Origin of the sequence: Blautia caccae, from assembly GCF_040095955.1 — a bacterium.
Classification (GTDB): domain Bacteria; phylum Bacillota; class Clostridia; order Lachnospirales; family Lachnospiraceae; genus Blautia; species Blautia celeris.
Genome location: NZ_JBBMFP010000030.1, coordinates 1 through 56,552, shown reverse-complemented (window position 1 = coordinate 56,552; position 56,552 = coordinate 1). Strand labels below are relative to the sequence as shown.

65 protein-coding genes and 2 tRNA genes (1 of these 67 running past the window's edge) are annotated in these 56,552 nt (G+C 46.8%); 8 read left to right on the top strand and 59 right to left on the bottom strand.

Translation table 11 applies throughout. From position 1 onward, the window contains the following. From WMO65_RS23510 to WMO65_RS23435, 16 genes are all read right to left on the bottom strand, one after another. Positions 1–696, bottom strand: the 5' portion of a protein-coding gene (locus tag WMO65_RS23510) for a Gfo/Idh/MocA family protein (RefSeq protein ID WP_148392408.1). The gene continues 324 nt to the left of window position 1, outside the view; the window shows 696 of its 1,020 coding nt (coding positions 1–696); the start codon lies at positions 694–696; its stop codon lies off the left edge, out of view. Positions 697–762: 66 nt separating this feature from the next. Beyond that, complete coding sequence (locus WMO65_RS23505; RefSeq protein ID WP_033144226.1) at positions 763–1,374, bottom strand: cytidylate kinase-like family protein; 612 nt, start codon at positions 1,372–1,374, stop codon at positions 763–765. A gap of 3 nt (positions 1,375–1,377) precedes the next feature. Further along, the gene (locus WMO65_RS23500; protein WP_033144225.1) at positions 1,378–2,769 is read right to left on the bottom strand and encodes an MFS transporter; all 1,392 of its coding nucleotides are present in this window, start codon (positions 2,767–2,769) and stop codon (positions 1,378–1,380) included. A gap of 199 nt (positions 2,770–2,968) precedes the next feature. Next, on the bottom strand, positions 2,969–3,904 hold the full coding sequence (locus WMO65_RS23495; RefSeq protein ID WP_118593861.1) for a substrate-binding domain-containing protein: 936 nt from the start codon (positions 3,902–3,904) through the stop codon (positions 2,969–2,971). 971 nt (positions 3,905–4,875) lie between these two features. Beyond that, a complete protein-coding gene (locus WMO65_RS23490) occupies positions 4,876–6,027 on the bottom strand; it encodes an iron-containing alcohol dehydrogenase (RefSeq protein ID WP_033143022.1) in 1,152 nt (383 codons plus the stop codon). Positions 6,028–6,079: 52 nt separating this feature from the next. Then, positions 6,080–6,865 carry a 5-deoxy-glucuronate isomerase gene (locus tag WMO65_RS23485; RefSeq protein ID WP_054353254.1) on the bottom strand — a complete coding sequence of 262 codons (786 nt, stop codon included), beginning with the start codon at positions 6,863–6,865 and terminating at the stop codon, positions 6,080–6,082. A gap of 181 nt (positions 6,866–7,046) precedes the next feature. After that, positions 7,047–8,978: a 3D-(3,5/4)-trihydroxycyclohexane-1,2-dione acylhydrolase (decyclizing) gene (gene iolD, locus WMO65_RS23480; protein ID WP_148392411.1), complete on the bottom strand. Its 1,932-nt coding sequence runs from the start codon at positions 8,976–8,978 to the stop codon at positions 7,047–7,049. A gap of 180 nt (positions 8,979–9,158) precedes the next feature. Continuing rightward, positions 9,159–10,193 carry a 5-dehydro-2-deoxygluconokinase gene (gene iolC, locus WMO65_RS23475; RefSeq protein ID WP_033143019.1) on the bottom strand — a complete coding sequence of 345 codons (1,035 nt, stop codon included), beginning with the start codon at positions 10,191–10,193 and terminating at the stop codon, positions 9,159–9,161. Positions 10,194–10,509: 316 nt separating this feature from the next. Beyond that, positions 10,510–11,946 (bottom strand): glycoside hydrolase family 1 protein, encoded by a 1,437-nt coding sequence (locus WMO65_RS23470; protein WP_148392412.1) that lies wholly within the window; start codon positions 11,944–11,946, stop codon positions 10,510–10,512. Further along, positions 11,939–13,087, bottom strand: coding sequence for an alpha/beta hydrolase (locus tag WMO65_RS23465; RefSeq protein ID WP_148392413.1), 1,149 nt, complete (start codon positions 13,085–13,087; stop codon positions 11,939–11,941). The genes WMO65_RS23470 and WMO65_RS23465 overlap by 8 nt, the downstream gene beginning before the upstream one ends. A 3-nt stretch (positions 13,088–13,090) precedes the next feature. Then, complete coding sequence (locus tag WMO65_RS23460) at positions 13,091–14,428, bottom strand: MFS transporter (RefSeq protein WP_148392414.1); 1,338 nt, start codon at positions 14,426–14,428, stop codon at positions 13,091–13,093. Positions 14,429–14,452: 24 nt separating this feature from the next. After that, a complete protein-coding gene (locus WMO65_RS23455; protein WP_243128805.1) occupies positions 14,453–15,400 on the bottom strand; it encodes an ROK family protein in 948 nt (315 codons plus the stop codon). Further along, the gene (locus WMO65_RS23450) at positions 15,372–16,298 is read right to left on the bottom strand and encodes a carbon-nitrogen hydrolase family protein (RefSeq protein ID WP_148392416.1); all 927 of its coding nucleotides are present in this window, start codon (positions 16,296–16,298) and stop codon (positions 15,372–15,374) included. Before WMO65_RS23450 ends, WMO65_RS23455 begins: the two co-directional genes overlap by 29 nt. 184 nt (positions 16,299–16,482) lie before the next feature. Beyond that, positions 16,483–17,310, bottom strand: a complete 828-nt coding sequence (locus WMO65_RS23445; protein ID WP_187370575.1) for a MerR family transcriptional regulator — start codon at positions 17,308–17,310, stop codon at positions 16,483–16,485. A 47-nt stretch (positions 17,311–17,357) separates the two neighbouring features. Then, a complete protein-coding gene (locus WMO65_RS23440) occupies positions 17,358–18,398 on the bottom strand; it encodes a LacI family DNA-binding transcriptional regulator (RefSeq protein ID WP_148392418.1) in 1,041 nt (346 codons plus the stop codon). 124 nt (positions 18,399–18,522) lie between these two features. Beyond that, positions 18,523–19,980, bottom strand: coding sequence for a PucR family transcriptional regulator (locus WMO65_RS23435; RefSeq protein ID WP_148392419.1), 1,458 nt, complete (start codon positions 19,978–19,980; stop codon positions 18,523–18,525). Between the two features lie 255 nt (positions 19,981–20,235). Between WMO65_RS23435 and WMO65_RS23430 the strand changes: the two genes are divergently transcribed. From WMO65_RS23430 to WMO65_RS23410, 5 genes are all read left to right on the top strand, one after another. Next, positions 20,236–20,847, top strand: coding sequence for a GTP-binding protein (locus WMO65_RS23430; protein WP_148392420.1), 612 nt, complete (start codon positions 20,236–20,238; stop codon positions 20,845–20,847). Next, positions 20,840–21,286, top strand: a complete 447-nt coding sequence (locus WMO65_RS23425) for a hypothetical protein (RefSeq protein ID WP_033143015.1) — start codon at positions 20,840–20,842, stop codon at positions 21,284–21,286. Before WMO65_RS23430 ends, WMO65_RS23425 begins: the two co-directional genes overlap by 8 nt. A gap of 20 nt (positions 21,287–21,306) precedes the next feature. Further along, positions 21,307–22,497, top strand: coding sequence for an MFS transporter (locus WMO65_RS23420; RefSeq protein ID WP_349064694.1), 1,191 nt, complete (start codon positions 21,307–21,309; stop codon positions 22,495–22,497). A 47-nt stretch (positions 22,498–22,544) separates the two neighbouring features. Then, complete coding sequence (locus tag WMO65_RS23415) at positions 22,545–23,549, top strand: uroporphyrinogen decarboxylase family protein (protein ID WP_148392421.1); 1,005 nt, start codon at positions 22,545–22,547, stop codon at positions 23,547–23,549. A gap of 120 nt (positions 23,550–23,669) precedes the next feature. Beyond that, positions 23,670–24,428 carry a polysaccharide deacetylase family protein gene (locus tag WMO65_RS23410; RefSeq protein ID WP_033143013.1) on the top strand — a complete coding sequence of 253 codons (759 nt, stop codon included), beginning with the start codon at positions 23,670–23,672 and terminating at the stop codon, positions 24,426–24,428. A 129-nt stretch (positions 24,429–24,557) separates the two neighbouring features. Here the strand turns inward: WMO65_RS23410 and WMO65_RS23405 are convergent, their stop codons facing one another. Continuing rightward, positions 24,558–26,003, bottom strand: coding sequence for a DUF2812 domain-containing protein (locus WMO65_RS23405; protein ID WP_148392422.1), 1,446 nt, complete (start codon positions 26,001–26,003; stop codon positions 24,558–24,560). Continuing rightward, on the bottom strand, positions 25,939–26,319 hold the full coding sequence (locus WMO65_RS23400; protein WP_148392423.1) for a PadR family transcriptional regulator: 381 nt from the start codon (positions 26,317–26,319) through the stop codon (positions 25,939–25,941). Before WMO65_RS23400 ends, WMO65_RS23405 begins: the two co-directional genes overlap by 65 nt. A gap of 284 nt (positions 26,320–26,603) precedes the next feature. Between WMO65_RS23400 and WMO65_RS23395 the strand changes: the two genes are divergently transcribed. Together WMO65_RS23395 and WMO65_RS23390 are read left to right on the top strand one after the other, a co-directional pair. Beyond that, the gene (locus WMO65_RS23395) at positions 26,604–27,806 is read left to right on the top strand and encodes a coenzyme F420-0:L-glutamate ligase (RefSeq protein WP_148392424.1); all 1,203 of its coding nucleotides are present in this window, start codon (positions 26,604–26,606) and stop codon (positions 27,804–27,806) included. A gap of 111 nt (positions 27,807–27,917) precedes the next feature. After that, a complete protein-coding gene (locus WMO65_RS23390) occupies positions 27,918–28,073 on the top strand; it encodes a hypothetical protein (RefSeq protein WP_033143009.1) in 156 nt (51 codons plus the stop codon). Between the two features lie 69 nt (positions 28,074–28,142). Here WMO65_RS23390 and WMO65_RS23385 read toward each other — a convergent pair. Continuing rightward, positions 28,143–28,223, bottom strand: a tRNA-Leu gene (locus WMO65_RS23385). A 41-nt stretch (positions 28,224–28,264) separates the two neighbouring features. Next, positions 28,265–28,326: transfer RNA gene (locus WMO65_RS23380), tRNA-Ser, on the bottom strand. A gap of 436 nt (positions 28,327–28,762) precedes the next feature. Between WMO65_RS23380 and WMO65_RS23375 the strand changes: the two genes are divergently transcribed. Then, positions 28,763–28,990 carry a hypothetical protein gene (locus tag WMO65_RS23375; protein ID WP_256157885.1) on the top strand — a complete coding sequence of 76 codons (228 nt, stop codon included), beginning with the start codon at positions 28,763–28,765 and terminating at the stop codon, positions 28,988–28,990. 315 nt (positions 28,991–29,305) lie between these two features. Here the strand turns inward: WMO65_RS23375 and WMO65_RS23370 are convergent, their stop codons facing one another. The 39 genes from WMO65_RS23370 to WMO65_RS23180 all read right to left on the bottom strand — a co-directional run. Further along, positions 29,306–30,322 (bottom strand): CHAP domain-containing protein, encoded by a 1,017-nt coding sequence (locus WMO65_RS23370; RefSeq protein WP_349064693.1) that lies wholly within the window; start codon positions 30,320–30,322, stop codon positions 29,306–29,308. Between the two features lie 35 nt (positions 30,323–30,357). Next, complete coding sequence (locus WMO65_RS23365; protein WP_349064692.1) at positions 30,358–30,810, bottom strand: DUF2829 domain-containing protein; 453 nt, start codon at positions 30,808–30,810, stop codon at positions 30,358–30,360. A 49-nt stretch (positions 30,811–30,859) separates the two neighbouring features. Next, positions 30,860–31,147, bottom strand: coding sequence for a phage holin family protein (locus WMO65_RS23360; protein ID WP_256157888.1), 288 nt, complete (start codon positions 31,145–31,147; stop codon positions 30,860–30,862). 2 nt (positions 31,148–31,149) lie between these two features. After that, positions 31,150–31,404: a hypothetical protein gene (locus tag WMO65_RS23355; RefSeq protein WP_033143734.1), complete on the bottom strand. Its 255-nt coding sequence runs from the start codon at positions 31,402–31,404 to the stop codon at positions 31,150–31,152. A 14-nt stretch (positions 31,405–31,418) separates the two neighbouring features. Beyond that, positions 31,419–31,997 carry a collagen-like protein gene (locus WMO65_RS23350; RefSeq protein WP_227225562.1) on the bottom strand — a complete coding sequence of 193 codons (579 nt, stop codon included), beginning with the start codon at positions 31,995–31,997 and terminating at the stop codon, positions 31,419–31,421. Positions 31,998–32,011: 14 nt separating this feature from the next. Continuing rightward, positions 32,012–32,650 (bottom strand): hypothetical protein, encoded by a 639-nt coding sequence (locus tag WMO65_RS23345; RefSeq protein ID WP_349064691.1) that lies wholly within the window; start codon positions 32,648–32,650, stop codon positions 32,012–32,014. 155 nt (positions 32,651–32,805) lie between these two features. Then, the gene (locus tag WMO65_RS23340) at positions 32,806–33,207 is read right to left on the bottom strand and encodes a hypothetical protein (RefSeq protein WP_256157892.1); all 402 of its coding nucleotides are present in this window, start codon (positions 33,205–33,207) and stop codon (positions 32,806–32,808) included. A 114-nt stretch (positions 33,208–33,321) separates the two neighbouring features. Continuing rightward, on the bottom strand, positions 33,322–34,248 hold the full coding sequence (locus WMO65_RS23335) for a collagen-like triple helix repeat-containing protein (protein ID WP_207708202.1): 927 nt from the start codon (positions 34,246–34,248) through the stop codon (positions 33,322–33,324). A gap of 14 nt (positions 34,249–34,262) precedes the next feature. Further along, positions 34,263–34,898: a collagen-like protein gene (locus WMO65_RS23330; protein ID WP_187370547.1), complete on the bottom strand. Its 636-nt coding sequence runs from the start codon at positions 34,896–34,898 to the stop codon at positions 34,263–34,265. A gap of 20 nt (positions 34,899–34,918) precedes the next feature. Next, positions 34,919–35,926 carry a phage tail tip lysozyme gene (locus tag WMO65_RS23325; protein WP_148391759.1) on the bottom strand — a complete coding sequence of 336 codons (1,008 nt, stop codon included), beginning with the start codon at positions 35,924–35,926 and terminating at the stop codon, positions 34,919–34,921. A gap of 12 nt (positions 35,927–35,938) precedes the next feature. Continuing rightward, the gene (locus WMO65_RS23320; RefSeq protein WP_340299745.1) at positions 35,939–37,918 is read right to left on the bottom strand and encodes a hypothetical protein; all 1,980 of its coding nucleotides are present in this window, start codon (positions 37,916–37,918) and stop codon (positions 35,939–35,941) included. A 4-nt stretch (positions 37,919–37,922) separates the two neighbouring features. Then, positions 37,923–38,279: a hypothetical protein gene (locus tag WMO65_RS23315; RefSeq protein WP_029468446.1), complete on the bottom strand. Its 357-nt coding sequence runs from the start codon at positions 38,277–38,279 to the stop codon at positions 37,923–37,925. Beyond that, positions 38,280–40,988, bottom strand: coding sequence for a hypothetical protein (locus WMO65_RS23310; RefSeq protein WP_340299744.1), 2,709 nt, complete (start codon positions 40,986–40,988; stop codon positions 38,280–38,282). It lies immediately after the preceding gene. Then, the gene (locus WMO65_RS23305) at positions 40,989–41,312 is read right to left on the bottom strand and encodes a Gp15 family bacteriophage protein (protein ID WP_340299743.1); all 324 of its coding nucleotides are present in this window, start codon (positions 41,310–41,312) and stop codon (positions 40,989–40,991) included. A 16-nt stretch (positions 41,313–41,328) separates the two neighbouring features. Continuing rightward, positions 41,329–41,625: a hypothetical protein gene (locus WMO65_RS23300; protein WP_340299742.1), complete on the bottom strand. Its 297-nt coding sequence runs from the start codon at positions 41,623–41,625 to the stop codon at positions 41,329–41,331. Then, positions 41,622–42,071 (bottom strand): phage tail tube protein, encoded by a 450-nt coding sequence (locus WMO65_RS23295; RefSeq protein WP_340299741.1) that lies wholly within the window; start codon positions 42,069–42,071, stop codon positions 41,622–41,624. Before WMO65_RS23295 ends, WMO65_RS23300 begins: the two co-directional genes overlap by 4 nt. Before the next feature lie 8 nt (positions 42,072–42,079). Beyond that, positions 42,080–42,472, bottom strand: a complete 393-nt coding sequence (locus WMO65_RS23290) for a phage tail terminator protein (protein WP_349064690.1) — start codon at positions 42,470–42,472, stop codon at positions 42,080–42,082. 2 nt (positions 42,473–42,474) lie between these two features. Beyond that, a complete protein-coding gene (locus WMO65_RS23285; RefSeq protein ID WP_349064689.1) occupies positions 42,475–42,858 on the bottom strand; it encodes a hypothetical protein in 384 nt (127 codons plus the stop codon). Then, positions 42,855–43,097, bottom strand: coding sequence for a hypothetical protein (locus WMO65_RS23280; RefSeq protein WP_256157900.1), 243 nt, complete (start codon positions 43,095–43,097; stop codon positions 42,855–42,857). Before WMO65_RS23280 ends, WMO65_RS23285 begins: the two co-directional genes overlap by 4 nt. Before the next feature lie 97 nt (positions 43,098–43,194). Continuing rightward, positions 43,195–43,578, bottom strand: a complete 384-nt coding sequence (locus WMO65_RS23275; RefSeq protein ID WP_256157901.1) for a head-tail connector protein — start codon at positions 43,576–43,578, stop codon at positions 43,195–43,197. A 1-nt stretch (position 43,579) separates the two neighbouring features. After that, a complete protein-coding gene (locus WMO65_RS23270; protein ID WP_033143744.1) occupies positions 43,580–43,858 on the bottom strand; it encodes a hypothetical protein in 279 nt (92 codons plus the stop codon). Between the two features lie 3 nt (positions 43,859–43,861). Then, positions 43,862–44,764 (bottom strand): hypothetical protein, encoded by a 903-nt coding sequence (locus tag WMO65_RS23265; protein WP_033143745.1) that lies wholly within the window; start codon positions 44,762–44,764, stop codon positions 43,862–43,864. A gap of 15 nt (positions 44,765–44,779) precedes the next feature. Beyond that, a complete protein-coding gene (locus WMO65_RS23260; RefSeq protein ID WP_033143746.1) occupies positions 44,780–45,421 on the bottom strand; it encodes a hypothetical protein in 642 nt (213 codons plus the stop codon). 217 nt (positions 45,422–45,638) lie between these two features. Beyond that, positions 45,639–45,809 carry a hypothetical protein gene (locus tag WMO65_RS23255; protein WP_256157902.1) on the bottom strand — a complete coding sequence of 57 codons (171 nt, stop codon included), beginning with the start codon at positions 45,807–45,809 and terminating at the stop codon, positions 45,639–45,641. Positions 45,810–45,882: 73 nt separating this feature from the next. Further along, positions 45,883–46,014 (bottom strand): hypothetical protein, encoded by a 132-nt coding sequence (locus WMO65_RS23250; protein ID WP_256157903.1) that lies wholly within the window; start codon positions 46,012–46,014, stop codon positions 45,883–45,885. A 1-nt stretch (position 46,015) separates the two neighbouring features. After that, positions 46,016–47,656, bottom strand: a complete 1,641-nt coding sequence (locus WMO65_RS23245) for a phage minor capsid protein (RefSeq protein WP_256157904.1) — start codon at positions 47,654–47,656, stop codon at positions 46,016–46,018. Between the two features lie 95 nt (positions 47,657–47,751). Beyond that, positions 47,752–49,365 carry an ARMT1-like domain-containing protein gene (locus WMO65_RS23240; protein ID WP_349064688.1) on the bottom strand — a complete coding sequence of 538 codons (1,614 nt, stop codon included), beginning with the start codon at positions 49,363–49,365 and terminating at the stop codon, positions 47,752–47,754. 4 nt (positions 49,366–49,369) lie between these two features. Further along, complete coding sequence (gene terL, locus WMO65_RS23235; RefSeq protein WP_349064687.1) at positions 49,370–50,797, bottom strand: phage terminase large subunit; 1,428 nt, start codon at positions 50,795–50,797, stop codon at positions 49,370–49,372. After that, positions 50,775–51,173 carry a transposase gene (locus WMO65_RS23230; RefSeq protein ID WP_349064686.1) on the bottom strand — a complete coding sequence of 133 codons (399 nt, stop codon included), beginning with the start codon at positions 51,171–51,173 and terminating at the stop codon, positions 50,775–50,777. The genes terL and WMO65_RS23230 overlap by 23 nt, the downstream gene beginning before the upstream one ends. Positions 51,174–51,234: 61 nt before the next feature. After that, complete coding sequence (locus tag WMO65_RS23225) at positions 51,235–51,501, bottom strand: hypothetical protein (protein ID WP_227225586.1); 267 nt, start codon at positions 51,499–51,501, stop codon at positions 51,235–51,237. 13 nt (positions 51,502–51,514) lie between these two features. After that, positions 51,515–52,021: a hypothetical protein gene (locus WMO65_RS23220; protein ID WP_227225587.1), complete on the bottom strand. Its 507-nt coding sequence runs from the start codon at positions 52,019–52,021 to the stop codon at positions 51,515–51,517. A gap of 466 nt (positions 52,022–52,487) precedes the next feature. After that, positions 52,488–52,904 (bottom strand): sigma factor-like helix-turn-helix DNA-binding protein, encoded by a 417-nt coding sequence (locus WMO65_RS23215; protein WP_349064685.1) that lies wholly within the window; start codon positions 52,902–52,904, stop codon positions 52,488–52,490. Positions 52,905–52,908: 4 nt separating this feature from the next. Beyond that, positions 52,909–53,121: a hypothetical protein gene (locus WMO65_RS23210; protein WP_033143977.1), complete on the bottom strand. Its 213-nt coding sequence runs from the start codon at positions 53,119–53,121 to the stop codon at positions 52,909–52,911. A gap of 3 nt (positions 53,122–53,124) precedes the next feature. Further along, positions 53,125–53,412, bottom strand: coding sequence for a hypothetical protein (locus WMO65_RS23205; protein ID WP_349064684.1), 288 nt, complete (start codon positions 53,410–53,412; stop codon positions 53,125–53,127). 33 nt (positions 53,413–53,445) lie between these two features. After that, a complete protein-coding gene (locus WMO65_RS23200; RefSeq protein ID WP_349064683.1) occupies positions 53,446–53,604 on the bottom strand; it encodes an NrdR family transcriptional regulator in 159 nt (52 codons plus the stop codon). A 67-nt stretch (positions 53,605–53,671) separates the two neighbouring features. Further along, positions 53,672–54,829 (bottom strand): helix-turn-helix domain-containing protein, encoded by a 1,158-nt coding sequence (locus tag WMO65_RS23195; RefSeq protein WP_349064682.1) that lies wholly within the window; start codon positions 54,827–54,829, stop codon positions 53,672–53,674. Continuing rightward, positions 54,826–55,482 carry a hypothetical protein gene (locus tag WMO65_RS23190; protein ID WP_349064681.1) on the bottom strand — a complete coding sequence of 219 codons (657 nt, stop codon included), beginning with the start codon at positions 55,480–55,482 and terminating at the stop codon, positions 54,826–54,828. The genes WMO65_RS23195 and WMO65_RS23190 overlap by 4 nt, the downstream gene beginning before the upstream one ends. A 363-nt stretch (positions 55,483–55,845) precedes the next feature. Continuing rightward, complete coding sequence (locus WMO65_RS23185; RefSeq protein WP_349064680.1) at positions 55,846–56,118, bottom strand: hypothetical protein; 273 nt, start codon at positions 56,116–56,118, stop codon at positions 55,846–55,848. A 152-nt stretch (positions 56,119–56,270) separates the two neighbouring features. Next, positions 56,271–56,552 (bottom strand): hypothetical protein (locus WMO65_RS23180; protein ID WP_349064679.1); only part of this gene is annotated, 282 nt, incomplete at its 5' end.

The following is a 56,552-nucleotide window of genomic DNA, read 5'->3' as shown; positions in this document are numbered from 1 at the left end:
AAATCCCAGTGCGCCGTTTTCACAGCGGTACATAGCTACACCTGTCTCGTCATCCCCTGCTTCTTTGAATTCCGGATGTTTGAAGGTCGCGCCTGCAGCGTAAACTTCAACAGGGTCGGAACCTAAGAACCATCTCATCAGGTCAATATCATGAATCGCCATGTCAATGAAGATACCGCCGCTGGTAGCCGCGAACTTGATGGCGCCCTCCACCAGTGCTTCCGGGTCAATCCCTGTTGCCTTTACCATGTAAGGAGTTCCGATTGCGCCCTCCTCGATTTTCTTCTTTGCATACGCATAGGATGGGTCAAAGCGGCGCATAAATCCCAGGAAAAATGCCAGCTCCGGATGACGCTCAACAGCTTCCTCTGCCAGCTTACATTCCTCCACCGTAACACCAAGGGGTTTGTCGGAGAAAACGTGCTTTCCTGCGTCAAGAGCTGCCGCGATCTGCCAGCAGTGCTCACCGCTTGTAGTTACGATAGCCACAGCATCAATATCTGCCTTTTCCAGCATTTCACGGTAATCAGAGTAAACATCCTGGACACCCAGTTCCTTCTTTGCATATTCCAGCTCTGCCGGCATGATGGAGCAGGCCGCTGTCAGCTCTGCATTCGGAATCTTGAATGCGATGTTGTTTGCGTGTACTTTACCTAATCTTCCTAAACCTGCGATACCTACTTTTACTTTTTTCATGTTTTTACCTCTTTCTTGATAATTAAATAATTGAAATTTATATTGAAATTTACAGCAACACATATATCACTCAGACTGACAGCTTGTCACATAATCCCAAATCAGGTCTGCTGCCTTCTGTACGGAAAATCTGCTTGTGTTGATCATCAGGTCATAGTTCAGAGGGTCTCCCCACTTCTGTCCTGTATAATAGTTATAGTAACGCTCACGTGTCTTATTCTCTTTTTCCAGTTCCTTTATGGATTTGTTCCCGTAAAATTCCTTTGCCCGCTCTCTTCGGAATTCCTCATCTGCGTAGATGAAGAAATTGTAGCATTCCGGAAATTCTTTTAAAACCACGTCCGCACATCTTCCCAAAAATACAGCGCTCTCCTTCTCCGCGATTCTGCGGATAACTTTTGCCTGTTCCCGATACATTTTATTATAGGAAGGAATGGATTCATATCCCAGGGAATTCACACCCTCCATAAAGGAACCCATGCTGTTATCCGGCATTTTATAAGACATATCCAAAATGGTATCCATATCCATGTCTGAATCGCCCAACTTCTCTGCTGCCAGGTACAGAATCTGTCTGTCATAGCAGCGGGTCTCCATTTTCTTTGCAAGCAGCTCTGCAATTTCCTTGCCGCCGCTGCCATACTGACGGCTGATGGTAATCAATGTACGTTCTTTCATATCTTATAACTCCCCTCTTGACTCACGTTCGATCAACTCTTTCATAATATCCGGGTACATCCTATCTAATTTGTACAGCGCAAGTGTGATAAATGCCACTGCTGCAATAAGAATCGGTCCGAATTTATAAATATTTACGATCATGTTAAGCGCTGTTTCCGGCTGGGCTGCGGTTCCCACAGAGGAGCTTACATAACCTGCCAGGGAGAGAAGCCCTGTCATAGCTGCAGATGCAAGACCTGCGCCTACCTTTGTTCCGATAGAACCGCCGGCAAAAATAAGGCTTTCCTGTCTGATGTGTGTTTTCCACTGTCCGAATTCCACTACATCGCCTACCATACCGAATACTACTGCATTCAGAGGAGCCAGGCCGATGGCACGTGCTACACAGCTCATTACCATCCACGGGAAGCTGTAAGGATTTAAGAAGAACAGAAGCTGTCCTGCCAGTGCGATCAGTGAACCCACAAGAGCAATATTACGTTTTCCGAATTTACGAATCAGCGGTGTACAGGCGAAGATGCCTGCTACCAGTGTCAGTGTCTCTGTCAGGAAAAGAGCACTGTACATCCATGTATCATTTCCGAATATGTATTTGCAGTAGTACGGTAAAATGGTTCCTGAGATACCGAAGGAAACGCTCTGTACCATCCATAATACCAGAACTGCCCAGAAATACTGGTTTTTAAAAAGTGCTGCAAATCCTTTTCCAAGGGGTACTTTCTCTGCTTTTTCCTTTGCCTCGATCCTTACGGTCTCTTCACATTTGAAGAAGCATACCAGAAGAAGAATCAGTGCCAGCACTGCCCAGATGGACATGGTCTTAACCCATGCTGCCTGATCATCTCCGAAAAGTTTAACGATTGGAAGTGTACAGGTGGCTGCAATGATCTTACCGATGGGAGAGAGTCCCATTCTCACAACACTCAGCATATCTCTCTCAGAAGAAACTCTGGTCATCATGGCTGAGAGGCTTCCGTAAGGAAGATTGATGGCTGTATAACATACAGTTGTACAGAAGTTATAAGTTACAAACAGATAAAGGAACTGAAGCATTCCTGTGGTATGCGGCACTGTAAACAGCAGAACTGCTGACAATGCGAAGGGTACGCTCATCCAGAGGATCCACGGTCTTGATTTTCCCCATTTGGAATTGGTACGCTCTACGATAACACCCATGATGAGGTCAGACACACCGTCAAAAAGCCTTGACAGCAGCATCATCAGGCCTACGGTAGCCGGACTGATTCCCACATAGTCTGTGTAGAACAGAGTAAGCAGCGTGCCGATCATTCCGAACACAACGTTGCACGCCACATCACCGCTGGCATAAGACAGTCTGGTTCCCCACGACAGCTTTCCTCCGGTTATTTTCTGTGCTAATTCTTTTCCCATTTTGTTTCCCTGCCTTTCTTTGAATCATCCTTTTGATGATTTTATTTTACCTTTTTGCAGGGAAAATCCTAGTAATAGAAATTTTAGATTCCTTAGTTTTATTTTTACGTGTTTTCCTGTGGCATTCTAAAAATATTGCTATTTTGGGGTACAGATCAGCAGCCAACCGGAAGACAGGGATTATTTTTTGATTTTTGTGTCATTTTTTTAGGTTCTGATAATCTTCCACGTTTTCCCGGGTCAAAATTTGTGTATCCAAAATCTTTTCACGGTCCTGTTTGATTCCTTTTTTATCATTCACTATATATTTCACGGTCTCATATCCAATCTCATAGCCGGACTGGGCTCCCAGCACAGTGATGCGCCCTTCCTCCACTGCCCGGATCGCGTCCTCCTGGTCATCCAGGGTAGCTATGGCAATGCCGCTCCCCCTGGTAGCTTCCGCAAGTCCCAGGGCAGTGACGGCACTGGTGGTCATAATCCCATCCAGATTCGGATAATTGGCCTGGATCTCCTCCATCTCCTGCTCCGATACGCGCAGGTTGCTGTATCCGCTCTTCTCCACCTCTATATGGATATCCGGTTCCTGCTCCATGTATTTTTCAAATCCGGCGATCCGTTTCTCATGGGATGTCTGCTGCCTGCTGCCCGCAATGATGGCAATGTTCCCCTTGTGCTCCATCTTATCAGCCAGCACTCTGGCAAGCTCATACCCTACCGTCTCATTGTCAATGCCTATGTAGGGGACCTCCACATCCGCGATAGGGGTGTCATAGGCATACACCGGAATCCCCATTTCCAGGGCTTGGGCATAGTAATCCTGATTATCGTAAGAATCAATGGGGGATACCGCCAGGGCATCCACCTGCATTTTCAGCAGGTCCTGTATCATTTTTTTCTGTATTTTTTTGTCGGTCTCCGTATCCGGGGACAAAATGACTGTCTTCACGTTCCTCTCTTTGGCAGCCTTCTCCATACCTGCATTGACAGACATCCAGTATTCGCTGTTCCTGGATTTTGTCACGACCCCGATAATGATCTCCTGCTCCGGTTCCCGCACATCCCTGCCGGCACAGCCGCTGATGCATAAAAGGCTGAGAGCTGCCAGAAAAAGCTTTGTTATACTCTTTCGCATTCCACATTCCCTCATATTGTTTTGTTTTCAGTTTATCATTTTCGCCAAGTAGTTACAAGATGGCAATGTTTTTTGTATGGTGGCTGGTATGGGGACAGCCTGATGGAGCGGGCGGGGTGGGGTGGCTGGTATGGAGACGGCCCGGTGGAGCGGGCGGGGGTCTCCTGTGGAAGCCAGCTTCGTTCCCCTTCAACTAATCGCTAACTGCGACTAAGACGCTCAGTAAAGACTTCGCGCCTAAGTCTTAGTAAGCGATGGATTTTCAGGCTCTCTACCGCAATGTCATCCACAGGAGACCCCCGCCCGCTCCACCAGTCCTGACATTCTATAGCGAAAAAATCCCTCTATCCGATACTATTTGCTCTCGGAACAGAAAAGAAAACTCTTTTCCCTATACTGATTCTCTTTCGGAAAACAAAAAAACCTTATAACCCTTGAACTAGCAGAATAATTACGGGTATCCGCCCATCAACAACCGCTTTACAATTGGGCGAATACCTGCCACTGCTATGCTTATACATAATCTGCCCAATAAATACACTGACCTGACGGAACACTGACACACTTTTCTCACAAAAGAATCAACTTTTTCTACACCGCAAAGTTTTAACTACTTCAACCTTTTCCAAATACTTTCGCACTAAAAACTACTATGACTAACGGGGACGCCGAAGAACAGGAAGTGGATGGAAGCGGGCCGGGGAAGGGATATGCCTGGGAGCGATGTCTCAGTGGAGCGCCGGGGAGATCCACCTGCCCCAGTTACTTAATGAAGAGGCCATTGCCGATGAATTTAGTAAATGGGAGCAGGTTAGCTCCCCGGCAGCGGAACGCTTCGCTCCCAGGCATATCCCTTCCCCGGCCCGCTTCCATCCACTTCCGTCCGCCTTCTCCCCCCTCCATCTCACACAAAAAAACCCCAGAACCGACAATCCATCGGTCCCGGAGCTTCACCACCTTACGGAATCAAATTACCACAGATTTCTATAAATCTGTTTCACATCATCCTCCGTAACTTCTCTCATCGTATTCTGCGGACTACCACTGTCCATGGCATCGAACGCCATCTTATCAATCACCTTAAAGAACTCATCCTTATCAATACCAAATTCACCCAATGTAGGTGTCTCCAGCTCTTTTGTAATAGCTTCCACTGCTGCAAGGAACTTCTCACTTGCCTCTTTATCGGAATCTGTATCCACTGCAACACCCACTGCGCGTCCCAGGTCTGCAAAACGGTCATATGCCCCTTCCAGAGCAAAGGTCAGGCATTCTTTCAGCAGCATGGCATTGGAAAGGCCGTGAGCTACATGGAACAGAGCGCCGATCGGACGGCTCATTCCGTGAATGATGGTGACAGATGCATTGTTGAATGCAATACCAGCCTCCAGAGCAGCTACGGACATCTGTACTCTGGCTTCCTCATTGCTGCCGTCCTTGAATGCAGCCGGCAGATATTTGAAGATACGTTTTACGGCTGACATGGCAAATGTATCGGAAAGTGTCTGTGCTTTTCTGGATGTGTATGCCTCCACTGCGTGGCATAAAGCATCGAGACCTGTGGCTGCTGTGATTTTAGGCGGTGCAGTCATGGTGAACTGCGGGTCAATGATCGCCAGGCTTGGCATCAGGACTTTGCCCTTTAACAGCATTTTGATATTTTTCTTTGTATCTGTGATGATCGTAAACTGTGTTGCCTCAGAACCTGTTCCGGCTGTGGTCGGAATCGCTACCATAGGAGGCATCTCCACATCAATCACTTTGCCCATGTAATCGGAAATACATCCGCCGTTTATAACCAGAGAACCGATGGCTTTCATGGAGTCAATGGGGCTTCCTCCGCCCAGAGCCACTAAAAAGTCACAGCCTTCCTCTTTGTATAATTTCAGGCCGTTTTCAATCATGGTATCTGTGGGCTCGCCTACGATCTCAGAGTAAATGGCATATTCCACTCCCTGGTTTTTCAGGGCTGCCTCAACTTTTGCGCAGTTTCCCAACTGGATCATCACTTTATCTGTAACAATAAGGGCCTTTTTTCCAAGTCCTTTTAATACTTCCTCTGCCATATTTAATGCGCCTGAACCGGAAATGATCTGACCCGGTACGATAAATTCTCTTGCCATAATCGTGTTCTCCTTTTTCTTTTCTATATTTTATGAAATGTCTGTTTGAATACTAAAATTCTGCGTCGTGCAGCCAGGTATACCGCTCGTCTTCACAGCGGTCTGTCTGCAGCCACGGATTGCCCTCAATGTGGCGGATCATCCAGCACGTGTACATCTGGAATCCGGGAGCCACTGCCTGGGGATGCAGTTCACCACCCGGGATCGCTGAAAAGCTTCCGTCTGTGCTCTTGAAAACCTGGTCACCCACAAAGCTGGCACCAAAGCCTTCCGGACGGTCGAACATAAAGTAATATGTCTCCGGCTGCGGATGTCTGTGCGGCAGATATCCTGACCAGTTTCCTCTGTCATTGAGAACCTCACCCAGAACCATGTTAGACCAGGGAGCGATATCATGGTCAAAGATGGTGTTGACTCTTCTCTTGGCAACATTTCCGAATTTGCCCTTGCAGGAATAACCCCAGGGAGCATCCTCCGGTTTGTATAATTTTGCTGCAAACTCTGTATCATTCTTTGTACACTGTACTAAAATCTCTGAATCTGCCTCTGCAGTTACGCTGACTTCTGTTCCTGTACACACATGAACGCACCAGGGGCCTTCTGTAAATACATCTTTTCTGCTGACAGTCTCCTTGTTTCCATCCCATGCATAGGTGATGTTTCCGGAGAGCAGAAGTACAGCCAGCTCCTCTCCGTCCCTTTTGAAGGATCTTGTCTCACCGGCTTTCATGCGGTAAACACGGATGTCCATCATCATGTCTTTATATTCGTTGTCATAGGTTGTCAAAATCTTTTCACCGTTTGCGTCAAATTCCGGGTATCCGAACACTTTTCCCATATCTAAATATCCTCCTTGTCTTATATGCTGTTATCCTGCCATAGCCGGGATAACCGGCTGCAGCATCTGGTTTTGCCGCACCGGCCCGATTTCCCTGCACTGCCGCAGACATTCCGGTCAGGGAATGGAGGGCTGTGCCAAGGGCGGATGGGTCCGTGCGGCATCCTGTGTTTATATAAAATTAATAAGCTCTGGACTCATTACGTCCTGTCATAACGCCTTCGCATGCTTTCTTTACACTGTCCTTGTCAGAAGTTGTGGCAATACCCACATTCCACCAGGATTCATAACCGTCTGTCATAGTTTTCGGAATTACCTTCAGATCAAAGAGGCAGGCAATATCCTGTTTCTTCGCATCCTCAAGAGCGGCAACCAGTTCAGCGATGGTCCTGCAGGTATACGTCTTCAGGCCATAGCCCTCGCCGATTTTTGCGTAGTCTACAGGAATCAGGTCCCCGGTCGGTTTCTTGCCGTCTGTATAACGGAACTCTGTGGCAATACTGCCGATACCGTGATTCATTTCCAGATTGTTAATGCAGCCGAATCCGCAGTTATCGAATACCAGGATGTTTACTTTCTTTCTCTCCTGCATGATCGTCATGATCTCGCTGTGAAGCATCTGGAAACTGGAGTCTCCTACCACACAGTATACTTCATTATCCGGCTCAGCAAATTTTACGCCCAGAGTGGCAGCCACTTCGTAGCCCATGCAGGAATAGCCGTACTCTGCATGATATCCGCCTCTCTTGTCTGTTTTCCACATACGCTGCATACAGCTTGGCAGAGAACCGCCTGCTGTGATGATGGTAGCGTCCTTGTCAATCGTTTTATTGATAGCAGCCAGTGCTGCAGTCTGTGTGATCTTACCATTTGTGAGTTTTACGAACTCAGGAACGGTTCTCGGGTCTCTGGCCTTGATGATCGGTTCAAAGTCATCACCTGTGTATTCGATTCCGGCCAGGCGGTCCCACTCTTTGTCCCATGCTTCTTTGGCAGCTTCGATTTCTCCGTTGTAGGAAGAAACATATCCTTTGGCACGCAGCTTCTCTGCCAGAGCTTCCACTGTCACTTTCGCGTCACCGATGGCTTTTACAGCGTCCATCTTGTATGCATGGTATCTGTTGTTGTTGATGGTCACGAATTTCACGTCTTCATTTCTGAATAAATGTTTGGAGCTTGTTGTGAAGTCGGAAAGTCTGGATCCTACTGCGATCACCACATCCGCGTCTTTTGCAATGACATTGGATGCCAGGGTTCCTGTCACACCGATACCGCCCAGGCAGTAAGGGTTGCTGGTCTGGCACGCACTTTTCCCTGCCTGGCTCTCGCCAAAGGGAATGTGAAACTCCTCACAGAATTTTTCAACGGTCTCGCCGGCTTCTGAATATTTCACACCGCCGCCTACGATAAGCAGTGGTCTCTTTGCTTCCGCAATGATTTCGGCTATATCTTCCAGCTCTTCTTCCACAGCCACCGGACGGGTGATCCTGTGTACGCGTTTCTCGAAGAAATAATCCGGGTAATCATAAGATTCCCCTTCCACATCCTGAGGAAGTGCGATACAGCATGCACCTGTCTCTGACGGGTCTGTCAGCACGCGCATTGCGTTGATCAGCGCTGTCATAAGCTGCTCCGGACGGGTGATCCTGTCCCAGTATTTGCAGACCGGCTTGAACGCATCGTTTGTTGTGGTAGCCAGGCTGCTGCTCTGCTCTAACTGCTGCAGAACCGGGTCAGGCTGTCTGGATGCAAATGTATCTGCCGGAAATACAAGAAGCGGAATATTATTTACAGTTGCTGTGGCACAGGCAGTTACCATATTGGCAGCTCCCGGTCCTACGGATGAAGCACAGGGAATGATGCTCTTTCTGTTGTTCTGTTTTGCAAATGCTGTTGCCACATGGCACATACCCTGCTCATTTCTTCCCTGCATAACTCTTAACTGTCCCGGATTGGTATCCAGTGCCTCTCCCAGGCCTACTGCAATGCCGTGTCCGAAAATGGTGAAGAAACCTTCCACGAATTTTGTTTCCACACCGTCCATGGATACATACTGATTATCTAAAAACTTAACGATAGCCTGTGCAACCGTCATTCTTGTTGTCTTTGCCATGATTAATCTCCTTTCATATACCGGGCAGGCGCTGCCTGCCACATGGGCGAGGGGGGAAACTCCCGGCCCGCCCCGCAGTCAGTGTTTATGTTAGTATCTATGTCAACGGTTGTCTGTAACCGCTATGACGCTGCGTTTCCGTACGGTCAGCGCAGTAAGTGCGCAGACCTGTCAAAACCATTATACTCTTGCGATCATTTCGCCGAATTTTTCTTTTTCCTCTTTGATGAATGCGTGCACTGCATCCGGTCCCGGAAGGGAATCGGAACAGTTGTTGCTTCTGACCATCATGGAAGCCTCTGCGGAACCGAATTCCAGACAGTCGATCACTTCCCATCCCTGATACAGTCCGTATAAGAAGCCTGAACCGTATCCGTCGCCGCCGCCGAAGCCTTTTCTTGCGTCAACCGGGAACGGTTTGATGGAGTATTTCTGTCCGTCACAGGTGTAAGCGGTGGAGCCCTTCATGCCGTGTTTGATCACAACGATCTTGGCGTTGTAGCTCTGCCACAGGGCTGCGGATTCTTCATCTGTCATGCCCGGCTGGATCAGCTTCTCAGTCAGGTCAAACTCTTCTCTTGAGCCCATGATGATGTCTGCTTCTTTTGCTACCATGGAATAGTAGATTGCGATCTCATCACTGTTCTTCCAGTTATACTCTCTGTAGTCAATGTCAAAGATGATCTTCGTATTATTTTTCTTTGCCAGCAGAACGGCTTTGATGGCTGCTTCTCTTGATGGACTCTCAGCCAGCGCTGTTCCGGAGATCAGGATTGCCTTTGTCTGTTTTATGTATTCCTCATCAATGTCATCCACATGAAGCTGTAAATCAGCGATGCAGTTTCTGTACATCAGAATGCTGCTTTCCTTTGGTGACAGCATCTCGGTAAATGTCAGGCCCAGCTTCTCGCCGCCGGTGCATTTTGTGATGTGTGAGGTATCAATACCCTGCTCATCAAAATAATCCACTACATACTCGCCAAACTGGTCATCGGAAACCTTTCCCAGGAATCCTGCTTTCATGCCGTGTCTTGTAACACCTACAGCGATGTTGGCCGGTGAACCGCCTACGAACTTCTCAAACATATGCACTTTTTTCAGAGGTTTAAACTCCTCTTTCACCTGGTCATTGTAAGCCGGGTTAAAGTCGATTGCCACACGGCCCAGTAAAACCAAATCCATTGGTCTGCTCTGATCAAATTCTACATACTTCATAAAAACTTTCCTCCTGTTTTTTTCATCCATGTTTGCGTGCTTTTTATTTATGTGTGCGTTTTACGTGCTTTCCTTTTGTGCTTTTATAGTATCACACGCATCGAAGATGTGCAAGCACTTTTTTATTTTTCACACTCTTTCTATTTATTGCACAATTTTATGACTGAATTTTATTACATTTTCACAATAGTTTTTGCGTGTTTTAGGCGCGTGCGAATTGATTTTATGTTGTATTATCCTTGATATTTCACAGTCAAAAAAGACCGTCGGAGCAGATGCTGCCTCGACGGTCAATTTATTATCATGTTATTAATCTTCAGTTCAAATCTTCTCCATTACTTCTGATCACATTTCTCATCCATTCATAACTGGCTTTCCTTATACGCTTTCCCGTACCTTTTCCATAATCGTCATAATCCACATAGATAAACCCATACCGCTTAGTCATCTCCGAAGATGAACAGCTCACAATGTCAATGGGTCCCCAGGCATAGTACCCCCGCAGGTCCACACCATCCCGCACAGCCTCCCGCATCTGCTCTATGTGAGCCCGGTAATAGTCAATCCGGTAGGTATCCTGTATCTGTCCCTGTTCCACACTGTCACAGAATCCCATGCCGTTCTCTGTAATATAAATGGGACACTGGTATCTGTCATAGAACAGATTCAGCATAGTCCTAAGTCCCACAGGATCCAGGCTCCACCCCCACTCGTTTGCCGAGAGACTGGGGTTTCTGTAGGTACGGTTTCCCTGACGGAAGGATTCCTCATCGCAGACCTTCATATAATAATAGGAAAAGGAAAAGAAATCCGCCGTATTTTTCAGAATCTCTTCGTCCCCGTCCGCAAACTGCAGCTCAATCCCATTATCCTCAAAGAATCTCAGGGCATAACCCGGATAATATCCCCGAAGCGCCACATCCGAATAAAAATATTCCATCTGGTTGTGTCGTACTGCAGCCAGCACATTTTCCGGCCCGGAGTCTTTGGGGGATGCGGGACCTCCGCACAGCATAACTCCGATCTTCAAATCCGGGTATCTGCTGTGTGCGTACCCGGCAGCCATGGCACAGGCCACAAACTCATGATGGATACCCTGGTACTTGGCCTGAAGCAGATTTTCTGCCCTGTCCCCGGCAATTCCCAGATGGTTGAAGGATTCAAAATGGATCATATTGATCTGATTCACCGGAATCCACAGCTTCACCCTGTCGTGGAATCTGTCAAAAAGTACACAGCAGTAACGATAGAAAAAGTCCACAAGCTCCCTGGAATACCATCCGTTATAAGCCGTAGTCAGGTGCAGCGGCATCTCATAGTGGGAGATGGTGATCATAGGCTCCATGCCGTTTTTGATAATTTCGTCAATCAGGCGGTCGTAGAAGGCCAGGCCCTCTCCGTTGGGCTCCTCCTCATCTCCGTTTGGAAAGATTCTGGCCCAATTCACGGAGAAACGGAAGGATTTGAGTCCCATCTCCGCCAGCAGTTTCAGGTCTTCCGGGTACGTGTAGTAGAATCCGATGCCCCTCCTCTTGGGATAGTTACCTTCCTGATCTGCCATAGCGGCTTTAATTTGACTGGTGTCCATCTCCAGATTGCAGCGTTTTTCCAGAGGCAGATCCCCCTGGAAAGCATTGATATCTGCAATACACATTCCTTTTCCGTCCACATCAAAGGCACCCTCCGCCTGATTAGCGGCGATTGCCCCGCCCCAGAGAAAATCTTCCGGAAATCCCTTTGGTGATTTATTCATGACTCCACCTCCTCACTGCCTCTGCAATCTCGTCCACACAGTCCTCTGCCTGGGGATAGAAACCACATTTGTCCAGAAATGCGTGTTCCATTCCCCCGTAGCGGATGACACGCACCGACGCCCCCGCCTCTGCCAGCTTCCTTGCATACATCTCATCCTCCAGCCGCAGATAATCGTACTCTGCTGTCACCATCAAAGTAGGTGGATACCCGGTAAAATCCTCTGCCAGAAGCGGAGAGGCACCCGGCTCGGTAATTTTCGCCGCATCCCCCATATACATCTGGTTCAGCCCATCCATGCTCTCCATCATCCAGGTCAAAGCCCGCCGTATCCCGGGATGGTCATCCCTGTTTTCATAGACATCCATGCTCCATGTGTAGCCATTTACCTCCGGATCCGCACTTCGCGTCACGGTGGGGTAGAGTAAAACCTGATATGCGATCCGGTTCTCTCCCCCGGCCCTGTCCAGATACACACAGGAAGATGCCAGACCGCCCCCCGCACTGTCCCCGGCAACGCCGATTTTGTCCTGCCTGATACCCAACGTTTCCGCATTCTCCCAGACCCAGCCAACCGCATCCATACAGTCATGGAGTCCTGCAGGATACGGATTTTCCGGTGCCAGGCGGTAATCCACATTTATCACCACCGCGTCCCCTCTCCCGGCTATGGCCTTACAGGGATTTTCCACCACATCCATGCTTCCTCCGGTGAATCCTCCTCCGTGGAAAAAGAGCAGACAGGGCTTACGCCTCTCTCCCCCTGCCGGGGTATAGATTCTGACGGAAATCTCTCCGCCTCTGCCGGGTATCACAACATTTTTACCCTCGACTTTGCCATCTGTGATGTCCTCGCTCTCCCATCCCATCGTCCGTCTCATGGTCTCAATCATACTCTCCCCGGGAAGGGGAGGCGCTGGAAACAGATACCGGAAATTTTTCTTCAGGCATTCTTCCACCTGTTCCGGATGTTCCTCCGCCTCCTCACGCTTCAGGGTGTGCAGCCTTAAGGCACGCGGGTCCATACACCCGCGTTCCCTGTCGGCACATTCTTTTACCAAAAGGCTGAGTCCGTCCACACATACATCTTCCGCATTTTCCTTCAGCTCCCTAAGACGGCCTTCATACTCTTCTCTGTTCATATATTACCTCCCGCTTTCCGCTTTTCTCTGATGCAGCTCTTCAATGATCTTCGGATACTTCTTATCCAGATCATAGAGAAGGCTCAGGATCACGCATACCACAGACAGAGCCATGGGAATCCAGATAAAGTTGGCACGGATGGCATTGACGGAAGAGGCAGACTGCACTGCATTCTCCACGTATCCGCCTGCACTCATGACAGCCGCTCCAATCACACCTGCTGCCGCCATACCCAGCTTCACCATAAAGCCGGAGAAGGATGTGAGAAGGCCCTGAGGGCGGATTCCTGTCTTCCACTCCGAATAGTCAATAGCGTCTGCCATCATAACATACGGCACTGCATTGGCGGTACGAAGTCCTACAGCACCCAGCACAGCCCAGAACATGAGCAACGGAAAGCTTTTTCCTGCAAGGAAGGTTCCTGCAAGACTTCCGATGAAGATCACATTGCCCCAGAGCACGCAGTTCCTCTTTCCTATTTTCATGGCAACCGCCGGCACTACGAAAGCCAGAGGAATGGCCAGAAGATTGGGAATAGCCAGAAGGGAAGCCGCAGCCTTTTCATTTTCCAGGTAATATTTCGCATAATACATGGTTCCCTGATTCTTGATGATCAGTCCTGTAAAGCTCACAAAAGACATGGCACACAAAAGGACCCAGGGTTTGTTCTTCGCCGCCGCACTCAGGGATTCTCTCAGTGTGATCTTCTCCTGGATTGGCACAATACGTTCCTTTGTGTTCTTAAAGCAGATGATGAGCAGCACAACGCCCACAACGCCATACACGGCAATTGCTCCGGCAAATCCAGCCTTCCGGTTGGTTCCGCCCAGCTTCTCCACCAGACTCAGAGTCACGCCGCTGGCAATAAAGGCACCTGCACTGGAACCGATCATCTTGAACATGTTAAAAGAAAGTCTGGCGCCGGAATCGTCTGTCAGGTTACTCAGCATAGTGGTGTAAGGAATGTTCAGCGCTGTGTAAACCACACAAAAAAGCACATAGGTAATCAGGGCATAGATGAATTTTCCCTGGCTGCTCAGGTCAGGTACTGTAAACATCAACACACCGGATATAGCAAAAGGCACTGCCATCCAGAGCACATAGGGCCTGGCCTTTCCCCATTTCGTGTTGGTCCGGTCCACGATATTTCCCATCAGTGGGTCCGTCACCGCATCCACGACTCTGGAGACCAGCATGATAGTCCCCACAGCCGCAAGGCCGATTCCCGCAATATCTGTATAGAAAAACATTAGATAGGAGCTGATCACTGTAAACAATGTGTTGCAGGCCAGGTCCCCAAAGCCGTAACTGATCTTTTCTTTCATCGTAATCTTATTCATTATATAAAATACCTCCTCTTTTCTTTACCTCTGATCCGGCTGCTGCCCACGCACATTCAGCACAGCTCCCAGTATGTTGGAACCGTTGGCGAACCGGCATCTTCTTACCTCTGTCTGCAGAAACATTTCATCTGAACGGAAATATCGGAGAAATTCCTTGTGGTGCACTTCTGTCAGTTTTTTCAAAAACCATTCCTCCTCAGACACCCCTCCGCCGATGCAGATGACCTGGGGATCATACACAGCCTCCACGGCGATCAGATACATGGACAGGCGGTAGAGCCATTCCTCCACTGTGTGTATCGCACATTCCTCCCCCTCAAGGTATCTTCTGAGCACTTCTCTTCCTTCCCCCAGTGCAGGCTCCTCTTTTCCGGAAAGCTTATGGTAGAGCCACACAAGTCCTGTCATGGAGCAGAGATTTCCCATCTTCTCAAAACGGCCCCTCTCCGGGTCAAATGCCGGAAGAAAATGCAGTTCCCCCGCAAATCCCCCCTGTCCCAGCACAACGCCGTTCCTATCACAATAACATCCGCCTATGCCTGTTCCGATCAGAATACAGACTGAACTTTCGGCATCCCTGGCATTGCCAAGTCTGAATTCACACAGCCCGGCGGCCTTGGCGTCATTGATAGCCGCAGCCTTTTTGCTGCACCGCTTCTCAATCTCCTCCGGCACATTGGTATGATACATGGCGTCCACCCCGGGCGCTGCGTATGTGTTAACACGCCCGTCCGGCCCAATCAGTCCCGGCGCGCACACACCCACGCTGTCAAATTCCCCTCTGTCCTGCCATCCACTGGCCAAATGGTCGTAAAAGGCATCCTTATCCTTCATACTGCCCGTGGGTATTTTCCACTGGCTCACCATCTCGTATTCCTCATCCACCAGGGCATATTTGATAAATGTACCCCCGATATCAATTCCCAAAGTATTCAAAAGCTCACCATCCTTTACTGTCGCTTTTGCCAAATGAACCGATTCCCAGCTCCTCAAGCCGTTTCGCATATTCCCCATGAGTCTCGGTCACAGGAGGCATGTCCCTGTATACCGGGGCCTCGCTGATCCTCCCGGCAAAGGGATACTCCACTCCAAACCGCCGCAGGGAATTCAAATGCTGATCCATACCGCACAGCCGTTTCTCCCTCACCCGGTCAAAATCCAGCGTCTTGGTCACAAGCGCCGGATTCTCTCCGCACTGGTGCACAATCTCCCCCTCCGGCCCCGCAATGACAGACCTGCCGCAGTACGTAGTCTTTGGACCGATTCCCGTACTGCAGGACCAGACAAAATAACACTCATTTTCCAGCGCCCGCACTCTTGGTATCAAGTCCGGGATATAGGAAAATTCCTGGGGATCCAGAGCCGGACACAAAATGAGTTCTGCTCCCATAAGGGCAAGTGTCCTCGGTATCTCCGGAAAAAACTGGTCATAACAGATCATCAGACCAACCGTCACATCCTTCTCCGGAATCCTGAAAACACAAAACTCCTTCTGCGGCGCAGGCTCCGAACATTCCGCCGGGCGAAACGGCACCTGTTTTCTGTATTTTGCCACAATCTCACCGTTTGGTCCATACACAACACAGGTATTGTAAAATTTTCCCTGGGGCAGCTCCGGTGAAATCTCGGCCATGGTGCAGGGCAGGAAATAAATGCCGTATTTCCTGGCAATAGCCCCCATCCTTCTGGTAAATTCCCCTGGTACCGTGTCCGGCCTGGCACTGATTCCAAATTCCGCGCCCACCACCAACTCCGGTTTTACATAGTTTTGCATGAGTACAGATACCGCCTTTTCCAGATACTCCAGACTCTCGTCCGGTTCCATAATAGGCATCTGTATGACAGAGACATTTAATCTTCTCTTCATCCATTTTCCCCTCCTTTAACTCTCTGCAGTTCTGCTATTCCCACAAAACTGCATTTATCTGTTTATCAGTCTAAAGAATATAGCAGGAATAATGTCAATAGCAATATTTTCTTTTCTTTGACCAATTTTCCCTGTTTATCCAACAAAAAAACCTTATACCTGCTATAAGGTTCAGGTATAAGGTCTATTTTTGTTTTACCGGTATCTGTATCTCTGTAAGAAATTCATCCGGGTTGTCTGTGATGGAAATATTGGTCACTGAGGTTTCCAGGGAACTTCCCGCTATCTCATAATGATTTTCCCGGATGTAACTGCAAAGCTTTCTATACGTATTACTGATCGTGTAATATTCCCCGATGTGGGCCGCTGTGGCATAGAGTCCTTCTTGTATCAGCAGTGAATTTTTCCCTTCCACACAGGAGTCCGTGAGAAGTCCAATGCCGCTGTACGTCCGGAATTTCTGGTTTCTCAGACTCTCCTCGTCGATAGAGAGGATCACGTGTCCCTTTCTGGAAGTCTCCTTTCGCTGCCCGGATCGCATGTAGGACTTGTACACCATGGCTATATACTGATCCAGATCCTGTATCCCGAAGCTTACCGGAATAAAATACGCATGTCTTCTGGGCAAATAGCTGATTTCCAGAATATGGTCCTGGTGCTTTTCCCTGGTGAGCCGGATCATCTTCAGATAAAATTCCGCCTGCTGCTCAACTGAGATCAGCTCTTCTATCCTGCCCTTTAATTCTCTTCTCTTGTCCTCCAGCAGATGTTCCAGCTCGTCCAGCCGCTTCACATTACAGTATTTCCGTATCTCCAGAAGGGAGAAGCCCATCTGCTTCAGCTCAATGATCATAGCCAGCCGGGCAATCTGCCCTTGTTCGTACTGGCGGTAATTGGTCTCCGGATTCACTGCCTCCGGATTCAGCAGTCCAATCTTATCATAATACCGCAGCGTCTGTGTAGAAATATGAAATAGATTGGCAATCTCGGAAATGGTATATAATTCCTTCACATCTCGCGCTCCCTTCTCCGGCATTCTGGCAGAACATGCATAATCTGTCAGTTCAGATTATACTTTGTCTTAATATTGATCTCTGTATACATATATTCTTTTTCCGGCATTCTTCCTCTTCTCAGCATATCAGACAGAATGGAAAGCGCCCGGTACCCCTGGTCGTATCCCTCCTGGTCAATGAGAAAGTCCACGGTGCCTTCCAGAAGCGCCTTCTCATTCTTTGGTGTCAGGTCATAGATGATCACATACGGACGCTTTTCCAGGCTCAGCTTGTCAAATGCCTTTCTGACTCCCGCCTGCCCGCCGGAGGCCACAAAGATGCCCTCCAGATCCGGGAATGCCGACATGGAGTTTACGATGATCTTCTCCACTTCATCTGTGTGGTCAAAACTGCTCTGCACCCCCACCAGATCCATTTCCGGAAAACTCTTCTTCAGTTCCTCCACAAAACCGTCCACCCTGCGGCTGCCGGCGCTGTTGGAAAAATATCCGGTGATAACCAGAACCTTTCCCTTGCCGCGCATCATCATCCCCATGAGTCCTGCTGCGGTCTGTCCGCTTTTCCAGTTGTCAAGGCCCACAAAGCAGCAGCGTTTTGTTCCCACAATATCGGAATTAAAAGTGACCACCGGTATGTTCTTCTCCTCGGTCAGCTCATTCAGCTTCACCCTCACCTTATCGCAGTCCACCGGCATCACAGCCAGCGCGTCCATGCCTTCCTCCTCCAGCTCTGTGATCGCACGCATCTGCTCTGCCTCATCCACAGAAGCGTTCTCTTTTATGAGCACTTCCACGCCCTGATCCGCCAGCTTTTTCGCCGCATCCCGGATTCCCTTGTTGACCTGCAGCATAAAGGAGGACTGGGATAGCTGTGTCACGACTCCGACACGCTTTCCCCTGCCGCTCTGTTTTCCTGTGCTGTCCGCCTTTTTCCTGTGTTTTGGCACATATCCGATCTCATCTGCGATCTGTTCTATTTTCTTAGCCACTTCGGGGTTGATCCTCCCCCGGTTGTTCAAAGCCCGGTCCACAGTTCCCCGTGACACCCCTGCCAGCTCCGCAATCTGTTGTATTGTCCCCGCCATAATCCGCCTCCGGAAATTTTTATAAGAATATTTCGCACGCAAAACACACGTTTTTCTATTATATAGCACGCGTTTTTTCTATTATATCCTTTTGCACGCTGTTTTACAAGCAGTATCTTTAAAATTAAGGCTGATTTTTACGCAGCATCTCATATAATTCCAATACCATGACAGAAAGCTGCATATAATTCCTGGTATAGGCGTCATCCAGATCGGATTCCAGAAACTCTTTTATTTTCCTGATTCTGTATAATAAGGTATTTCTATGAATATAGACATCCTGTGAGGTATTCAGTACGGAGCGCTCATGTTTCAGATAAGAGGAAAAGGTAGCAAACAGGCCGTCCTTCTCCTCCTGTTCCCTTAACCACAGTCTTCTCACATCCGGATGGCAGGCATACACCATATCCTCCATATCGCCTGACAGAAGGATATGGTCTGCTGCCGCCTTATAAAAATCAAAAATACGGTCTGTTTCCCCGGAAAACCATGTTTTCATATTCTGCGCAGATTTTGCCTGTCTGTATAAATGCCATACGTTATAAATCCCTTCCATCCAAAGACTCATGCTCACATCAGCCTCTGTCTGCTCTAACAGAAGCCGGACGCGTTCCCTCTTAAAGCTGCCGCATTTACTGAGATTCCATATGAGAATAAAAGCATTCTCACCGCCTACGATCCTGCTCTCCGGAAATATATTCATAATCGTAGTCCGCAGGACCTCTGCTGCCTTTGCCGACATTTCCGTTCTCTTTGGACACACCAGGACAATCTGGTATTCGTCTGAAACCTTCCAGCCGGCATAATCAAGTTTCCTGGCCAGCTTTTCATCATCCACGGCATCCCGGTTCAGAAGACTGAAGAATACAGAATTTTCAGCGTTCTTCTCCTTTTCTCCCTCCTTCTTTTCCAAATGCTGATGCATAATGTGCAGAAGCATCTCCAGTATCTGATAATCCCCGTAATTCAGCGGTCTTTCTTTTTCTATCACGTTGATCCTCAGAAAAAATTCATTTTGGTATATAAGGGCACCGGTGATTCCTTCACAGTTTAAAATAGTTCCTTTAAAATGAAACGGCAGTATTTTCTCATACTCAAAATCGTGGTCAGGATAGTAAGATTTCATATATTCCAGAGCCTGAATGGAGGAATAACCGTGGCGTGACAGATAGGCCCACTCCCTGTCCACGTCATTCTCCCCATACTGGGAACTCATCCCCAGAACCTTGCAGTCTGCATCAAACATGATCATAGGATTGTGGAAGACACGGAAACAGGCATCCACCAGGTCCTGATATGACCTCTGAAGCACCAGCTCCAGAATATTCTGCTGCCAGTCATCATAAAAGTCAAACACACTCTGGATGATATCAAAACCCTCCGCCAGATTCACATCCCGGAGCCTGATGCTGCCGGATTCCGCAGCGCATATGGTATCACTGCCCTCTGCATAGATATATGCACAGTCTGTGGCGTACACAAGTCTGGCACTTTTCAAGACCGGCGGGTCGCTGTCACTTAAATTTATCTCCATATCAAGAAAATATATCCTGTTCGCGATCATGTGCATACTTAACTTCATAAAGTTCCCCCCTTGTAATAAAACACGCTGTAGTACTAAAGTAAATCATACCATAAAACGTCAAAAAATACATAATTCGACACAGACAATTAATTTGTGCTTATCACACCAAATGAGACCTCTATTTTTTCTGTTTTTTGTGCGCTCATCTCCTATTTTTATCTTTCAATTCATTTTATAATTCAATTAATTCAGAAATCTGTGTGCACAGTCTCTCGAATCATCTGCTTCTAATATAGAAAGAGGTGAATCATTATGAAAGTTTTGATCCTGGGAGGATTCCTTGGTTCCGGAAAGACCTCGCTCCTGCTGCAGCTTGCCTATTACATAACCGGACACGCCTTAAATGATAAAAAATATCAGGTTGTGATATTGGAAAATGAAGTCGGGGAGGAAGGCATTGATGACAAGCTGCTGCGGGGAAACGGATATCAGGTTGAAAACCTGTTTTCCGGATGTGCCTGCTGCACCTTGTCCGGCGAATTGCTGTCGACCGTCAGTAAGATTGAAAAAGAACTTCAGCCGGACTGGCTGATCCTGGAGACCACCGGCCTGGCCTATCCCCATCTGATCCAAAAAAACCTGGCTGACAGCATGGCCCTCTCCTCCAGAATCTGTATTGTGGCTGACGTTTCACGCTGGGAACGTCTCCTTGTACCGCTTCATGAACTGATCACAGGCCAGCTTATAAACGCGGATACCGTACTGATCAACAAGATGGACCTGGTCACACCGGATACGCTGAAAGCAGTCGAACGGCAGATACAGGATATGGGCAGGGTTCCAAAGATTTTCCGGACTTCTGCAAACCAGCCTGTTTCCCACTGTATTTGGGATTTTATACTGGAGGGTGATTCTTATGAATGAAATATCCCACGAAGCTACACACGGACATGACCACCACAGCCACACCCATGAGCATCACGAACACGCCTCCCAATCTCTGCGCAGGAATAACACGATCATCACTCTGAACGCCTATACACAGGATGAGGCCAGTGTTATTTCTCTGGAATGGAGCTCCTGCGAGGATGTAAAACAGACGGAGATCCTGCTGAAACAGCTCTTTAAAAACATTGCCCGGAATATCACCGAACAAAACGGCATCATAGGCCATATCAAAGCATCCATGGAGCGCAGTGAGGTCATTATGATATCCCTCACGGATACGGAAGCAATGAAAAAGGAGGCTCTGTCTCCAACCATAAAAATACATGCTGCAGTCATTGCCCTCTGCATAGATAAAAAGATCCTGACACAGATCGTAGAGTCTGCAATTGACAGCAGCCCCTTATTCTCCATCTGACCACAAGGGAGGAAATCACTATGGCAGAAAAGAAAAAATACACTTTAATGAATACTGTGGCCGTGTTGTCTGTCAGTACCCTGTTATATCTGGCAACCATCAACGCGTCATCTCTGGCCTACATGGTCAAGGAATTTCCGCAGTATGATGTCACTACCGTAAAGCTGTTCTCCACCATCCCGTCCCTTATGATGATCGTCTGCTCTCTGATGTCCGGTAAGCTGATACAGATTTTTCCTATTAAGAAAATTGTGATCGGCTGTGCCTGTATTATGTTTGCTGCAGGTTTCGGAACTTATTTCGTGTTTAATCTGCCGGCTATCCTTGTTATGAGGGTTATCTACGGCATGGGGTCAGGAACGGTTTTCCCGCTGGCCAACGCGATCATTCAGCAGTTGTATGAGGGCGAGGAAAAGGCCCGGCTTCTGGGGTTTCGAGCGGGGTTCGGTGCATTGTTCGGTGCTGCCGTCACTATGGTGGGCGGCTGGCTGACCTCCTTTGGATGGCGGCATGCCTTCTGGGGCTATCTGTTTGCAATCCCGGTTGCACTCCTGGTACTCTTTTTCTGCCCCTCCAATGAACCGATCAAAAAGGAACGCACCGCGGCAAATGCCGGAGAAAAAAAGTATACCAGAAAGACCTTCTATGTTCTCCTGTTTGCCATATTTTTTAACGCATGTATGATGTCATTTAATGTGGAACTGTCACTTGTCATAACCGGAGAGAGCATTGGAGGTGCCGGCCAGGTTTCTATGGTTGCATCTACCAATACTATATTTGCATTTATAGCCGGTCTGATCTTCGGAAGTCTGCACAAAAGGACGCAGCGGTATATGGCTGTCATTTCCACGGGGCTTGTGGGACTGGCGCTGGCGATTCTTTGTTTTGCCCAGAATTTCGCCCTGTTTATTATGTGCGGAGCAATCTTCGGCCTGGGATTTGGCTTTTACAACCCCACTTACAACCTGCTCATTGCAGGGACAGCGGCAAAACCCAAATTCGGTTCCCAGGCGATCGCTGTGTATACAAGCTATGTGGGGCTCGGACAGTTCCTCTCCCCTTATCTCATCAACGGTGTGAAAAATCTGCTGAACCTGAATGTATTGAGGGCTGAATGGCGGATTACCGCAGTCTCCACACTTTGCCTGGTACTTGGCGCCACCATCTATATCGTAGTCACCGGCGGCAACAAGAAGACTTCCCGGGCCTGAACAAACGGATACTCTCTGTGCTTCATCTATAAGAAGGAGGTAATATTATGTTAACTGAAAAAGATAACTATCTGATGACTCTGCGCGGTGAAACCCCAGAATGGATACCAAGGCTTCTGATTCCGTCCCCGGGACATGCTCCGGCTACCGCCTGGGTTGGGCCCGGATTCCTGAACGCCCGCAAGACGCCTATGGGCGGCTTTGATATCTGGGGTGTGGAATACGTTGCCACAAAGGAAACCGGCTATATGTCCCTGCCTAAACCGGGCCGCTTCATACTGGACGACATCTGCCACTGGCGTGATGTCATCAAAGCTCCTGATATTTCTCATATTGACTGGGAAACCATGGCGAAAAAGGATCTGGAGCGTGTTGACAGAACACAGACATCCGTGACTGCCACCATACATGTTGGATACTTCCAGCAGCTCATGAATTTTATGGGATTTACAGAAGGCCTCTGCGCCATGCTGGAGGAACCGGATGAAGTCATGGCGCTGTTTGAGTATATGAATCAGTTCTATCTCCAGATATGCAGCAAAGTCAGGGACTATTACAAACCGGATGTATGGGCGATCACAGACGATACGGCAACTGCAACCAATCCGTTTATCTCTGTGGAGATGTACCGGGAGATGATAAAACCCTTCCATGCAAGCGAAGCAAAATTCGCGCAGGAGGCCGGAATCCCCATTGATATGCACGACTGCGGCCGATGTGAGGATTTCATAGAAGACTGGCGTGACTTCGGCGTATGTGCCTGGAATCCCGCCCAGACCATGAATGACCTGGCAGGTATCAAGAAAAAATACGGAAACAGCCTGGTACTGGAAGGCTGCTGGGATTCCTCAGGCCCTGCAGGCTGGCCGGACACCTCCGAGGAGGTCGTCAGAGCTGAAGTCCGCAAATGTATTGATAGCTTTGCGCCGGGAGGCGGCTTTGTATTCTGGGCCAGCACATACGGCGCACCGGATGACGAGGCGATCAAAGCAAAAGCACGCTGGATCACCGAGGAATATGATTCCTACGGAAGAAACTTCTACCGGAAATAATCCCCTGCTTTCAGGGCTGTGCGCGGTTTAGGCTGCGCACAGCCCTTTCCCTGTCTGCCGCGTTCTTTTTCTATCCCGGACGGCATATGATGTAAACAACATCTATTGCGGAGGTCTGCCATGTTAAAGAAACTTCTCAACACAGCCATAACACTGCTCTTCTGCGGTGCCCTCGTCCTCTGTGCCGTCACATATCTGCCCGGTGTCATCTCTGTCAGCAGCACAGTGGGAAGCCGTGAGCTCCCCATATACTGTGTACAAACTGACAAGCCCCAGATAGCCATCAGTTTTGATGCTGCCTGGGGCAATCAGGATACAGCCGCTCTTCTGGATATCCTGGCCAAACACCAGGTAAAGGCCACCTTTTTCATGACCGGCGGTTGGGTTTCCAGTTATCCTGATGATGTAAAAAAGATTTACGAGGCAGGACATGATCTGGGCAACCACAGCGAAAACCACAAATATATGACAAAGCTCAGCGATGAGGAGAAGACGCAGGAACTCATGTCCGTACACAACAAGGTCAAAGAGCTGACCGGCTATGACATGTTCCTGTTCCGCCCTCCTTACGGAGACTATGACAATGATGTAGTAAAAAATGCCCGTGCCAATCATTACTACCCCATACAGTGGGATGTGGATTCTCTCGACTGGAAGGATTACGGCGCTGATGATATCATCAAAAGGGTCACCGAAGATTCCCACCTGGGCAACGGCAGCATTATCCTCTGCCATAACGGTGCCAAATATACCAAAGACGCGCTGGATACTCTCATCACCACACTGCAGGACAAAGGCTATGAATTTGTCCCTGTCTCACAGCTTATCTACAAAGAAAATTACCATATGGACCATGAAGGTCGGCAGATACCGGACTGAAAGAAAGACGGCGTATAGTCATAGAAATGTTCTCCCGGCAGACAGCCAAAATACATTCTATTCCCTATACGCCGTTTTTTTATCTCTGCTCCACCGTCCTCCGGGTCCCCGATTCTCCATGCAGACACTTTATAAAATCCCCGGCAATCTCTTCATTTTATCAGCTGCACGGCTGTCAACGATTTCCTTGCTTAACCCCGGGCCCTGGTCCTTGTATCGGATCACCAGTATATAGGGACCGTTTCGTAAAACAGATATCCGGTAAATCACCTCAGCCGGCACATCGCCTGCCGCAGCTCCGTCTGCTGTTTCCTGTTCCATAGGAATACCTCTCTGATCACTGTAGCGCCGGATATAGATAGAACCGTCCCAATAATCACCGTCTTCCTCATAACCTCGTCGGTTCTCTGACAATTTCCGTATATAATTCAAGACTGCTTTATATCTGGATTTGTATAAAGTATAGGAAAAGTCCTCCCTGCAGATCTCACTCGGGAATGTGTTGTAGCTTTCACTTTCCAGCAAAATACTGGCGTTTCTCGTATGAACTGACCTCCCTTCCTCTCTATCTTCTGCTTCTTTCTTTTCCGTTTCCTCACCTTCCGCATTCTTATTCCCCGCAAAAAGTTCAGAACATTTCAGGAACGGACCATTTCCGGTCATCCATGTATCCTCCCCGGACGGCTCCATATCGAAAATTGTATCTATTTTATACATCCCAAACATCATAATCATTACGGCAGCCATACCGGCTGCAAGGTACCTCCAGCGAAAACCCTTTTTCCTTCTGCTCTGTGAAAAAAGACTCACACCCCAAAAGACAATAAAAAATACTAACAGGTTCGTCAGTGTCCTCCAGTCACGTTCCTGAACAGTCACACGCACCACAGTGATATAGAAAAGTACAACCAACAGCAGGCAAAAAACTTTCTCAGCAATGTCTTTTACCATAAAGACAGAATAAGGTCTGTACAGTACCGGCATTTTCCGTGATAAATTTCTCTTTGCCATCTGACACCAAACCAGATAGGAAACGATACCGGCCAAACCGCCCAAAAGCAGGTACAGTATACAGAACAGCACCAAAATCCCCGCATTACTTTCCAGAAGTGACTTCATTAAATACCCACCCAGTTCCGCACCTCCTGCCAGTACAGGCCAAAAATAAATCAAGGTCCAAAGCACACCCACAAACATCGTAAATGCGGCCTGTTTCCGATACTGGGTCTTCACCGCTTCCATTTTCATTTCCTCATCTGTTTCTATGGGAACGATATCCCTGTCATCGCTCCACAAAATCTGCCTGCACTTCTCAGCACACACAAAATGCCACCCTGCACTCTCACAATAGAACTGAAAATTTCTCGATTCCTCATTCTCACTGCCTTCCCACATGGAAACATCCTTCAGGATGGCAACTGAAAATTTCACATCCTTTGGAGTCTGCCGCTCAAATCCCCAGAAACTCCCCCGGGCGTCTCTCAGCATCCATCCCCGCGCTGCCATTTTTTCAAAAAAGTACTCCATTGCCGGAATATCCAAAATCCCAAAGCTTTTCCATCTCCAATACAGCATCCCTATCCCCCTCCAATCCGGCGGCCCCGTCCCTGGCCATGGCTAAAATGCGGCGGTACTCCTTTTTCAGGGAGTCATTTCCCTTTTCCGTGATCCTATACCACTTTTTCCGTCCTTCCTGCCTTGTCTCTTCGATCATATCCCCCTCCTGGAATTTTGCCAGAAGCGCATACAGAGTTCCGGGACCAACCTGCACACGCCCGCCCGATAAACCTCTTACTTTTTCCATAATATCCACTCCGCAGCACTCATCCTGAAGCGACATCAGAATATAGTACATGGGCTCCGTCAAACTCTGAAACTGTTCTCTGGGCATACCCGTTTCCTCCTTTTTAAATGTTTTTCTCTTTGATGGTTTTTCCTGACTTTTCCCTGGTTTGGATTCCATTGCATCCGGATTCCTGAGCCCCTGATATCGATACTCGATATTTCTTATTTTTATTATAATATCGTATAACGATATTGTCAATTCAAAACGATTCCGGCCAGATACAATTTTTTTGTCGCTTTATGTCAGGAATTACTTGCTTATTTCGGCAACAAACCGTAGAATAGTAATGGTGGCAATGTCCACAAATTTAAAAATGGGGGAATATCATAATGTCTAAAATGGTAGGTACCATATCCCGCGGCGTCCGCGCTCCAATCATCCGTGAAGGTGACAACCTGTCCGAAATCGTAGTGGACTGCGTGCTGGAAGCCGCAAAGAGCGAACCTTTTGAGATTCGCGATAAAGATGTAATCGCTGTCACAGAGGCGGTGGTTGCCAGAGCCCAGGGCAACTATGCCAGTGTGGAACAGATTGCCAAAGATGTACATGAAAAATTCGGCGATGACACCGTTGGTGTCCTCTTCCCGATTCTCAGCCGGAACCGCTTTTCCATCTGTCTGAAGGGAATCGCAAAAGGCTGCAGAAAGATCGTCCTCATGCTGAGTTATCCTTCTGATGAAGTAGGCAATCATCTTGTGGATCTGGATGTTATGGACGAAAAAGGCGTTAATCCATGGACAGACGTACTGTCAGAAGAAAAATACAGAGAATTGTTCGGATACGAAAAACACGTATTTACCGGTGTTGACTATGTGGACTATTATAAAAATGTGATCCGTGAGTGCGGTGCAGAAGTGGAGATGATTTTCGCCAACAATCCCAAAGCGATCCTGGACTACACAAAAAGCATACTCACCTGCGATATTCACAGCAGAGAGCGCACCAAGCGCATCCTGAATGCCAACGGAGCGGAAAAAGTATACGCTCTGGATGATATCATGACACAGAGCATTGACGGAAGCGGATACAATGATACATACGGACTTCTCGGCTCCAACAAAGCCACTGAAGACACGGTAAAGCTTTTCCCGATCCACTGCCAGGAAATGGTTGATTCCATACACAGCTCCATTCTGGAAAAAACAGGAAAACATGTGGAAGTCATGATCTACGGCGACGGCGCATTCAAAGATCCGGTGGGCAAAATCTGGGAGCTGGCTGACCCGGTAGTCTCTCCGGCCTACACAGACGGCCTGAACGGAACACCCAATGAGGTGAAGCTGAAATACCTGGCGGACAATGATTTTGCCGACTTATCAGGAGACGAGTTAAAGGCTGCCATCAAGAATTACATCCAGGAAAAAGACGAGAAGGCAGAAAACCTGAAAGGCACCATGGTAACCCAGGGTACTACACCAAGACGCCTGACAGATTTGCTGGGCTCCCTGGCTGATCTGACCTCCGGTTCGGGAGATAAAGGTACGCCTATTATCTATATCCAGGGGTATTTTGACAATTATACAAAAGAATAGCGGGAATGAAACACCAGGATTATAGTCTTCTATCAGACAGAATCCTGGTGTTTTTCCAATATCCCGCATATTTTATTCTAAGCATACACATCCTATTGCTGAGGTGATTTTATGGCATCCTATATATCCCCGGCAATCCGGGACAAATTTGAAACTCTGTCCATTGATCTGAAAAACTGTATTCTGGAACGAAATGTCCAATTAGAATCACTGCCTGATTTGATCAAAGTTCTGGAAGATATTGTGGCAGAGTCAGAAGGCAGATAAAAGGCCTGAACACAAAAAGGATTCTCCTCTCAGTAAAAATGAGAAGGGAATCCTTTTTTATTTTATTCCTGCGGATAACAGGACTTGAACCTGCACGTCGTAGACACCAGAACCTAAATCTGGCGCGTCTGCCAATTCCGCCATATCCGCATATCAGAAAAAAAATAGGAACAAGCACTTGCTTGTTCCAGTGAAGCATCGGGGATTCGAACCCCGGACAACTTGATTAAAAGTCATGTTACCTAACTGCCACGGAACCGCATAAATGCTGGGTTTGCAAGAATCTCGTGATACGAAATTGATACATTAGGTATTTTATAGTATTTTGCGATATCTGTCAATGGTGATTTTATACAGTTGACAAACAGAATATATGTTCGTATAATTAAGTATATAACAAACAAATGTTCTGTTTTTTTTGAAAGAAGGTTGCATGAATGAAAGAGAATATTATTTTTGAGAATCACGATGCCTACCTATTATATAGGGCGGCATTGGACCGGAACCCAAATCTGCCAGCACACGGGAACGTATCTGTGCAATATGCTTTATACCTGTATTATCGGACTTATCCAGAGGAACGCCCCAAGGGATACCGGTACAGGCAGCACGCCTCCGCATAACTCCCATTATTTACCAGTAGCATTATTATCACCTCCGATATTAAACTTAATTCGGAGGTGATGAAAATGTCAAACAGAAAGAAAACATATGACCCAGATTTTGAGGCTAACCCAGAATTTGAACAGGACCCAGGATTTCTTGAATGGATATGCCAGCGTGTCAGGGATGAAGCTGCAGGAAATGCAAAAGAAATGGACAATGAACCGAATCTGGGCAAATTTGAGCCTACAGATGAATTATTTGAACGTATAGTAAAAGAAGCACACGAACGTGGGCTACTAAAAGAGGATTAATGTCGAAAACTGCCCACGATTATCTATTGCTCTAATCCCAATTATGTTGTATCATTTATTTGCAACCAGAGGTATGAATATTCTTTTTCGTCGCAGAACGGCCGGCACTGTAATGGTGTCGGCCGTTTTGCACTTGACATCAGAGATTCCACGCGTTATCATAAAAGTAAGCAAAAATCCTTCGTTTCCTTCTTTTATGAAAAGAGGCTGTACTTTATGTATAGTCTCTTTTTCTTTATTTATGGCACTAAAAAGGCCCCGGCGGGAGACTCGGGGCCTTACAGCGTTTTACAGTGGCACTCTGTGTGTTGATAGTTACAGTAGTGCTCCTGTTTTATCAGTATAGCACATCTTACCAGACTTGTCCACGTAGTAGACCTTGCCGCCTGTCCTTACCAGCTCATCCGCCGCCATCGCTCCAGATGATTTCATGTAGTACCAATTCTTTTTCCATTCGATCCAACCCGTCATCATCCAGCCGTTTGCGTCAAAATAGTACCAGGCACCGCCGATCTGCTTCCAGGCACTCTTCGGGTACTTGTAACCGGCGGTAATGTACCACCACTTCCCTGCTTCGTAAATCCAGCCGTTCAGGTAATCTCCAGATACCCAGCCATCCGCGTAGTGGAACCAGCATGTACCGCCTATCCAGCGGCGCTTGTCGCATCCGATACGGTCACCTTTATTCAGCTGGCCAACAATTTGGCCACCCGGCTCCCTCCTGACGTTGAGGTTATTACCTGTGATTGTAAGGCCATTCGCACCCATGCTGATCGGAATATCTGCCACAGTGGATGCGCCAGAGGGAGCCTGTCCAGCTACGATACTCCAATCAAGCCTTGCAAACTTAGTCCCTGGCAGATTACTGTTATAGTACCCCTTGCTGCATACCCCGCCGCCGTTGGCAATGATCGTACTGCCACCGCTGGTATTGCCTTCGACAGTCGTAAAATAGTCCCCATTGACGCCAGTTACAATGCCTGTATGGGTAAATATACCTCCATGCTTAAACATCACGATATCACCAACCTGCGGATTGGCGTAGTTGGTAAAATTCGCGGCAAGTGTAGGTACATATACATAGGGCCAATGCTTCAGCATCTTTTCCGCGGCGGCCTGCCCGAATGCCCGCATCAGTACCCAGCTCACAAATGCTGCACACCAAGGCTGGCCCTGGTAAGAGGGTTTGATGTCACGCCAATATTTTGTGTAGTTATTATCCCCGGCGTTTGCGGTCTTATTGTCCAGACTGCTATTGCTATGCTTTTCCAGATAACCAACCTCCGCCTTGGCGGTCTGAATCATCTTATTTATTGCCTCTGTTTTCGTCATGTGTTACTCCTTTCTTCGGCGCTATGCCGCGTAAATCACTCTGCAAACATCCAATCATTCTCCAGTACATCTGCCTGTGACGGATGCCAGGGGATACGATAAGTGTCATCAATGGTTATATAGATATAAGGCGCTGTCATCTTACTGTGAGCATCAAGCACCTGCAATTCAAGGTACATTCCAGATTTATGCCAGCTCCGTTTTGTGACTATCATGCCACGTTTCAGGTATTTAATCGCTTCGCCAAAATCAAATGTCGCCACTCCGCCCAACTCCGGGCAGTTATCCTCATCTGCAATAACAAAATCATCCGACGCCATATTGCCGAATGTATATTCCGGCCTCTTGGTATCCCTTAAATCAATTACTGCACCGTCCTTACAGTGCATCATAATTGTTCCATCCTCCCACGCCCAGTAGCCTGCCCATGATGGCAGTTTTACTTTCTTTCCTTCTTTCATTGCCTTAAATGCAGCTTTAAAATTCATAGTCAAATCCTTCCTGCCGGTTGCACCGGCGCAAAATAAAAGAGAGGGATTACTCGCCCTCTGTCTCCTTTTTTCCATCCTTGCTTATCAGGTTCCGCAGCATCTCATACAATCCAGTGCTCGCCAGGCCTGATATCATGCCGCCCAGAATTACCTCTGCATTAATGCCGCTGCTCATATTGATGAGGATTGCAATTATAGTGCCCATTGCCAGTGCTGCCAACGGAATGTACCTGTTTTTGATCACCGGTATCGCGGTCTTAATCACATAGCCCACCAACAGGCAGATACCCAATATTACCGGGTTGATATAGTTTGTCAAAAAGCTTAAATCCATGATTATTCCTTCCTTTCTAATATCTGTATTCTCGTTTCATGGTCATTCAATTTTTCATCCTGCTCCTCGTTATGTGCCCATATCCGCTCATGAGATTTGTGATTTTTCTCTGTCAGCTCTTCCATTCCCTCATCCAGCATATTGAGTCTGTCAATTAACCGGGTGATAGATGTGTTGAGCTTTACTATTGGTGTCCCTATAGATATTGCAAAGGCCACAAGAGCAGCAATAACACCAAATACTTCCCATTCTGTCACATGCAGGTCCCTCCTTACTCAAAGATCGCGTACAGGTGGCCACTCCGTATCTCAAAGGTTGGCGTCTTACCGTCTGCACCCGCTGGCCCCTGTGGCCCTGTTGCTCCTGTTGCACCCTTCTCACCGGTATCTCCTTTCGGCCCCTGTGGGCCAGTGGCTCCTGTTGCACCTTTTGGGCCTTGCGGGCCAGTCATACCAGTAGCGCCAGACAAGTCGGTAACATAGGTATAAGCTGTTGCGCCTTTGACATACAGCTTTGCATTATCAGCATCATTTATGTTACCAGTGTCAATAATCACGAACTGCCCAACCTTCACTCCATCAGATGCATATCCTGCATTCATGTTGGATATACTGGCATAAGTTTTGGCAATAGCAAACGCATCCCCTGCCGGTCCCTGCGGGCCTGTTGCTCCTGTGGGGCCTTTCGGTCCGGTGGCTCCAGTATCTCCTTTTGGCCCCTGTGGGCCAGTTGGGCCAGTCTCTCCCTGAGGTCCCCTGGCACCTGTTGCTCCAGTATCTCCTTTCGGTCCCTGGATGCCTTGCGGCCCCTGCGGGCCTACGATACTACCTAAATCAACTTCTCTTGCCATGTCTCATCTCTCCTTTACTTTTGATATATTGCATATAAATGTCCGTCTCTGATCTCAAATTCAGGTGCTTCTCCTGCCGGCCCCCGGAGTGTATCCAGAGCGATCAACATGTGCCAGTCATTGCTGTCTGTATAACGCCATTTGATATCAGTACCATCATTTTTGAGTTCGATTTCCCGCTCTTGGACTGGCAGCCTGATTCGGGTGCCAATGGGCTGCCCCTCAGACATAAGCTGTAACACCCCATCCTGCAATGTCATGTCATCTGCACGGCTGCTCAACTCGTGAAAGATTTCTTGCATAGGTATTAGTCCAGTTCCGACGTAATTTTCCGGCTTCGCCCGTTTTTTTACGGGCATAAGGATCGTCCGCAAGGTCTCGCCCTGTTCATCATCGCAAACATATATATGTGCCAAAATGTTTTTACCGCTCTGAAGCAGGATATCCGGTATCTCAATGGCAATACTGCCATCTTTCTGCCGAATTCCTGGAACAGTAAAGGCCAGACTGCCGAATTCCTCTGTCAAATGCACCTCTCCCTGGTCAGGGAGCTGCAGGCCGTACACCTGCAGCGTTTGTCCGTAATCCCATTGCGCCAGCCCATAAACAGTTTTATAATACTGCCCATCACTACAAAATCTTGCGATTATCATTGCCGTCTCCTTCCTGCCCGGAAGATTAACCGGCAAGGATGCTTGTCTTTTCTTCCTGGCTGATCCAGCCCTTTGCAGCTGCCTTTTCTACTACCTCTGGATTTCTGGTCTTTCTATACAGTCTTGTAATCGTCTCAAACATGTCGCATACCTCCTTACGCAATCCCCAGGCTATCAAGCACCAGTTTGTCCACGGTTTCCTCCAAAGAGGCTATACGGGCTTCTGTTTCATCCGGCCTCTGCAGCTCTACAATAATAGCAACTCCATTAACTGGCACTGGATTCCCTTCATCATCCTGTGTGTAATCCACAACAGTTTCCATCTGCTTTTCAATCTTCTGCATTTTTGTGTACCCAGAATAGATTTTAAATACCTCATCGTTGTAATCAATCACCTGGATTTTACTTGTGTTCGCTGCTTCAGACAGTAAGGCCTCATAATCCATGATGTTTTTATCTCCAGGCACTAAACCCAGTGTAAGGGAATTGCCTGCCGCCTGAATCCCATCTGCGATAATCTCCAGCTCCTGGCCATTGTTTAATCTGATTTTACCCATACCTTTCACCTATCCCTTTCTTATTTTCTGCATTAAAATAGACCGCTTATCACGGTCTGGCTCTGATTTTAATAATATGGCTGGTCTAAATACTTTAATATTTTACCAATCTAATCACTTCCACTTTCCGATGGCGACCCATTCAATCCATAAGCCGCTCGCAGAAGCGTTACATCCTAAAGTTGTTTTTGATGCAGTCGTTGACAGCGTGCCTACATTTTCAGGTATCCCGCTCGCATATCTGGGAGAAGTCATTACGATAGGTGCTTCCTTGAATTTTTCTCTGAATGTGATATCGAGCTTGTAAAACTTTCCCGTTGAATTATAGGAAAATATTGTAGTCTGACTTGCCCCCCAAAGAATCATTATACCAGACTGACCTTTAAATATTCCTTGATTATTTGTAGAACCAGTGGTTCCTTGGGTTGTTTCGTTCGACAGAAGCGTACTTATGCTGTTAATATTCTTTTCTACATTAGTTAAATCAGTTTTTTCCGCTTTACTACCCAAAGCGGAGTTTATTGCAGTAACTGTATCCTGCACATTACTTTTTGTACCATCGGCTTTTGTAAAATCAACATTTGCGGCGGTTGTTTTGGGCTTAACTTCATTCTGCAGATAAGTTAATAAGTTGGAAAACAACATCTTTTTACCAGTACCTGTGGATTCCTCCAGTAAAAAAGCATCCGTACTGGCCGGAGTTACCTTATTTGCAAGGTCGATTACACGGTTAAAGGCAAGATATTTCAAGTCTTTCAGCCATTTCGATGCTTTACCGGCAATCGTGCTTATAGAATCCCCTGAAGCCAGATCTGTTCTGGATGCGGCGTCTGTAAAAGTTACCGGCGTAGTGATATCCACTTTACCAGTCGGCCCTTGTGGTCCCTGCGGCCCTGTTGCCCCTGCATCACCTTTATCCCCCTTTGGTCCCTGTGGGCCAGTTGGACCGGCTGGACCTGCCGGTCCTTGTGGACCGGTCGCTCCTGTGGCTCCCTTGGGTCCCTGCGGTCCCATCACATTGCCTAAATCAAGTTCGGGCATAATTCTCTACCTCCTTATAAGATCATGACCAGATGGCCATTATCATTGATTTTATAACCCGGGGCATCCAGACCAGCGTATACTATATAAAGATGTCCGTCTTCCCGCACCTGGAAGGCATAGACACCTTTACTCTCTACAACTGCAGCATCCCCACCCCGGTCACCTTTGTCTCCCTTGTCTCCTTTCGGCCCCTGGATGCCCTGTGGTCCCTGCGGGCCTGCCGGTCCAGTTGGTCCTATCGGACCTTGTGGGCCTGCCGGGCCATTGAACTCCCCAGCCTGTCTTCGCCGTTCCAGGTCATCCGCTGTAGCATTCGCCCGGTTTGCTGCCGCCTCTGCTGCTTGTGCTTGTGTATTGGCAAGCTGTCCGGCATTGTTAGCGTATTTCGTTGCTTCCACCGCATCTTTTATAGCCGCCCCAACCTCACCGACAAGCCTGTTGATGATCTCCTGTGTCCGCTCGTCTAACTCTATGGTCAGGTCTTCTTCTGTCATGAGGCGTTTCACAACTCCGGCGGAAAAGCACACATACGTTGCCTTCCCATCCCACACATTCGGGTCTCCCCTCAGTACAACTGCCCATTCCCCTGGCAGCATCTTCTGAGGGTCAAAGTGGTCAAAATCACCCCGCCTATCCTGTATTGCCATATTGGTTCACCTCCTTACCCTTACCCTGGTATCCAGCGCACCAGCGACACCCCCGTGGGTGTCGGTGGCGTACTGCCGCCTGGATAACGCAGCACACAGTTCCAGGGATAGTTATAATAACCGCATGTCCATATTTCTGTGCCATCCTGGTCCCCTGTCTGCGGGTTTCCACGGTTTGATGATGCCTGCACCATCCTGCCATTACCAATGCTCATAGCTGTATGGTTCACATGATTAAGGAGCACATCACCATATATGATGCCACTTCCGGATGCCATATCTACGCTGTTTGTCACGTCCTGGAATCCGCAGGCAATAAACGCGTCATACATATTTCCGGTGTATGATGCCCCCTTATCTTTAACCGGGACACCAGCCTGTTGCCACGCCGAGATCAAAAGTGATGAGCAGTCGTAATCCGGCCCCCAGCGATTGTCCTGTGAATATCCGTGGGAATTATCATTCGCGATTGCGACCGCCCACTCCACAGCATTTTTGATAACCGTCGAGCTTCCGTAAGTCAGGTTTTCAAACCAGTACCGTGCATTCTGACTTCTTTCCTCTAGTGCCAGCACTCCCGGTCTTTCATAGTTCCGCATGAACGCTTCCGCCAGGTATTCCGGACTCTCTACAGATTTTGTAAACGCAGAAAACGAGAAATTAAAAGAGGAAGTGGCGATCCATTGCTGGTTGTTTGCCACTTCCCACAAAATACATTCCAACTGCCCATTAAAATATGCCGTTGTATTGCCGTAATTGTTACCCCAGGGATATCCCCTGGCATCCGCCCATGATGTGTAACCCGTTGCCGGTGTCCACTGCACCAGGCCATATCCGCCTGACATGTTGCCGTAAATAAGGGATTCCCATAAGCCAGGGTTGAGTGTGGACTCACGCTGCATATTTCCGAGTATTCCCGCAATAGCATTCCTGGTCCAGCCCTTATTGATGAGATAATCAGCGATATACTGTGCATTATCTGTCATTTGCGATTGAGACAGATATGCATTGCTTATTATAAGTGCCATATTTTTGTCTCCTTAAAATGTCCCTTCTTTCGTATTCCCGCCTACACAGACACCGCCAGAAAATTGCAAATACGTGCCGTCTGAAAACTCTGCTCTCCCTGTTTTTCCAGCTTTAAATTTTCCTGTCAGGCCGTCTTTATCTGCCAATAACGGATATGAGTTATTGCCGCTGTCATCTGTGCAAACAAAAGAAAACTTTGATGCAGATCCAAAGGACTGGATTGCGATTCCTCCACCAGATACAGCTGTCATGATTGCTGATAACTTTCCATTATTGTAAAATTCAACCCTTTTGTTATTGATTTTGATGCCTGTCCCATCTACTAAATTACTAAAGACCCCTTCTGCGTGCACACCATCCTTATTCCAGGTACCGATAACCTTACCTGACGCATTCAGTATGCGCAGCACACCGTTTACATTGTTTTCCCCGCCTAATGTAAGGGTACCACCCCTCGCCCAGTCGAAACGGATACCAATAGCGGACAGGACATTGACCACAGCATTTCCCTGGCTGTCCATGCCGGCATTCCAGGTCTTCCCTCCATCCGTAGATACGGCAAAGGCGTTCGCTGTCATCTTCCAGATGGTATCTGATTCCTTCAGCGTTGGTTTATTGTGCATATAAAAAATGGTGCTGCCATCCTCCAGCTTTTCCTCCGTCTTATATACACCAAAAGACTGGGTGATCAAACTGGTCAGAGCCTGCACCGCTTTGTTATACTCATTTATCTGTACTTTAGTATTTTTCTTTGCCTTTACAAAGGCTTGTGTAGCCTCTGTAAACCTGGAGGCACTGTTACGGGCCGGTGTTTTTGCGTCACAGGACACCGACTGATAATTACCTATCTGGTAGGTGGTATTTGTAATATAGCACTGATAGGTGTTCTGCTTATAATCTGTAACGATTGCCGGGTCTCCTGCCTCTATGGCAGGGTCTGACAGGCAAGAGATAGACACTGGGCGGAATTTCATCCCTATCAGGCAGCCGCCTAAATAATCAGCGACCGTCTTACCGCTACCTTTACGAATAAAATCATTATCCTTTATCTCCAGCACATAACCTTCCGCACCTGTCATATAAGATGCTGGGGCATCTTGCACAGTGGTGTCCTGCGCCTCAGTCACCTTGATCCCGGTTATCACCACATCATCTGTGGCAACGTTTATGCTGTTTAATGCATACAGATGATGGTAGTCCTGTAAGCTCTCAAATGTTCCCCCATCCAAGATGTCTCCGTCTGTCCAAGGCAGGAAACTGCCGCCATCTGCACTGTCACCAGTCTGATAGGATGGGGTCCCATCGTCAAACACACCGCCATCCATGCCATTATGACGCCCAAATACGGCAGTGTCATACCATCCTGACGTCAACCGGCCATATGCGTCACACTTCCAGTAACGGCAGGCTATCTGCCCCACCCATGTCAGCACCTGCCTGAAGGTCAGTGCTTCATCGGCAGGCCGTTCCTTTACCGTAAAATTGCGGTTCGGGAAATCCGCGGATGCCTGTACCACGCCACAGACACTGCAGGCATCGGCTACGATCTGCCCTAGTGTAGCCGGATATTTTAATCTGCTGTCTGTATATGGCCGATCAAATTTCGCCATGTTGTCATAAGCTGTGACAGAGATGACCGCACCCGTGAATTTTCCCGGCTCCGCCGTGTATATGCCCTTTGGTATCCACTCGATCTTGTCCTCTGATAGCTGCAGGCCAACCTTTACATTCAGTTCTGCACCCTCAAAATCGTAGGTATTATATCGTCCGTCTGTATTGTCCAGGCGCAGCGTGCACTCCCCAATAGATGCCGAACCAATATCAAAGCTGTCTGTACTGGATACGCCTGTCTTGATAGTCAGACCATCCGACATCAGATCTGCGTTTGTCAGCACTGTCTCTGTCCCATCCGGGAACCGCGTCACTGTCCGTACATGAAATATCCTGTCCTGTACAACAGCCCGTCTGTAATCCATACTTGTCCTTACCATGCCATCACCTCTGTATAATATCTACCGTAACACTGCGGTACCAGAATATCCCGTCCCCCAGGCGGCCTATCTGTTCTTTGGATATGGTCCCCCGGTATACTTCTATCGTCACATTGATACCGTCATCCCGGAAGGTAAAGGGGAAAAATCCAGCAACCAGTGTCCGCTTGATAAGCGCTACATCTGATTCTGGGAGCACACCCCATTTGATACTTACAGTCTTTTTATTCGCAACCGGGTCTCCGACCATCGTCCCGTCCATTGTACGCCCCGTGTCGGAGGTCCATATGATCTCATCATTAACAGAAATGGAGACGGGTGCCGGCAGCACCACGCCTCCTGATCTTAAAATATCTGCCATTTATGTCACCTCTACCGGATTTTGGCGGTACTTTACATTTTCCAGTGCCCTGTCAAGCGCCCTGGCCAAAAGTTCACCATCCACAAAGAATCCCATCTTCCCAACGGCAGCAATGAACCTTGTCACCGCACTATTCATAACGGCTTCAAAATCCGCTTTGGTCAAGCCACTCCCGGCAGCCGCTTGAACTGCGGCATTCACCATAGCCTGTAACTTGTCTTCCGGGGCTACGATCTCACCGTAATGGCGGTTATCGCCTATCATAGCAAGCTGCGGGGTGTTAGCTTTCACAAAACCGCCTTGTGCCAGCTTGGGTATCTGCGGCACTTTGATGGACGGGAGCCATTCAAAAGGCTTCAGTCCCATGATATCAACTTTTTTCAGTCTTCCGAGAGCTGAGTTCAGGCCGTTAAACGGTATCTCTATCACTTTGTTTATCCCACTAATGAGTGCGTTCACTACGGATTTCAGACCATTTAATATACCATCTTTTATACCGTCAAAAACCTTTCCTCCGGACGAGAAAACATCTTTTACGGCTTTCCATGCTGCGGAGAATTTATCCCTGAACCAGTCGGCCACATGGGAGAAAGTATTTTTTATGCTGCTCCAAATACCCGAAAAGAAATTCCCAACGCTGGAGAATGCGCTTTTAATCCCGTCAGATGCAGATGTAAATTTCTGCTTAAACCAGGAACCCACACTTTTAAAGGTATCAGCAATACCAGACCATAGCCGTGAGAAGAACTCTCCAATCTTTTTCGTTACGGAATCGAACCAGTCTCTAATTCCACCCCATATCTCAATAGCTTTAGCACTTATTTCATCCCAATGTTTATATAAGAGAACTCCTATTGCAATTAAAGCGCCAATTATTAAGATAATCGGGTTAAATCCTGCAAGCAATTTGACCAGCGCGTTTTTTAAACCTCCCGCTTTCATAATTGCCAAAGTCATATTAGTTGCAAATTTCCCAACAAACTCATTTAATCCTGATATTAGCTTTCCGAATTTCCATGCTGCAAAAAAAGAACCAATGACCAGGGTAATATCCTGTACATCTTGTGGGTGTTCTTTACACCAGTCGCTGAACTTCTGCAGCGCTCCATTGATCTTGTCCCATACAGCCAGGAATACACCACCAGCCCAGCTTGCAAGCGGCTGCAACACAGTATCCCAAAACCACTGGAACAACGGCTGCAATGCCTCCAGAATATGGTTGAATGCCTCTATCGCTATTGATAAGGTGTCAAGAAAACGCGGTACTATCTCATTAGCTGTCCATACTCCAAGCGGCACCAGAACATTCTGCCAAAACCACAGCAGCCCTTCCCCTACATTAATAGCGAACGGTGCCAATGCGTCCCACAGTCCACGCAGTGCCTCGTTGATATCATCAAACTTTATGGCCATCAGGCCCTCATTTAAAGCATCAACAAACCCCGGAATGCCTGTTTGGAAGAGCCAGCTTGCTACTTTTCCCAGGAAACCACTGAAAAAATCCCCCAGGGCTGTTTGAGTGAATTTTCCAAGCTGTTGTAATCCTTCGCTCCAAAGCCGCTTAAATGAATCAATGGTCGGCTGGATGTTCCGTTGGATCTTCTGGAACATCTTTTGAAACTTTGAATCAAGCTCATCAATGACAGTATCTCCTTCAGCCAGGCTGCCGTAGTCAACAGACGGGCCCTCAATAACCCCTGCACCGCTTCCAGCACCATCCGAGGTCTTTTCCTGCAGTTTATTGATCTTGTCAAAGCCCATCAGGCTCCTGGATGCCTTCTCCGCTGCTTTACCCACACCTTCCGTAGAATCAGTCAGGGAATCCGCCGCACCGGCGGCCGCCGACAGATCAGACGCTGTATCTTTAAATCCGGAACCGCCTTCCGCCTTCTTACCGGTCAGCATCTCCGTGAAGGACTTAAATGCCGACGCTACAGTCATCAACTTCGCCAGCAACTGGTTCAGCAGCTTCAAGACAGGGGTCAGGACATTTATAAGTCCTTGCCCCAAAGTTGCTTTCAGGCTGTCAAACTGCAGCTTTAAGACACGTACCTGATTGGCCCATCCATCAGATGTCCTGATAAAATCCCCGCTTGCCGTTGTTAGCTGATTCTGTACGAACTGATATCGCAGGGCCACCTTTTCCGACTCGCTCATGGCCTGTGTGGTTTTTCCGAAACCATTTGCCATAGCGTAGGCGTCCAGGGCGCTCTGAGTCATTACAATACCCAAGTCTTTTAATGATTCAGTTTCGCCTGTAAAAACGGATTTCAGTTTCGTATAAGCTTCATCCTGCGAAATATTGTAGAATGACGCTACGTCTCCCGCCAGTCCTGTCAATGTAGTACCCATATCGTAGGCTTGTTTCTCGGAAAATCCGAAAGCCTTTGCCATAGCTCCGAAAGTACCTGTGAACTGTTTGGCCATCGTCTCACTCAATCCGAAGCTTGCTGCCGCCGACTGAGCGAACTTATCTACCTGTTTTGACATGGAGGGAAAAGTCACGTCAACGACATTCTGCACTTCGGCCAGGTCTGATCCCAGTTCAATGCACTGTTTCCCGAAATCAACTAACTTTTTGACAGCGAAAGCAGATGCAAGGGCAACGCCTGCTTTTTTAGCCAGGTTTGTGATACCTGACATCTGTTTCTCAAATTGATTTTTATTGACCACCAGGTCAAGGCCGATCTGGCCTACACTCTGTGCCATTTACCCTTGCTCACCTCCCGCTGCATAAATAAGGGCCTGCTTCATGGATTCCAAAAAGTCATCCATATTCTCCTTGGACATGGCTTTTGCTTTACGTGTCCGCCATTCCGTTCTGATGCGCTTCTGCTCCGGACTGAAATGCTCCAAGATATCAGAATCATCTTCAGCCCGGATAGATACAATCCTTCCAAGAGGTGTCTCTGGACCTATACCTGACAGCAGATCTTTAAATTCGTCCCATTTCATGGTATGCAATTCCTTAGAAATACGAATCCCGTACTGTGACTGAAAAGATGATATAACAAGACCGAAATCATCAATCAAATCATAGTACGGGTCATCACTCTCCCGATTCTTCCTCGCCGGTGATCAGGCCGATGGCCGTAAAGACCAACGTCTGAAAATCTGCAAACTGCAGCTTCATCTTGTCAATTTTCTTGCGGTCTGCTTCGCTGAAGATCAGCTCGTACATTCTCACCACATCGCTGGGCTTTACATTTTCACTGTCTCCTAGGATTCCCATAATCTTCAGGACTGTGGTAGCATCCGCATTTACTTCCAGCTCTTTACCTTTTACAACCAGTTTGGGATTCTCTTCAAATTCCAGTTTATCTGTGATATCAACTACTTTGCTCATTTCGCTCCACCTCCTGATGGTAATGTTACTGCCGGCTTGCCATTGCTCATAATGTCAAATTCAAGCGGGCCGACTTCCGTAGATTTGCCTGCACCGGTATTTGTAATGTTGTATACTGCAGCATCCCAAGAGATCACTGTCCCATCCGGGAATGTCCATCCAAAATAGCCCTCCGCATCACGTCCATTCTTAAAGGCTTTCCCGGCCACATAATCATTTCCGGTATCACTCACATTTCTTTTACCGGAAACAGAGATAGTAATACTTTTCGCTGTGGCCAGCCTACGCGCCCACCCTTCTGTATCAAACGGATACCATTCTTCAACACCATTATCAAATTTCACGGAAAAAGTCTCCATGTCGGCAATAGAAGTAGCACCATCTTTTTTATCTCCTACCTGGAACTGATTCTCGTAACACGGATACACTCCTGTCTTTCCTGCCATATCTTTACCTACCTTTCATAATACATTGTCAACCAGATCACTCGCTCGTACACACCATTGTCATCCGTCCCCACATCAATAGGTTCCGGCACATCCAACTGCAGGTAATCCACGTGCTTCCCGGCAATCTCTAAATTTGTTACATGTAAGAGCTTATCATACAGGGCTTGTGCTGCCTCCTCCGTCTCATTGGCGTATTTATCCCAATGGATTAAGATAGACACTGCCTTGCTTGCCGTCTTTGTACAGTCCAGACCGCCCAGGGCTATATTTGCGCCACCAGACATCTGCCGCTGGTATATCCCAATAGACCGCTCTTTTTTATTCTCTAATTTCCCAATGTAGAAGTGATCTCCTACACCTAATGTCTTTATCCAGTCCCGGATATCTGCTAATTCCACTCTTACACCCCCGCAATCCTTTTGTATATCTGCTTATACGCCTTCTGGCAGTCCTGCTCTTTACTCCCCCCAGGCAGCCAGTCTTCGTACCATTCACCCCGCGCATGAGGGTTTTCTTTTGTCTGGAAATTATACTCTGGGTGGTAATACAGACGCCTGGCATAAGGTTGCGTAGATACAAGGGAGACTTTCCCGGATTTACTTTCCGAATAATCAGCGAAGGTACTGTCATTTTGGAGCGCACCTTTATCAAATGGCATCATCTGGGCCTGTATCACCTCTGTATGCAGATATTCCGCCGTTTGCTCCAAGGCTGTCACCTGGGCATCTGTAAGAGCGCGTATTCGCCCCCATTCCATCTTAATGATTGAGTTCACATTGATCATATAATATCCAACCTCGCGTAATTTACGCTGCCATCCGGGTTCCTGGCCTTCATGCCCTGGAGGATATTTCTGGTCTCCCCGAATACTGTGACTGTACCGCCAGAGATAACTGCTACTTTTGGTGCAATATCTCCTCGGAAGAGGGCCGTACCGGACAACTGCACATATTTCTGCTCTTTGTCAATGACTGTCTTTGCGCTGTCCTGATAATTGCAGCGCAGGTCTCCCTCAAAAGCCACCTCTGGACCTCCATTCTCATTCAAGCTTTCGCTGTAAATGATTACATGGATATCTGTCGTACATGCCCATTCGGGCACCAGACATGGATACATAACATCACCTCAACAATCTGCAACACAAGCCTGTCTGGCAAAGCTGCTCATAGACGTCACGCCGCATGGGGATTCCCTTGTTCGTGGTCACGTTCCAGGATTCGCCAAACTGCATGGTCACCCCATTGATACTGTACCCCTGCAGGATCATATCGAAGATTTCCCGGTTCTGCCATTCAAAATCCGCCTGTTGGCAGCACACCTCTTGTATGATCTCCTGCTGAAATGGTGTCAAACTGGAAAATCCCCGGCCTACAATACGATTGTAGGTCAGGGAATCAATATGCCTAGAAGCCTGTTTTAAATACCGTTCCCGGTCCGCATCCGACAGCAGGCTGCCATTATAGATATCTGTGTAATACGCGGCGTCTGCATAAGGTTTATACATATCACTCACCGGCTTTCTTGCCTGCTGGCTTCTTTTCCGCCTTCAAAGTTTCCAGCTCCTTCCGCAGATTTGATTTCTCTTCCTGCAATTCCGCGCATAATCGCTGCAGCCTTTCCACTTCTTTTACCGCCTTCATATGGTCATCATAAGGTACGGTTTTTCCGGCTCCATAAGCCACAAGGTTTCCAGCCTCATCAATAATGTCAAACCCCTGTTTAACATAAAAAGCTTTATTTTCCTCCGTTACAACGTACTCCTTATTTGCCTTGACTGCTTTCATCTTTTACACCTCCGCTTCTGCGTTGATTGCAATACCACATGCTTTCCGTTCGATCAGGAATGTATCCGTGTAATAACGATTCTGGTAGATGTATTTATCCGCAGTTCTGGAATCTGTACCTGGAGTAAATACCTTCATGTAGGCGTATTTGTCGCGGCTGATCACACAATCCGGATGTACCAGAATCATATTGATCTGTTTTGCAGAGTCAGCCGGTACACAGCCATCAGTAAAGTTGTAAGCTGTTTTAAAACGTGCAGACGGCACTATCTTAATAGCCACTTCATCCAGACCATGCACGCGCCGATCGATTACTCCAGCGGCCCCTGCATTGATTACTCTGGTAATACCCTCTGCACTCTTCAGGATTTTATTGATCCCAGAAGTAACATACAGCATACGGCCCTCCTGTGGTACCGCCTTGTCATCCATGATGGCCATCTGCTCGTCGAACCACTCCAGGATATTTGCTGTTGTAAGTGCCGTATTATCAATCACAGCCCCCTGTGACTTATAGGACTTCGCTTCTGAGTAGAGTTTGGAAAATCTATAGCTGTCTTTCTCCGGGATAGCCTGCTCTTTCTCAAAAACACTCTGGATATTCCCCATCTCCAGCACCAGATTTGTTTCGTCGATGTCCATCGGGTCGATTGGAATCTCAATATCCCTGTCGTGTGTCAGTTTCTTCGGCTCCCAGTCATTTGCCAGGGTGCCAGTATTGAATCCCAGTGTGTTTCTGTCGTGGTCTTTGTACCCAGAAACACTCATCCTCGGGATCTTGATTGTCTGGGCATTTAAAAATTTGATGCCCTGGTTGGACTGGGTGAGGTCATAAGATACCATTTCCCTTGTCCACATCTGCGCCAACTGACGCATGAACTGTTCTGCATAATCATATACTGCCATAATACTTTATCTCCTTTACTTTTTATTACCAAAAATAGCCGCCAACTGGTCATCCACGTTTGGAGCACCGCCTTGGCCGCCTGCGCCTATCTGTCTAAACCCGCCCTGCTGATTCTGTGTTTCCGGTTTTAACTGTGGAAGCTCTTCCAGGACTTTATTCAACGCTGTTTTCAGTGTCTCTTTATTTATGCTGCCTTTATCATCAGCTACATTGCTCAGATCAGCCAGTTTCAGGACGTAAGGCATTGTTTTCAGCTCAACCCCTAACTCTCCCGCCATGAACATAGCTTCTTTTTCCACATTTGCCTGTACCGCAGCAGCCTGGGCCTGCGTAAGCTGTGTCTGCATAGCATTTATGTCTGGTGTGTTGGCTGCCTGCTGTTCCTTAAATGTAGCTATCGCCTGGTCCATTTGTTCTTTGGTCAGGCCCTGCTGTTTTAGATAGCCTTTGATCACAGATTCCTCGGTAGCTGCCTGTTTACCAGCCACGAGCTGCGCAATCTTATCGTAATCAATCTGCGGTGTCGCGCCTCCTGTCTGTGTCTGCTGAGTACCCGCACCTGCACCAGACGATCCGCCATCACCTGCTCCACTCCCGGGCTCTGCAAAGAACTGGATATCCATAGGCAAAATACATCTCATAAATCTCTTTCTCATAATCTTCAATCCTTTCTGAACAGTTTTTAATGTGCTGTCTGCACGGACAGTTTTATGTGTGTCTCACAACAGTTGATAACACGGTGTCTCCGTGTAGTTTTTGGCCTTCGGGCACAAAAATAAGACGCTTCACCCCGCCGCCCAGAGGGAGATTCAGGACCACCGCCTTTCTACTTTCCTTTGCCTTTCTTTCCGCCTTTTTTACAAGCCATTTTGCTCACCTCTTTTCTGCAATGAAATACTCTACGTTTTCAACTGGTATAACCCCTAAAGATTTCCCTTTACAGTCTTTGACGCTGAATACGCCATTCTCCAAATTTATATTTGTACACTGCTTATCAAAATTTAATGTTGCTCCAGATTTCAAACAACAGATATAATATTCCATCTTCCTCACCTCCTCCGTTGTGCTGGTGCAAAAAGAGCACAAAAATACCACCTGCCATTTCTGACTGGTGGTATTAAATACGCCCTTCTTTTTTCAATTGTTCGATTTCTTCTGGCGTGGCCCTATGAAATTTCAATGGTTCTTCTCTCCACGCTTTTTCACGTTCTTCCAGGGCTTTCTGATATTCTTTTTCCTTATCTGTCATATCAAAGCACCTCCAATTCAATAATATTCCCTTTTCTTGATAGTACCCTATAATAGCAATCTTTGTCAATCAAAAGTTCTCGCTGTTTCGGAAAATGACTGAGTGCTTCAACGTAAGCCGCATTCGACCCTTTCTTTGAGTAGACAATTATCTTGTATCCTGCTCCAAATGAACGAGTATCAATAACAGATGTGCTGAAAAATTGCCCCGGCGAAACTATATCGCCAACACCTGCTCCTGCTGTCGGGTCTATATCAACGCCCCTATAAGCCACAATGTCTTGTTTGAGCCTATTCTTTTTTAATGCATTAGAAATAGTATCTGCATATTCTTTAAGCCTTTTATCTCCTATAGCATCTCCCCTGAGCATGGCATTTAATCTTTCAAAAAAACGATTCGACTTTTTATCACCTGAATTGTATGTATATTTTCGGATTGCATGTTTTTCTTTTTCAGTAAGCTGTTTAATCCATTCTTCGGATTCTTTACGCAGTACATCCACAACCTTTTCCTGTGGTACTGCCTGGAAATCTGCCAATGGCCGCTTTTTATCAACATAACCACGACTATCCTGGCTGCCTGTCCTGAATCTAACATTCTTCCACTGCTCCACTTTCTGCTGGTAATGTTTCTGATTCTCCGGATCAAGAGAATACTTTGCCAGTCTTCCAAATTTATCATGCTGACGTGTGGCATATTGCTTTCCGGCCTCTTGTTTACTCCGTGCTTCCACCTCTGCCAGCTCCTGCTTGCTGAACTTGTCATCAGGCGGAGTGCTGATGCCTGGAAAATATGTTGTGTGTCCATCTTTGCACCGTGGATGATATAGTCCTGCAGATATGGCAGAGCTCATGAGAGGATAATCCCCATCTGCCTTACTCCCGCCGCTCCAGACATCATCAATCAGTACCTTACCCACAAAAGGCAGGCACTTAGGACATGGATTACCGCGCTTATTCATGATGACAAGGTGCAGGCCCCACTCCTGACGTTTCTGGCCCTCTCCCTGCAGGTATGCCCGCTTGCTGGCCGTCCTGATTGCCATATCAGCATAATCAGACAATGTGTGCCTGGCTCCATTGGCATACTCAACGCAATTTAACCCGGCAGACAGCATGTCCTTTGTAGCCATATCCACAGCCTTTTCGTAGGTGCCAGCGCCGGTATTGGCATATACCTGAGCGTTAAAGATGACTTTACGATACTGGTCATTTGCCATGCGTAGGACCGCTGTTTCAGCCTTCTGCATATCATTTGTGGTGGCTTTGATGAGCGCATCCAATTTCCTGTCATTTAGCCGGAAAAATTCAGCGGATGCTCCAGGGCTGACTTTCTTGGCTGGGAATCCTTTTTTTATAGCGTTCAGGATTGAAATTTCTTGCCTCATTCCACCTTCTGCCCTGGCTGCTTTGAGCATAACTTCTACCTGACTGTTGATATCCTTAAACTGCTTACCGTATTTACGGCGGTTCTGTAGCTTGTACTTTTCCAATGCTTTGAGCTGCAGAGCCTGCCACTGCTCCCAGTGCATTCCCTCCGCATCCTCCCAGGCACGATGATGCTTCATATTGCGGACCATAGATGACATCAATTCGTCTTCGATAGCACGGAAGGCAGCGCCTATATCGTAATCATTTGCCATTTGCCATCACCTTAAATCCCTGGACCTTGAACTGCCTTGTCAGCGTTTTAAGTTGCGTGGTGCTCTTGCAGTGATCATGTCTGAGTTCTGCATAATCAACTTTTTCCAGGGCGTATATTCCCAGAGGTACCTGCTCCCTGACCGTTTCCAGCAGTCCCTGGTACTCCTTCCTGGTCATCCGGTATATTCTGGGTCCGATTTTCACCTTCAATCACGTTCACCCCTTCCAGATTCAATGCAGGCTCTTCCATCTCTGAGATACCCAGCTCACTCTTGATGCGCTGCACCTCTTCTTTCTTCCACTCCTCGTCCTTGTCATCTCCATAGAGTTCATCCACTGCAGCATCCACAGACATAATCTGTCCGGTCCTTGCCTTGCTGATAGTCTCCACCTGACTTTCAAAACTGGGGTTTGCATAGTCTCCAAACTCAGCAGTCACCTCTACTGGCTTCACGGGCTTATTATAAAACTCATTATAGGCCTTAATGGCTGTCTCTACCAAAATGGGGATATCCACCTGTAAGGCATCAATAATCGTATCCCTGGTATACAATGTGGCTTTTTCTTTCTCACGCTGCGCCTCGGCATTGTCCAGCTTTTTCATGTCGATTCCCAGTGTACTGGGAGAAATCAGCCCCTGCAGGCACAGATCCAGCGCCGTCACATAAGCAGCAAGGTAACTGTCATGTGGAATATCCGGTTGTATAACCTCAATTTTCCCACTACCGTCCTCCGAAAAGCCCCCTGCAATCTTGATATAGCAGTTATCAAAAAAGTTCGGTCGCATCAGTTCCCCGCCGTTTTGGTCTTTTGGAATCAAGTCCTCTGGGATATACTCCTTGGCCCGGCCTTTACGCTGGGCATCCATCCACTGGCTCCACACCTCGTCGAAAGCATCGAAGGAATCAACCTTCTTGTCAAAAACACTCTGTCCTCTCTCATCCCACTTACCAGATTCATAAAATTGGATGGGAACTGCCATCATGTAACGCTCCTCTGGCTTTTCGGTACCAAACGCCACATCTACCAGATTTGCGGTCTGTGGTATAGCATGTAAGTCCACCATACTGTTACCCCTGTACAGCTCATATGTTATATATCCATACCCATAGTGTTCATACAAGACATACTGCATATGGTCATGCTGATAGACCGTCTTAAATACAATCTCCCGTATCCTGCCCCGCTCTGTCACAAGCTCGATCCGGTCCCCCGGATAAAACTCAATGATTGGATACTGACTCAACACGGTATCGAAAGATATTTTAAATGCGCCATCTCCAATATACAGTGTCTCCTTGACCGCTTTCTCCAGCTTTTTCTTAAATTTATTGTCTTCGTCAATCGCGTCCCATAACTCCTGTTCCGGACCGCTCTTTTCAATCCGAATCTCAAAATCCGTCAGAGAAATGCCGGCCAGTGTATCAACGATTAACGCAGGAAGACCTGTATGTATCTTACGCATTTCCTGACCCGGGCTGCTCCTTCCTGCCCAGAACTTATATCTATCAATCCCCGTATCAATCTGGCTGTAAAGTTGCTGCAGCTCATTACTGTCACCCCTATACCAGATACGATTTTTGATTGCATTCGCTTCATAATCCAGGGTTTCGTTAATCATTATCGAAGTTGGGGTCGCATCCTGGATGTTTAACCAGCTTCTGATTCCCCGTTTCATGCCTTCACTCATTTTCTTGATCAGCTCCACTTTCTCACGCTCCTAACATATACATCGTCTCAGCCACACCTGTAGTGCAATCCGGCGCATCATCGTGTTTATTCTCACCGTCCCGCTGGTACCGCACCATTGCGGTGTAGTATTCCGGCCATTTGTGCCGCCAGTTGGACGGGTACAGGACATGCTCCATCACCCATGTGGCATTTGAGATGATCCTGGCTTTTTTGTTTTTCGACTGGTGGAACCACTTAATGATGGTCTTATAATTTTTAAGCTGCTCCTCAGATATCCGCTTTACATTCCGGGCAAATCCTGATCCGCCGTTGTTACTCTCAATCCTTGACCGGTTCACCTCAAACGCCTGGAACCGCTTTGCAACCTCCGGCTCTGTTATCTCCATCCCTGCCTGTGTGTAATAGACATCCAACACATAAGCCTCTCGCATATACACTCCCCATATGATGGTGCATAGGTAATCAGCTCCCTCATCGGCGGTATCTGTATAGCTGTAGATGCCCTCAAACAGGCTGTTACCCTGAGTATCCACTGGCAACCGGTCATAGGTCTTAAAACTGGTATACAACCGGCCTTTCAGGTCGATCGGCTCCTGCTGGTAGTTGGCAGAGGCAATGTCTTCTCCCATTTCGGATATAACATCCTCATACTCTGCTTTCGTCATGATCTCATCGCAGAGCATGGCACCATCATCCTGTACGGCCTTATATGTGATTAGATGACATTTATCCGCCTTCTTCTCCAACATCCGCCCTACCAGGTCATCGGAAGCCCAGCGGGTCATAATCAGGATCTGTTTCCTTGGACGCTCCATACGCTGTACCAGTGTGTTGTTATACCATTCCCAGTGTTTGTCCTTTACCAGCTCGTTTGCTGCCTCCTCATTATTTTTGATGATATCGTCCACAATAAGGAAATTGGCGCCGATACCGGTCGATGTGCCCCCTGGAGATGTAGCCAGATAATTCTTTTCCTCTGACCCATCCAGGCTCCAGAACCCTTTTGCGGCATCCCCTTGCTTGATGGTTGTATCCGGGAAAATGTCAGAAAAATACTTCTGCTTTACATTCTCATTCTCTATGAGGATTCCATCCCGGGTCTGCTGGGCAAATAGTCCGGAAAGGATTTGATTGTAGGAACCGGTAATAATCTTTGTCCTGGGATTCTGCCCAAACATCCAGAGAACAAACAACCTGGCCGTAAAGGTCTTCCCGTGTCTGGGCGGCATGTTTATGATCAGTATCTGCTTATCTATGCTGCCATCGTAAAAAGCCTGTAGTGTCTGACACAGATCCTTCAGATACGGGCGGCTCTCTTTGTAAAATTCCGGATAAAGAAGGCAACAAAAAGACCAGAAATCTCTCCTGGCCTTCTTTACTGCAAGGGCTTCCTGCAGTTTCAAATATTCAATTATGTTCTGCCTGTTAAGAGCTGTTGATTTTCTCATACTTCTTTGCAAGCTCCATCAGCTCCTCTTCCGTCATACTCTCATATTGATTCTGGACATTGAGGCCACCGCTATGCTCTACGTCTCGCTTATCTCTCCACTTATCCGGTCTGCGGTTCTTCAACCAGAAGATCTGTGCTGTTGTATCTCCTTTTATAGCATTACGCAGCAGCGCGTTTTCTACTTGATAGTCAACGACTTCTTTTCCTTTTTTTAGGGCCTCCGAAATCTCCTTATATTCATTCTTCCACCGGTATAGCGTAGAGGACACTATCCCCATATTCTCGGATATCTGCTCATCGGTCAGACCATCTCTGGCCCACCCTTCCAGCAACAGCAAGCCTTCCGGCGTTAACCAATATTCGTATTTTGCCATTCAGGCTCACCTCTTTTCTCCACGCAAAAGAGCCTACCCGATAAGCGGCTCCCACTCGTTGTTAATCTATCTCTATCTTATTCAAAACATATTCATATTCTGCCTGCGGAATGCATACAAAATCGCTATTTACGCCTCTCAAAACTTTATCTCCATTCCGCATCATCATTTCTCTTACACATGCCAAAGGGGCCTGCTCGCTTTTAAGTGTAGAGGGTACCCCCATTGGACCGCGCGGATCTCCCCCTTCAGGTTTGCACAATACCGCCAACTCCTTACTGACGTCTACTAAGCACTCTTCTGTTTTCCCATATTTTTTTACAAACATGTTGCCCCTCCTTCTATATCAAACAAATCAAATTTGCAAATGTATATCCTACCTTCTCGGCCACTGATATCCCTTCCCTATACCCATTATTGCTTTCTCTCCTTAATATTTCAATATATCTGTTAAGCTCTAATGGATATAATTCAGAAATCATACACAAAGAAGCCGCTGTGCATATTGATTCTTCTTTATCGTCTGCTTTTACTTTCTCTAATCCATATTTTTCAAAATATACGTAGTGCATTAATTCGTGTGAAAATTGAAATATAATTTTATCAGGCTCATCTACTGAAGTGATAGCTAATTTAATGATGACATATTTTTTAAATATAGGTGTGCATACAGGCGTATACCCTGAATCCCGTGTAGCATTATCCACGTATAATTCAGGACCGGCTAATAAATCTTGTCCGAAGTATTTCAAATAATAGCTGTACACATTTATTATCGTGTTAAAAAATACATTATAGTTGCTTAATCCATTTGATGGATTATCTAAATTTCCATTAATCTCTAACATACTGTTCCCCCTACATTTTTTTCTATTATATTACAAAACGTCCCGTATTTCTACAGGACGTTTCAAAAAATGTATTGGGAATCTGCTTTGCAGCAGAAGCGGACGCATCCGGAATCGAACCGGAACCCAGGGCGCGACCCTGCCCATCTGCCATTAATGGTATGCTCCACACATTGCACCGCCGTAACGGTGCTGTTATCCCAGACCTGGGACATGCGGTTTAACGATTTTACCGCAAACGTTATAGTAGTCACGCAACCCACCCCGTACTACTCTGGCAACCATAAGTTCCTTACATTGCCCCTACCCAAATACCGGACGTATCATCTGATACCGGCTAACCAGCCACCGAGCTATGACACCCGGCAGCCGAACAACAAGAGGAGGATAGTCAACATCCGAGTGAGCCGTTTGCTTTCGCCCACTGGCTCTATTGTAATAATAACACTTATTTTGGTTAATTGTGTTAATCTTTCAAATACTGGTCGATGATCTGCGAAACCCTTCCCCTGCTATAACCAACCTCATCCGCTATTTCATGTTGCTTTATCCCTTCTATATATGCCATTTCAAAGATTTGTCTTGCGTTACTATCTGGAATTCCAGCAATGAACTGTTCTATTTCCAAAACTGCCGCCCTAATCTGTTCCTGTCTTTCCTTCCGAATCCGCAGCCGCCGGTTGATCTCATCAGCTTCTTTTGGCTCGTCCATCTGAACAGACGTCCTCACCTCCGTAAATGGAAAATCGTGGCTGGAGCCTACCACTTTCCCCATAACAGTAGGGACCTGTGATGCACGTTCATATAGCTTGTCTATGGCCTTGTCATTCAGGATCTGCTCCTTTAATAGCGCTCTGTACTGTCTCAGTGTTTTTTTGTCCATTGCATCACCTCCAGTTTTGCATCTCTTTGCTCGCATTTACCAGGGATGCTTTTAAATCTTCTCGCCATTTATCCGTCTGATTATATTTAAACGGACAGTTCTGATATTTTTTATATGTATCAAGCATCTTGTTTCTGTGTTTTAAAAGCTTTTCCTGCATGTCTATTTCTTTGTACAAGGCAAATGCTATTTTAAGTATAATCAACATCTCTTTCATCCGTTACCTCCTGTCTAGCATCTGCATAAACTCTTGATACTGATAGCTCTCACAGGCTCCTGTTTTATGCCGGAGGAGAATGTGGTGCTCATACAGGTTAACAACCTGCATCCGGCGGCTTACCTTTACGGTCCTCCGTCCCTCGTCCTTAATGTCTATGATTATATGTACTGTCTCTCCGCGCTTTACGCCGTAGCGCTTTTCCCGCGCCCTTATGTTTTCCTCCCGCCTGATCGCGGGTAATGCTTGCTCGTATGTGGGGTCCGGGCAGCCTGATCCGTTTCTTGCCATCTATTTTTCTCCTTTCCATATATTCCAAAACTGTCATTTATTTCTTGCTTTTACATCCTCCCAAAATGTTTCCGTGGTCTTAAACCGATATCCGCAGACTGTGCACTGCCTCCTTCGCATGACCATATGCCCACCTGGGGTTTCCTCACTATCCGTTACCTGCGTTTTTCCGCCGCATTTTTTGCACTTCATGGCTTGTCCTTCTTTCTTTGAGCAATAAAAAACTACCAGCAAATACTGATAGTTAGTTGGTAGTTTTTTATTTTATTCTTTTTATTGTTCGCAACATTACCACTTGTTTCGGTTCTGACACTTTTAAAGTGCCTTTATCTAAGCAACAATATTCTTCTAATTCTTCTGGCAAGCACCCAATATCACGCACAAAATCACCTGGGCTGATAATATCGTGATTCAATATAAGCGAGACTGCCTGTCTATGTGCAAATGGTTTTTCTATTGGCATTTCTGAATCTAGCGGCTCATGTCTCCAATACCCTCTTCTGGTCATCTGATCTTTAAGATATTTTATTTGACTATATGAAAATAGTCCTAATGTTTCACACCTTTTTATCATAGCAGATATTGAAACTTTCCATTTTGCTTTAAGTTGGATAAAATGATCCAGAGATGTTGAATACACATCTTTTTCAAAGCTTTCCTTTGGAAGTAGAAATGCGCCTGCAAATCTATGAGCTTCATCTTCGAGTTTCTTGTGTATCACATTGCTCTGTATTTCATCAGGCGAAAAATTACCTGCATGCATTAACAAATGACCAATTTCATGCGCTAATCCAAATCTCACTCTGCAATTTGTATCTTTATCAGTGCTCATGAATATATATGGTGTATTATTATACCACTCTGAAAGCCCGTCCAATTTTCTCAGCCTAAGTTTTGTGGTCGATACTACTATTCCATTTTTTTGTATGACATTCATCAAATTATCTATAGGCCCGTTTCCAAGATTCCACGTTTTTCTTAGCACTGTTGCAAAATATTCTATCTCCTCATTACTAATAGGATCAATCCCATTATCCATATATTCTACTTCTGGAAAATTAACTTTAGGAAAATCAACATATTTTTCCAAATATTCATTAACTTCCCTTAGTATCTGTATTTTTACCTCTGCAGCTTTGAGATCCGTTTTTCGTGCAGTGTTATTGCTTCTAAAAAACACACCGCTATTCGCCGCACTATTGACAGGCATCGGTTTTCTAAAAAATTCTACAGAATATTTCAAAAATTCAGCTATCCTATTTAATACTGCATCGCTTGGTATGCTTTTTCCAGTTTCATATTGAGATATAGCCTGTTTTGATACACCTACCAGTTCTGCCAATTCCGCCATAGACACGCCACGAGATAGCCTTGCTTGATTGATTCTATATGGAATTATTTCCTTTGAAGTATTCATTTTCCATCACCACTAATATTTTCTTTTAGTTTTACTACAAGATCATCCTTTAGATCTGTAACTTGTTCATAAATCAATTCCTCAGGCACATACTGTTTACATTCCTTAACAATATCAAGCAAATCTTGTGAGTGTAAGCTTTTATTAAAATCACAATCTGGAACTAAAATGTTTAAATGCAATAACTTCCCTTTGAAATATCTATAACCAATCACTGCATACTTCTTCATTTCTCCAACAACAGCCTCTTCTTCAACGAATTCTAAATTCATCTGTCCGTACTCGTTTCGGTTACCCTGTGCTAATTCCATTTTATATTTAGCTTTGGACGGAAGCTTTCCTGGTTTCTCGGTCCTACAAATACTAGTAGTATAATCGTTAGTATTTAATAAAACTACTTTATTCTTATATTTGGTCAACTGTAAATCATTCACAAGATAAGAAGAAGCCGATTTTGTAGCTGCCTTTTTAAATTGTTCATTTACAGCATAATATAAAATTCTACCATACAACTCTTCTGCATTCCTTAAAAATATTGAATTTCTTCTCCAAAATTCCTCAAATGCCTCCGTTGCCACCAAAAAATTATTTGCTACCATTGCTCTAAACGCAAAATTAAAATTCTCATTGAATAGCTGCTCATCAAACGCCATATGTCACACTCCTTCCAAATAATGTATCCATAGAAGCATTATAACACTTGACGTTTTTTTAGTCAACTGCATTATACAAATTCTATACATTTGTCTAGTATAGTGCACTTTCTAACTATCAGTATTAAATTATCAAGGTTCAAATACAAATGTGATGTCTGTTGATACTATCCTATATACCTTCTATAATTAATGATTACTCATAGTTATCCTCCAATCCTTTCCCGGTATGCTCTCATATAATTTCGCATGTACCACCGTTCGCATTCTCTACAATAGCTGTTCCGGCGGTTCTGTCTTTTCATCAACCGGAACTCCTCTTCCTTTTTTGGCTTGTGGCATATGCTACACATCCTCATCTTGTTAATCCCCATTACCGTTTTTAAGCAACCATTGGAAAACCAGACGGTTTACCATATGCGTAAATCCTATAAGGTCCGTATCATCATCACCAGTTATAAAAGTATACAAGAGATGTACTGCTATAATCATTGCGGTAAAGTCATCTGTAAGGTTCTCCTCTTTCAGTTCTATTTTTGGCATTTCAGTGCCTTCCCTTTCATCTGCATCTAAATATAAGTCTCTCAATGCTGTCACAAACTTTTCTATTCTTTTATCAAATTCTTTTTTGTTCATTTTTATTCCTTTCACAAATCTTTTATCTTTTCACCACAGTTTCATCACATTTTCCCGGTATAGTAATACTCAACAAAGGGCAATAACCTTTTTCATATAGACTTTTCTTTTTCATACTGCCGGGCCTGTTGACCCGGCCCTCCTTTTTTTAACTACTCCTCCATGCTCTCCATAAACTCCTTATAGCACTCCGTGCACCCCAGAGTATCCACCAGACTACATGCTATGTACCCGTCCTGATACACTGCCACATTGCACTTTAGGCACTCCTTTACCTGGCAGCCTTTATATTTTGTAAACCCTGGGCAGTAATGGACCGGATAAAATATCCCGCCTCTACACCAGTGCGCCTGCTCTCCCGGCTTATCCCAGTTGCTCCAGGCAGTCCGTGGCGGCTTATCTGGGTGAGCTTTATCGTATGGGTCTATCTTTGC

Excerpts from the sequence above, each read along its gene's own strand:
- WMO65_RS23190 (WP_349064681.1), bottom strand. The coding sequence starts at position 55,482 with ATGGCGTTTGATGAGCAGCTATTCAATGAGAATTTTAATTTTGCGTTT.
- WMO65_RS23300 (WP_340299742.1), bottom strand. The coding sequence starts at position 41,625 with ATGAGCAAAGTAGTTGATATCACAGATAAACTGGAATTTGAAGAGAAT.
- WMO65_RS23205 (WP_349064684.1), bottom strand. The coding sequence starts at position 53,412 with ATGGCAAGAAACGGATCAGGCTGCCCGGACCCCACATACGAGCAAGCA.
- WMO65_RS23415 (WP_148392421.1), top strand. The coding sequence starts at position 22,545 with ATGTTAACTGAAAAAGATAACTATCTGATGACTCTGCGCGGTGAAACC.
- WMO65_RS23485 (WP_054353254.1), bottom strand. The coding sequence starts at position 6,865 with ATGGGAAAAGTGTTCGGATACCCGGAATTTGACGCAAACGGTGAAAAG.
- WMO65_RS23395 (WP_148392424.1), top strand. The coding sequence starts at position 26,604 with ATGTCTAAAATGGTAGGTACCATATCCCGCGGCGTCCGCGCTCCAATC.
- WMO65_RS23220 (WP_227225587.1), bottom strand. The coding sequence starts at position 52,021 with ATGTTAGAGATTAATGGAAATTTAGATAATCCATCAAATGGATTAAGC.
- WMO65_RS23270 (WP_033143744.1), bottom strand. The coding sequence starts at position 43,858 with ATGAAAGCAGTCAAGGCAAATAAGGAGTACGTTGTAACGGAGGAAAAT.
- WMO65_RS23420 (WP_349064694.1), top strand. The coding sequence starts at position 21,307 with ATGGCAGAAAAGAAAAAATACACTTTAATGAATACTGTGGCCGTGTTG.
- WMO65_RS23430 (WP_148392420.1), top strand. The coding sequence starts at position 20,236 with ATGAAAGTTTTGATCCTGGGAGGATTCCTTGGTTCCGGAAAGACCTCG.
- iolC (WP_033143019.1), bottom strand. The coding sequence starts at position 10,193 with ATGAAGTATGTAGAATTTGATCAGAGCAGACCAATGGATTTGGTTTTA.
- WMO65_RS23360 (WP_256157888.1), bottom strand. The coding sequence starts at position 31,147 with ATGGATTTAAGCTTTTTGACAAACTATATCAACCCGGTAATATTGGGT.
- WMO65_RS23320 (WP_340299745.1), bottom strand. The coding sequence starts at position 37,918 with ATGGTAAGGACAAGTATGGATTACAGACGGGCTGTTGTACAGGACAGG.
- WMO65_RS23465 (WP_148392413.1), bottom strand. The coding sequence starts at position 13,087 with ATGAACAGAGAAGAGTATGAAGGCCGTCTTAGGGAGCTGAAGGAAAAT.
- WMO65_RS23435 (WP_148392419.1), bottom strand. The coding sequence starts at position 19,980 with ATGAAGTTAAGTATGCACATGATCGCGAACAGGATATATTTTCTTGAT.
- WMO65_RS23185 (WP_349064680.1), bottom strand. The coding sequence starts at position 56,118 with ATGAACAAAAAAGAATTTGATAAAAGAATAGAAAAGTTTGTGACAGCA.
- WMO65_RS23460 (WP_148392414.1), bottom strand. The coding sequence starts at position 14,428 with ATGAATAAGATTACGATGAAAGAAAAGATCAGTTACGGCTTTGGGGAC.
- WMO65_RS23230 (WP_349064686.1), bottom strand. The coding sequence starts at position 51,173 with ATGGCAAAATACGAATATTGGTTAACGCCGGAAGGCTTGCTGTTGCTG.
- WMO65_RS23215 (WP_349064685.1), bottom strand. The coding sequence starts at position 52,904 with ATGGACAAAAAAACACTGAGACAGTACAGAGCGCTATTAAAGGAGCAG.
- iolD (WP_148392411.1), bottom strand. The coding sequence starts at position 8,978 with ATGGCAAAGACAACAAGAATGACGGTTGCACAGGCTATCGTTAAGTTT.
- WMO65_RS23325 (WP_148391759.1), bottom strand. The coding sequence starts at position 35,926 with ATGGCACTTATAATAAGCAATGCATATCTGTCTCAATCGCAAATGACA.
- WMO65_RS23425 (WP_033143015.1), top strand. The coding sequence starts at position 20,840 with ATGAATGAAATATCCCACGAAGCTACACACGGACATGACCACCACAGC.
- WMO65_RS23255 (WP_256157902.1), bottom strand. The coding sequence starts at position 45,809 with ATGGAATATTATATCTGTTGTTTGAAATCTGGAGCAACATTAAATTTT.
- WMO65_RS23315 (WP_029468446.1), bottom strand. The coding sequence starts at position 38,279 with ATGGCAGATATTTTAAGATCAGGAGGCGTGGTGCTGCCGGCACCCGTC.
- terL (WP_349064687.1), bottom strand. The coding sequence starts at position 50,797 with ATGAGAAAATCAACAGCTCTTAACAGGCAGAACATAATTGAATATTTG.
- WMO65_RS23365 (WP_349064692.1), bottom strand. The coding sequence starts at position 30,810 with ATGAATTTTAAAGCTGCATTTAAGGCAATGAAAGAAGGAAAGAAAGTA.
- WMO65_RS23410 (WP_033143013.1), top strand. The coding sequence starts at position 23,670 with ATGTTAAAGAAACTTCTCAACACAGCCATAACACTGCTCTTCTGCGGT.
- WMO65_RS23500 (WP_033144225.1), bottom strand. The coding sequence starts at position 2,769 with ATGGGAAAAGAATTAGCACAGAAAATAACCGGAGGAAAGCTGTCGTGG.
- WMO65_RS23340 (WP_256157892.1), bottom strand. The coding sequence starts at position 33,207 with ATGGGTAAAATCAGATTAAACAATGGCCAGGAGCTGGAGATTATCGCA.
- WMO65_RS23350 (WP_227225562.1), bottom strand. The coding sequence starts at position 31,997 with ATGGCAAGAGAAGTTGATTTAGGTAGTATCGTAGGCCCGCAGGGGCCG.
- WMO65_RS23200 (WP_349064683.1), bottom strand. The coding sequence starts at position 53,604 with ATGAAGTGCAAAAAATGCGGCGGAAAAACGCAGGTAACGGATAGTGAG.
- WMO65_RS23225 (WP_227225586.1), bottom strand. The coding sequence starts at position 51,501 with ATGTTTGTAAAAAAATATGGGAAAACAGAAGAGTGCTTAGTAGACGTC.
- WMO65_RS23470 (WP_148392412.1), bottom strand. The coding sequence starts at position 11,946 with ATGAATAAATCACCAAAGGGATTTCCGGAAGATTTTCTCTGGGGCGGG.
- WMO65_RS23195 (WP_349064682.1), bottom strand. The coding sequence starts at position 54,829 with ATGAATACTTCAAAGGAAATAATTCCATATAGAATCAATCAAGCAAGG.
- WMO65_RS23210 (WP_033143977.1), bottom strand. The coding sequence starts at position 53,121 with ATGAAAGAGATGTTGATTATACTTAAAATAGCATTTGCCTTGTACAAA.
- WMO65_RS23375 (WP_256157885.1), top strand. The coding sequence starts at position 28,763 with ATGTCAAACAGAAAGAAAACATATGACCCAGATTTTGAGGCTAACCCA.
- WMO65_RS23400 (WP_148392423.1), bottom strand. The coding sequence starts at position 26,319 with ATGCCCAGAGAACAGTTTCAGAGTTTGACGGAGCCCATGTACTATATT.
- WMO65_RS23335 (WP_207708202.1), bottom strand. The coding sequence starts at position 34,248 with ATGCCCGAACTTGATTTAGGCAATGTGATGGGACCGCAGGGACCCAAG.
- WMO65_RS23490 (WP_033143022.1), bottom strand. The coding sequence starts at position 6,027 with ATGGCAAGAGAATTTATCGTACCGGGTCAGATCATTTCCGGTTCAGGC.
- WMO65_RS23505 (WP_033144226.1), bottom strand. The coding sequence starts at position 1,374 with ATGAAAGAACGTACATTGATTACCATCAGCCGTCAGTATGGCAGCGGC.
- WMO65_RS23285 (WP_349064689.1), bottom strand. The coding sequence starts at position 42,858 with ATGATCAATGTGAACTCAATCATTAAGATGGAATGGGGGCGAATACGC.
- WMO65_RS23245 (WP_256157904.1), bottom strand. The coding sequence starts at position 47,656 with ATGGCAAATGATTACGATATAGGCGCTGCCTTCCGTGCTATCGAAGAC.
- WMO65_RS23310 (WP_340299744.1), bottom strand. The coding sequence starts at position 40,988 with ATGGCACAGAGTGTAGGCCAGATCGGCCTTGACCTGGTGGTCAATAAA.
- WMO65_RS23390 (WP_033143009.1), top strand. The coding sequence starts at position 27,918 with ATGGCATCCTATATATCCCCGGCAATCCGGGACAAATTTGAAACTCTG.
- WMO65_RS23450 (WP_148392416.1), bottom strand. The coding sequence starts at position 16,298 with ATGAAGAGAAGATTAAATGTCTCTGTCATACAGATGCCTATTATGGAA.
- WMO65_RS23250 (WP_256157903.1), bottom strand. The coding sequence starts at position 46,014 with ATGACAGATAAGGAAAAAGAATATCAGAAAGCCCTGGAAGAACGTGAA.
- WMO65_RS23330 (WP_187370547.1), bottom strand. The coding sequence starts at position 34,898 with ATGGCAATACAGGATAGGCGGGGTGATTTTGACCACTTTGACCCTCAG.
- WMO65_RS23405 (WP_148392422.1), bottom strand. The coding sequence starts at position 26,003 with ATGCTGTATTGGAGATGGAAAAGCTTTGGGATTTTGGATATTCCGGCA.
- WMO65_RS23295 (WP_340299741.1), bottom strand. The coding sequence starts at position 42,071 with ATGGCAGGAAAGACAGGAGTGTATCCGTGTTACGAGAATCAGTTCCAG.
- WMO65_RS23260 (WP_033143746.1), bottom strand. The coding sequence starts at position 45,421 with ATGAGAAAGAGATTTATGAGATGTATTTTGCCTATGGATATCCAGTTC.
- WMO65_RS23495 (WP_118593861.1), bottom strand. The coding sequence starts at position 3,904 with ATGCGAAAGAGTATAACAAAGCTTTTTCTGGCAGCTCTCAGCCTTTTA.
- WMO65_RS23370 (WP_349064693.1), bottom strand. The coding sequence starts at position 30,322 with ATGACGAAAACAGAGGCAATAAATAAGATGATTCAGACCGCCAAGGCG.
- WMO65_RS23275 (WP_256157901.1), bottom strand. The coding sequence starts at position 43,578 with ATGTATAAACCTTATGCAGACGCCGCGTATTACACAGATATCTATAAT.
- WMO65_RS23345 (WP_349064691.1), bottom strand. The coding sequence starts at position 32,650 with ATGATAATCGCAAGATTTTGTAGTGATGGGCAGTATTATAAAACTGTT.
- WMO65_RS23440 (WP_148392418.1), bottom strand. The coding sequence starts at position 18,398 with ATGGCGGGGACAATACAACAGATTGCGGAGCTGGCAGGGGTGTCACGG.
- WMO65_RS23265 (WP_033143745.1), bottom strand. The coding sequence starts at position 44,764 with ATGGCAGTATATGATTATGCAGAACAGTTCATGCGTCAGTTGGCGCAG.